This is a genomic window from Nocardiopsis sp. NRRL B-16309, assembly GCF_001279585.1.
Classification (GTDB): Bacteria; Actinomycetota; Actinomycetes; order Streptosporangiales; family Streptosporangiaceae; genus Nocardiopsis.
In genome coordinates this window covers 1-57,671 of sequence record NZ_LGEC01000082.1, presented here as the reverse complement: position 1 = coordinate 57,671, position 57,671 = coordinate 1, and the positions used below count along the sequence as shown (strand labels likewise).

General features: G+C 74.0%; 46 protein-coding genes and 1 pseudogene (2 of these 47 only partly in view). 26 read left to right on the top strand and 21 right to left on the bottom strand.

Annotation, left to right across the window (positions count from 1 at the left end; genetic code table 11):
• Window positions 1-19: pseudogene (locus tag ADL05_RS31850) on the top strand (hypothetical protein) (its annotated part extends 1,451 nt beyond the left edge of the window); the annotation flags it as partial.
• Window positions 1-242 carry the 3' portion of a YbaB/EbfC family nucleoid-associated protein gene (locus ADL05_RS18395; protein WP_231640805.1) on the top strand. Its footprint begins 37 nt before the window's first position, so 242 of the gene's 279 nt are visible here — the last part of the coding sequence; its start codon lies off the left edge, out of view; it ends in the stop codon at window positions 240-242. The pseudogene ADL05_RS31850 and the gene ADL05_RS18395, both read left to right, overlap by 56 nt.
• Before the next feature lie 47 nt (window positions 243-289).
• A complete protein-coding gene (locus ADL05_RS18390) occupies window positions 290-661 on the top strand; it encodes a hypothetical protein (RefSeq protein WP_053618219.1) in 372 nt (123 codons plus the stop codon).
• 49 nt (window positions 662-710) lie between these two features.
• Window positions 711-2,447, top strand: coding sequence for a hypothetical protein (locus tag ADL05_RS18385; RefSeq protein ID WP_053618218.1), 1,737 nt, complete (start codon window positions 711-713; stop codon window positions 2,445-2,447).
• A gap of 92 nt (window positions 2,448-2,539) precedes the next feature.
• Entirely contained in the window at window positions 2,540-5,851 is a 3,312-nt protein-coding gene (locus tag ADL05_RS18380) for a right-handed parallel beta-helix repeat-containing protein (protein WP_053618217.1), read from the top strand.
• Between the two features lie 191 nt (window positions 5,852-6,042).
• Here ADL05_RS18380 and ADL05_RS18375 read toward each other — a convergent pair whose 3' ends face one another.
• Complete coding sequence (locus ADL05_RS18375) at window positions 6,043-6,972, bottom strand: LysR family transcriptional regulator (protein WP_053618225.1); 930 nt, start codon at window positions 6,970-6,972, stop codon at window positions 6,043-6,045.
• Window positions 6,973-7,287: 315 nt separating this feature from the next.
• On the opposite strand from ADL05_RS18375, the gene ADL05_RS18370 reads away from it, so the two are divergent.
• The 3 genes from ADL05_RS18370 to ADL05_RS18360 all read left to right on the top strand — a co-directional run bounded on the left by ADL05_RS18370 (window position 7,288) and on the right by ADL05_RS18360 (window position 11,446).
• The gene (locus tag ADL05_RS18370) at window positions 7,288-7,830 is read left to right on the top strand and encodes a GNAT family N-acetyltransferase (RefSeq protein ID WP_053618216.1); all 543 of its coding nucleotides are present in this window, start codon (window positions 7,288-7,290) and stop codon (window positions 7,828-7,830) included.
• Window positions 7,831-8,041: 211 nt separating this feature from the next.
• Window positions 8,042-9,283, top strand: a complete 1,242-nt coding sequence (locus tag ADL05_RS18365) for a hypothetical protein (protein WP_053618215.1) — start codon at window positions 8,042-8,044, stop codon at window positions 9,281-9,283.
• A 90-nt stretch (window positions 9,284-9,373) separates the two neighbouring features.
• On the top strand, window positions 9,374-11,446 hold the full coding sequence (locus ADL05_RS18360; RefSeq protein ID WP_082376540.1) for an FUSC family protein: 2,073 nt from the start codon (window positions 9,374-9,376) through the stop codon (window positions 11,444-11,446).
• 202 nt (window positions 11,447-11,648) lie between these two features.
• On the opposite strand, the gene ADL05_RS18355 is transcribed toward ADL05_RS18360, so the two are convergent.
• Window positions 11,649-12,302 (bottom strand): cyclase family protein, encoded by a 654-nt coding sequence (locus tag ADL05_RS18355; RefSeq protein ID WP_053618213.1) that lies wholly within the window; start codon window positions 12,300-12,302, stop codon window positions 11,649-11,651.
• Between the two features lie 243 nt (window positions 12,303-12,545).
• Here ADL05_RS18355 and ADL05_RS18350 point away from each other — a divergent pair, with 243 nt between their 5' ends.
• From ADL05_RS18350 to ADL05_RS18340, 3 genes are all read left to right on the top strand, one after another.
• Window positions 12,546-13,238 carry a 1-acyl-sn-glycerol-3-phosphate acyltransferase gene (locus ADL05_RS18350; protein WP_053618212.1) on the top strand — a complete coding sequence of 231 codons (693 nt, stop codon included), beginning with the start codon at window positions 12,546-12,548 and terminating at the stop codon, window positions 13,236-13,238.
• 328 nt (window positions 13,239-13,566) lie between these two features.
• The gene (locus ADL05_RS18345; protein ID WP_053618211.1) at window positions 13,567-14,913 is read left to right on the top strand and encodes an FAD-dependent oxidoreductase; all 1,347 of its coding nucleotides are present in this window, start codon (window positions 13,567-13,569) and stop codon (window positions 14,911-14,913) included.
• A 386-nt stretch (window positions 14,914-15,299) separates the two neighbouring features.
• Window positions 15,300-17,732 (top strand): penicillin-binding transpeptidase domain-containing protein, encoded by a 2,433-nt coding sequence (locus tag ADL05_RS18340; RefSeq protein WP_053618210.1) that lies wholly within the window; start codon window positions 15,300-15,302, stop codon window positions 17,730-17,732.
• Window positions 17,733-17,808: 76 nt separating this feature from the next.
• On the opposite strand, the gene ADL05_RS18335 is transcribed toward ADL05_RS18340, so the two are convergent.
• The 6 genes from ADL05_RS18335 to ADL05_RS18310 form a co-directional block, all read right to left on the bottom strand.
• The gene (locus tag ADL05_RS18335; RefSeq protein WP_053618209.1) at window positions 17,809-18,222 is read right to left on the bottom strand and encodes a DUF3040 domain-containing protein; all 414 of its coding nucleotides are present in this window, start codon (window positions 18,220-18,222) and stop codon (window positions 17,809-17,811) included.
• A 188-nt stretch (window positions 18,223-18,410) separates the two neighbouring features.
• Window positions 18,411-19,448 (bottom strand): sulfate/molybdate ABC transporter ATP-binding protein, encoded by a 1,038-nt coding sequence (locus tag ADL05_RS18330; RefSeq protein ID WP_369800962.1) that lies wholly within the window; start codon window positions 19,446-19,448, stop codon window positions 18,411-18,413.
• Window positions 19,449-19,588: 140 nt separating this feature from the next.
• Window positions 19,589-20,416, bottom strand: a complete 828-nt coding sequence (locus ADL05_RS18325) for an ABC transporter permease (protein ID WP_053618208.1) — start codon at window positions 20,414-20,416, stop codon at window positions 19,589-19,591.
• Window positions 20,413-21,219: a molybdate ABC transporter substrate-binding protein gene (modA, locus tag ADL05_RS18320; protein WP_053618223.1), complete on the bottom strand. Its 807-nt coding sequence runs from the start codon at window positions 21,217-21,219 to the stop codon at window positions 20,413-20,415. The genes ADL05_RS18325 and modA overlap by 4 nt, the downstream gene beginning before the upstream one ends.
• Window positions 21,212-21,613 carry a molybdopterin-binding protein gene (locus ADL05_RS18315; RefSeq protein WP_053618207.1) on the bottom strand — a complete coding sequence of 134 codons (402 nt, stop codon included), beginning with the start codon at window positions 21,611-21,613 and terminating at the stop codon, window positions 21,212-21,214. The genes modA and ADL05_RS18315 overlap by 8 nt, the downstream gene beginning before the upstream one ends.
• A gap of 94 nt (window positions 21,614-21,707) precedes the next feature.
• Entirely contained in the window at window positions 21,708-23,327 is a 1,620-nt protein-coding gene (locus ADL05_RS18310; RefSeq protein ID WP_053618206.1) for a glycoside hydrolase family 10 protein, read from the bottom strand.
• A gap of 207 nt (window positions 23,328-23,534) precedes the next feature.
• Here ADL05_RS18310 and ADL05_RS18305 point away from each other — a divergent pair, with 207 nt between their 5' ends.
• Both ADL05_RS18305 and ADL05_RS18300 read left to right on the top strand, forming a co-directional pair.
• Window positions 23,535-24,818 (top strand): isochorismate synthase MenF, encoded by a 1,284-nt coding sequence (locus ADL05_RS18305; RefSeq protein WP_053618205.1) that lies wholly within the window; start codon window positions 23,535-23,537, stop codon window positions 24,816-24,818.
• 51 nt (window positions 24,819-24,869) lie between these two features.
• Window positions 24,870-25,319: a GNAT family N-acetyltransferase gene (locus ADL05_RS18300; RefSeq protein WP_053618204.1), complete on the top strand. Its 450-nt coding sequence runs from the start codon at window positions 24,870-24,872 to the stop codon at window positions 25,317-25,319.
• A gap of 300 nt (window positions 25,320-25,619) precedes the next feature.
• On the opposite strand, the gene ADL05_RS18295 is transcribed toward ADL05_RS18300, so the two are convergent.
• The 4 genes from ADL05_RS18295 to ADL05_RS18280 all read right to left on the bottom strand — a co-directional run bounded on the left by ADL05_RS18295 (window position 25,620) and on the right by ADL05_RS18280 (window position 30,977).
• Complete coding sequence (locus ADL05_RS18295) at window positions 25,620-27,641, bottom strand: PhoX family phosphatase (protein WP_053618203.1); 2,022 nt, start codon at window positions 27,639-27,641, stop codon at window positions 25,620-25,622.
• Window positions 27,642-27,940: 299 nt separating this feature from the next.
• Window positions 27,941-28,792, bottom strand: coding sequence for an ABC transporter ATP-binding protein (locus ADL05_RS18290; protein WP_053618202.1), 852 nt, complete (start codon window positions 28,790-28,792; stop codon window positions 27,941-27,943).
• Window positions 28,789-29,898, bottom strand: a complete 1,110-nt coding sequence (locus ADL05_RS18285) for an iron chelate uptake ABC transporter family permease subunit (RefSeq protein WP_053618201.1) — start codon at window positions 29,896-29,898, stop codon at window positions 28,789-28,791. Before ADL05_RS18285 ends, ADL05_RS18290 begins: the two co-directional genes overlap by 4 nt.
• Complete coding sequence (locus ADL05_RS18280; RefSeq protein ID WP_082376538.1) at window positions 29,895-30,977, bottom strand: iron ABC transporter permease; 1,083 nt, start codon at window positions 30,975-30,977, stop codon at window positions 29,895-29,897. Before ADL05_RS18280 ends, ADL05_RS18285 begins: the two co-directional genes overlap by 4 nt.
• 166 nt (window positions 30,978-31,143) lie before the next feature.
• Here ADL05_RS18280 and ADL05_RS18275 point away from each other — a divergent pair, with 166 nt between their 5' ends.
• From ADL05_RS18275 to ADL05_RS18235, 9 genes are all read left to right on the top strand, one after another.
• Window positions 31,144-32,169, top strand: coding sequence for an iron-siderophore ABC transporter substrate-binding protein (locus ADL05_RS18275; protein ID WP_053618199.1), 1,026 nt, complete (start codon window positions 31,144-31,146; stop codon window positions 32,167-32,169).
• Between the two features lie 120 nt (window positions 32,170-32,289).
• The gene (locus ADL05_RS18270; protein WP_053618198.1) at window positions 32,290-33,561 is read left to right on the top strand and encodes a hypothetical protein; all 1,272 of its coding nucleotides are present in this window, start codon (window positions 32,290-32,292) and stop codon (window positions 33,559-33,561) included.
• A gap of 151 nt (window positions 33,562-33,712) precedes the next feature.
• Window positions 33,713-34,300, top strand: coding sequence for a hypothetical protein (locus ADL05_RS18265; protein WP_053618197.1), 588 nt, complete (start codon window positions 33,713-33,715; stop codon window positions 34,298-34,300).
• A gap of 36 nt (window positions 34,301-34,336) precedes the next feature.
• On the top strand, window positions 34,337-35,854 hold the full coding sequence (locus ADL05_RS18260) for an aspartate aminotransferase family protein (protein WP_082376537.1): 1,518 nt from the start codon (window positions 34,337-34,339) through the stop codon (window positions 35,852-35,854).
• Complete coding sequence (locus tag ADL05_RS18255) at window positions 35,851-37,182, top strand: lysine N(6)-hydroxylase/L-ornithine N(5)-oxygenase family protein (RefSeq protein ID WP_053618196.1); 1,332 nt, start codon at window positions 35,851-35,853, stop codon at window positions 37,180-37,182. Before ADL05_RS18260 ends, ADL05_RS18255 begins: the two co-directional genes overlap by 4 nt.
• Window positions 37,179-38,507: an MFS transporter gene (locus tag ADL05_RS18250; protein WP_053618195.1), complete on the top strand. Its 1,329-nt coding sequence runs from the start codon at window positions 37,179-37,181 to the stop codon at window positions 38,505-38,507. Before ADL05_RS18255 ends, ADL05_RS18250 begins: the two co-directional genes overlap by 4 nt.
• On the top strand, window positions 38,497-40,278 hold the full coding sequence (locus ADL05_RS18245; RefSeq protein WP_053618194.1) for an IucA/IucC family siderophore biosynthesis protein: 1,782 nt from the start codon (window positions 38,497-38,499) through the stop codon (window positions 40,276-40,278). The genes ADL05_RS18250 and ADL05_RS18245 overlap by 11 nt, the downstream gene beginning before the upstream one ends.
• Before the next feature lie 32 nt (window positions 40,279-40,310).
• A complete protein-coding gene (locus tag ADL05_RS18240; RefSeq protein WP_156365906.1) occupies window positions 40,311-42,119 on the top strand; it encodes an IucA/IucC family siderophore biosynthesis protein in 1,809 nt (602 codons plus the stop codon).
• Window positions 42,116-43,543, top strand: a complete 1,428-nt coding sequence (locus tag ADL05_RS18235) for a glutamine synthetase family protein (RefSeq protein ID WP_082376536.1) — start codon at window positions 42,116-42,118, stop codon at window positions 43,541-43,543. The genes ADL05_RS18240 and ADL05_RS18235 overlap by 4 nt, the downstream gene beginning before the upstream one ends.
• A gap of 125 nt (window positions 43,544-43,668) precedes the next feature.
• Here ADL05_RS18235 and ADL05_RS18230 read toward each other — a convergent pair whose 3' ends face one another.
• From ADL05_RS18230 to menB, 6 genes are all read right to left on the bottom strand, one after another.
• The gene (locus ADL05_RS18230) at window positions 43,669-44,862 is read right to left on the bottom strand and encodes a glycerate kinase (protein WP_053618192.1); all 1,194 of its coding nucleotides are present in this window, start codon (window positions 44,860-44,862) and stop codon (window positions 43,669-43,671) included.
• A gap of 71 nt (window positions 44,863-44,933) precedes the next feature.
• Complete coding sequence (locus ADL05_RS18225) at window positions 44,934-46,031, bottom strand: sugar diacid recognition domain-containing protein (RefSeq protein WP_053618191.1); 1,098 nt, start codon at window positions 46,029-46,031, stop codon at window positions 44,934-44,936.
• 116 nt (window positions 46,032-46,147) lie between these two features.
• A complete protein-coding gene (locus tag ADL05_RS18220; RefSeq protein WP_053618190.1) occupies window positions 46,148-46,975 on the bottom strand; it encodes a cupin domain-containing protein in 828 nt (275 codons plus the stop codon).
• Between the two features lie 113 nt (window positions 46,976-47,088).
• The gene (gene menD, locus ADL05_RS18215) at window positions 47,089-48,864 is read right to left on the bottom strand and encodes a 2-succinyl-5-enolpyruvyl-6-hydroxy-3-cyclohexene-1-carboxylic-acid synthase (protein ID WP_053618189.1); all 1,776 of its coding nucleotides are present in this window, start codon (window positions 48,862-48,864) and stop codon (window positions 47,089-47,091) included.
• Between the two features lie 332 nt (window positions 48,865-49,196).
• Entirely contained in the window at window positions 49,197-50,180 is a 984-nt protein-coding gene (locus tag ADL05_RS18210; RefSeq protein ID WP_053618188.1) for an o-succinylbenzoate synthase, read from the bottom strand.
• Window positions 50,177-51,016 (bottom strand): 1,4-dihydroxy-2-naphthoyl-CoA synthase, encoded by an 840-nt coding sequence (gene menB, locus ADL05_RS18205; RefSeq protein WP_053618187.1) that lies wholly within the window; start codon window positions 51,014-51,016, stop codon window positions 50,177-50,179. Before menB ends, ADL05_RS18210 begins: the two co-directional genes overlap by 4 nt.
• A 170-nt stretch (window positions 51,017-51,186) precedes the next feature.
• Here menB and ADL05_RS18200 point away from each other — a divergent pair, with 170 nt between their 5' ends.
• The 3 genes from ADL05_RS18200 (at window position 51,187) to ADL05_RS18190 (ending at window position 54,976) form a co-directional block, all read left to right on the top strand.
• Window positions 51,187-52,449, top strand: a complete 1,263-nt coding sequence (locus ADL05_RS18200) for an AMP-binding protein (RefSeq protein ID WP_369800961.1) — start codon at window positions 51,187-51,189, stop codon at window positions 52,447-52,449.
• Between the two features lie 598 nt (window positions 52,450-53,047).
• A complete protein-coding gene (locus tag ADL05_RS18195; RefSeq protein WP_053618185.1) occupies window positions 53,048-54,451 on the top strand; it encodes an RNA polymerase sigma factor in 1,404 nt (467 codons plus the stop codon).
• A 168-nt stretch (window positions 54,452-54,619) separates the two neighbouring features.
• Window positions 54,620-54,976, top strand: coding sequence for a hypothetical protein (locus tag ADL05_RS18190; RefSeq protein WP_053618184.1), 357 nt, complete (start codon window positions 54,620-54,622; stop codon window positions 54,974-54,976).
• Between the two features lie 157 nt (window positions 54,977-55,133).
• On the opposite strand, the gene ADL05_RS18185 is transcribed toward ADL05_RS18190, so the two are convergent.
• From ADL05_RS18185 to ADL05_RS18175, 3 genes are all read right to left on the bottom strand, one after another.
• On the bottom strand, window positions 55,134-55,523 hold the full coding sequence (locus tag ADL05_RS18185; protein WP_053618183.1) for a hypothetical protein: 390 nt from the start codon (window positions 55,521-55,523) through the stop codon (window positions 55,134-55,136).
• 224 nt (window positions 55,524-55,747) lie between these two features.
• Window positions 55,748-56,110: a GntR family transcriptional regulator gene (locus ADL05_RS18180; RefSeq protein ID WP_053618182.1), complete on the bottom strand. Its 363-nt coding sequence runs from the start codon at window positions 56,108-56,110 to the stop codon at window positions 55,748-55,750.
• 224 nt (window positions 56,111-56,334) lie between these two features.
• Window positions 56,335-56,721, bottom strand: coding sequence for a hypothetical protein (locus ADL05_RS18175; RefSeq protein ID WP_053618181.1), 387 nt, complete (start codon window positions 56,719-56,721; stop codon window positions 56,335-56,337).
• A 146-nt stretch (window positions 56,722-56,867) separates the two neighbouring features.
• Here ADL05_RS18175 and ADL05_RS18170 point away from each other — a divergent pair, with 146 nt between their 5' ends.
• Window positions 56,868-57,485: a TetR/AcrR family transcriptional regulator gene (locus tag ADL05_RS18170; RefSeq protein WP_053618180.1), complete on the top strand. Its 618-nt coding sequence runs from the start codon at window positions 56,868-56,870 to the stop codon at window positions 57,483-57,485.
• Window positions 57,486-57,671 lie beyond the last annotated feature (186 nt).

Here is a 57,671-nt window from a genome sequence, read left to right as displayed (position 1 = left end):
GGAAGGGGGAACTCGTTGAGCTGAAGTTCCACACCCAGAACTACCGCGAGATGGCCCCCGCCGAACTCGCCGACGCGGTCATGGACGTGATCACGCGCGCCCGGGAGAAGATGTCCGACCGCGTCGCCGAACTGTACAAGCCCTTCATGCCGGAGGGCCTGGACGCGGGCGAGGCGATGAACGGCCGGTTCGACACCCGCGGCATGTTCGAGCGCATGGGCGTACCCCTCCCCCCGGAGTAGCCGCGCCCGCCCCCACCCCACCCCTTCGGTCGATAGGAGCCACCACCGTGCCGAACAACGACGACGGCCTGTCCGCCTCCCCGGACGGTGTCGCCCACAGCAGCTTCAACGTCCACGAGGCCGCCGAGTTCACCAGCAGGCTCAAGCGGGACTTCGTGGCGGCGAGGGAGCCCCTGGGCACGCCCTGGGGCGACAAGAACGTCACGGGCGACGACTTCGCCAAGGACTACGACAAGGTCTTCGTCCCCATGGAGCAGAACTTCGCCCTCTACCTGGACGCCCTGGTCCAGGCCACCCAGGACACCGCCGACAACCTCCTGAAGACGGCGAGGAGCCTCAGCGGTACCGAGGACGTGAACGAGGAGACCGCCGCCGTGGTCGACCCGGACGCCCAGGACGGCCGACAGGGGCGCAGATGAGGCCGCCGACCCCCGCCGCGTCCGCGCGGCCAGCCCGAGAGGACCCACGATGAGCGACGCCGCCCAAGGGCGCGACGGCACCGCCGCGCCCGGCCCCGTGTCGGCCGCCGACTTCCAGGCGGCCCTGTCCGGAACGGCCGACGCCGCCGCCTCCGCCGCCCCGCCCGCGGCGCGGCCGGGCACCGGCGCACCGGCCACCGCACCGGACGCCTCCGCGGTGCCCCATGCCCTCCCCGAGCCGCCGTCCCGTCCCGCGCACCGGGCCGACCTGTCCTCGCTGGTCACCGGGGGAACGGTCGCGGAGGCCCCTGCGGCCGAACCCGCGCTGGACCGGCCGGGCAAGCCCGCGTTGGCCGGTGCGGCCATCGCCGGCCTGCTGCTCGTCGTGGCCCCGTTCGCCTTCGTGGCCGGGACACAGGAGCTGGCGCTGCGGTCCGTCCCGATCGCCGCCGGCGGCCTGTCGGGCGGCAGCGCGGCGGAGGGCACGGGCTCCGGCACGGCGGAGACGTCGGCGGAGGGCTCCGCCGTCGAGGGGTCGGGCGGGGGCTCGACCGGATCGGGGACGACCGACGCGGGCGCGGGCTCCACCGCCGGGACCACGGGTGCGGCGGGCGGTGAGGAGACGGGCTACATACCCGAGGCGCTGCCCCGCGAGACCGGCTCCGCCGCGCCACCGGCGCCGGGCGAGGCCGAGGCGGGCACCGGCACCGAGACGTCCGGAGCGCCCGGCGACTCGGTGGACGCGGCCGAGCCCGACCGTTCCGGCGCTCCGGACGAGACCGGGGCGCAGGCGGCGGCCGACCCGGGTTCGGGGACCGATGCCGGTACGGGCGCGGAGACCGACGCGGACGCCGGAGGCGAGACCGAGCCGCGGGCCGACACGGGAGGGGACGCGGGCACGGGTGCCGAGACGGACGCCGACGCCGACAGCGATGCCGATGCCGGGTCGGACGCCGGCACCGGGGCCGACACGGACGCGGACACCGACGCCAACGCGGACACCGGGACGGACGCCGACACCGTTGCGGAGTCCGGGAACGGCGCCGGTACCGGCACGGACGGGCAGGCGGACGAGACCTCCCCGGAGGAGCAGGGCGACCAGCGGGCCGAGGAGGGCGGCGACTCCTCCGGCGAGTCCGCGAGCACCCCCGCCGACCAGGAGGCCGCGGCGTTCGACGGCGCCGGTACGGACCCCGGGGCCGACACCGGCGGGGGCTCCATCCTGGAGGACGCCACGGCCGCCGCGGGCGCGACCGACCGCGCGCCGTTCTCCGCCCTGGCCGGGCCCGGCTGCCTGGCCTCCCCCGAAGCCTCCTACGACCGCGTCAACCGCTGGGACAGCGCCGAGGGGACCGCCAGCTGGGCCACCCGCCGGGGCGGCTACGCCCAGGAGGGGTGCGACGGCGGCTACGAGGCGATCCCGGTCTCGGGCAGTCCGGACCACGGGGACGGCCAGTACGCGTTCTGGACGTTCTCCCCCGGCTACCCGGACGCGCGCTGCGAGATCTACGTCCACGTGCCCGACGACGACAGCCCGCTCTGGGTCGCCGACACCGAGGCCGTCTACCAGATTTTCGCCGGTCCCGGCCCCGAAGGCGACGCGATCGCCGTGTTCGGGGTGGCCCAGGCCCAGGTGCGCGGCGCCTGGGTCCAGGTCACCGGGTTCACCTCGCCGACGGAGGAGTTCACCGTCCAGCTCACCAACGTCGGCGAGGACCCGCTCGCCGACCAGGACCACACCAGTGCGCACGTCGCCGCCTCGGCCGTGCGCACGACCTGTGCCTGACCCGCACCGCACGGGCGGGGCCGCCGCCGCGGCCCCGCCCGCCCCACCAGGCCCCCTGTCCGGGGCCGGTATCCGAGAAGAGGAAGTCACCGATGGACAGGCAACTGCTCACCGTCGCGCCGGAGGGACCGGACGCGCACAGGACGATCACCGACGCGGTCAGGGCCGCCCGGGGCGGTGCGCTCATCAGCATCGCTCCGGGGCGGTACGCGGAGAGCCTCGTCCTGCTCAAGGTGGTCACCCTGGTGGCCCGTGACGGCCGGGGCAGTGTGGAGATCAGCTCGGACACCAAGAGCGCGGTCGTCTCCGGCGCGGAGGCGGTGAAACTGTCCGGCCTCATCCTGCGCGGCAGGGACAAGGACCACCCCGCCGTCGACATCCCCGCCGGCCAGGTGGAGATGGCCGACTGCGAGGTCGACGGCAACGCGTGGACCGCGGTGTCGGTGCGCAACACGGGCGCGCTCGCGATGCGCGGGAGCCGGGTGACGTGCACGGCGGGCGCGGGCGTGGTGGTCACCTCCCCCGAGTCGAGCGTCATCGAGGACTGCGTGGTCGAGGACGTGGGCACCAGCGCGCTGGTCATCGGCGAGCGGGGGCGCCCCACGGTCCGCTCCTGCGTGCTGCGGGGCGCCGGCGGCAACGGGGTCTTCGCCAGCGGCCAGGCGGGCGGTGTGGTCGAGGGCTGCGAGGTCTCCGACACCGGCAAGCCCGCGGTCGCCCTGGAGGAGGACGCGGCCACGAGTGTGCGGGGCACCCGGGTGCACCGCACCGGAGGGGACGGGCTGACCGTCTCCAGCCGGGCCCGCCCGGTGGTCGAGGACTGCGTCATCGAGGACGTGGGCGGGCGGGGGGTGGCCGTGCACAGCGGCGCGGACCCGCAGATGTCCCGTGTCACGGTGGCGCGCTCGGCGGGGGTGGGCATCGACCTGTCCGGGCGCGCGCGGGGCCAGTTCGCCGAGTGCGAGGTCACCGACGCCGGAAGCGACTCGGTGCGGGCCGTGGACCGGGCGGCCACCGCGTTCATCGGGCTGACCGTGCGGGGCGGTAGCGGAGTCCGGCTCGGCGACGGGAGCACGGTCGAGTTCGACCGGGGGCTGTTCACCGGCAGCACGGGGCCCGGAGTGGTGGTCGAGGACTGCGCGCCCTTCCTGCGCGGCGTCGCCGTCACCGACACCCGGGGCCAGGGCGTGGAGTTCCTGGGCGAGGGCCACGGGCGGCTGGAGGACGTGACCCTGGAGCGGACCGGCAAGGCGGCGGTCTCGGTCACCGGAAGCTCGCGCCCGCTGCTGAGCGGGCTGCAGATCAGAGAGAGCCGCGACACCGGTGTCACCGTGGGCGCGGGGGCGCGGGCCGAGCTGCGCGACTGCGACGTCTCGGCGTGCACGGGCGACGGGATCTCGGTACAGAACGGGGGCGCGGTGTCCGTGGTGCGCTCGCGGGTCTACGACGGCCGGCGCAACGGTGTGCTCGTGGCCTCGGGCGCGACCGCGGCGCTGCGCCGCTGCGAGGTGTTCGGCAACCGCGGCGACGGGGTGCTGGTGCACTCCCGCGAGGACGTCCTGTTGGAGGACTGCTCGGTGCGCGACAACACGCGCTCGGGCCTGCGCCAGACCGTGCCGAGCGAACGCGTCCACGCGCAGGAGCTGCTGAGCCACGGCAACGGCGCCCCCGACGCCTTCGGGGAGGACGCGGGGACCGCCCTGCCCTCCCCCGGGCCGGAGGCCGCCGCGGACCCGGAGCCCGAGGAGTCCGGGGGGCCGCTGGCCGAACTCGACGCGCTCGTGGGCCTGGGCAACGTCAAGCACGAGGTCAAGACGCTCATCAAGCGCAACCAGATGGCCAAGCGGCGGGCCGAGATGGGCCTGCCCACGCCGCCGATGAGCCGCCACCTCGTCTTCGGCGGCGCGCCCGGCACCGGCAAGACCACGGTGGCGCGGCTGTACGGGCAGATCCTGGCCGAACTCGACGTGCTGCGGTACGGGCACGTGGTCGAGGTGGCGCGCGCCGACCTGGTGTCGCAGTACGTCGGCGGGACGGCCATCAAGACCACCGAGGTGTTCGAGCGGGCCAAGGGCGGTGTGCTCTTCGTCGACGAGGCCTACACCCTCTCCGGCGGCAAGGAGGGCGGCGGGAGCGGCCCCGACTTCGGCCGGGAGGCCATCGACACGCTGGTCAAGCTGATGGAGGACCACCGCGACGAGGTCGTGGTCATCGTCGCGGGCTACACCGCCGACATGGAGGGCTTCCTGTCCGCCAACCCGGGCCTGGCGTCCCGGTTCAGCAGGACGATCGAGTTCGAGAACTACGCGGTGGACGAGCTGGTGGAGATCGTGCGCCGGATGTGCGAGGCGCACAGCTACCTGATGGACGAGTCGACGACGGAGGTGCTGCGGGCCCACTTCGACCAGGTGCCCAAGGGCCCGGCGTTCGGCAACGGCCGTGAGGCCCGCAGGGTCTTCGAGACGATGATCGACCGGCAGGCCTACCGGTTGGGCGGGGACGCCCCGGACGACCCGGCCGAGATGGCGCGGCTGCTGCCGGTCGACCTCGGGCCGGAGATCGAGGCGGCGGCGGAGCCCTCCACCTCGGCCGACGACGTGGCCGCGCTGCGCGCGGAGCTGGACGCGATGATCGGCCTGAGCGAGGTCAAGGACACGGTGAACGACCTGGCCAACCTGCTGGTGATGTCCGAGCAGCGCCGGAGCATGGGCCTTCCCGTGGCGCCGATGAGCCACCACCTGGTGTTCGCCGGTCCCCCCGGTACCGGCAAGACGACGGTGGCGCGGCTGTACGGGCGCCTCCTGCACACCCTGGGCGTCCTGCCCGGCGGCCAGGTCGTGGAGACGGCGCGCTCCGACCTCGTGGGGCGCTACGTCGGCCACACCGCCCAGATGACGACTGAGGTGTTCGAGCGGGCCAGGGGCGGTGTGCTGTTCGTGGACGAGGCCTACGCGCTGGCGCCCCGGGGCGCCAGCGGGTCGGACTTCGGCCAGGAGGCGATCGACACGCTGGTCAAGCTGATGGAGGACCACCGGGACGAGGTCGTGGTCATCGTCGCGGGCTACACGCGGGAGATGCAGCGCTTCCTGGACTCCAACCCGGGTCTGGCCTCGCGGTTCAACCACCGGGTGGAGTTCCCCGACTACTCCGACGCCGAGCTGGTCACGATCGTGGAGCGGATGGCGGCCGGTTCGGGCTACACGTGCGGGCAGGACACCGCCGCCGCGCTCGCCGACCACTTCGCCGGGGTGGCGCGCGACGCGAACTTCGGCAACGCCCGCTACGCGCGCCAGGTGCTGGAGCGGATGATCACCCGCCAGGCCGGCCGCCTGGTGGGGGTGGGCGCGGGGGCGACCCGCGAGGACTTCACCGCGCTGCGGCCCGAGGACGTCCCGCCGCTGTGAGCGGCCCGGGCGGACCGGAGCACGGCCCCTGGCGGTCGGCGCCCGCGCGTCGGCGGGGTGCGCCCCCGCGAGCGCGGGGCCCGCGACGCCGACCCGGGGTCGTTCCACGCCGACGCGGAGTGCGCCCCCGGGCGCGGTGCCCCGGCGCGGGGCGGTCCTCGGCGTCCGGCTGCGGGTGAGCGGGCCCTGGCTCAGCCCGCGATGGCGAAGGGCCCGACCGAGGGGACGGGCACCTTGCTCGCGGCCTCGCGCACGGCGGCGAGCAGCGGTTCGGGGCTGGCTCCGGCCCGGCACAGGGACACGATGTGGCGGCGCGCGGTCTCGCGGACCCCGCGCACCACGATCTGCGGCGTGTTCAGTCCGGTCCAGGCCAGCCGGGGCATGAGCGCCACGCCCAGTCCCGCCTGCACGAGCGCGAAGACGGCACTGAAGTCGTCCACGGTGTGGACCACGCGCGGCTGGAAGCCGGCCTGGTTGCACGCGGCGGTCACACAGGAGTGCCAGGCCGTACCGGGGGCGGACATGATCCAGTCCTGGTCGGCCAGGTCCGCGGCCAGGTCGAGCGAGGTGTGCGCGGCCAGCGGGTGCTGGTAGGGCAGGATCGCGTCGAACAGCTCGACCATCACCGGGTCGGTGCGGAAGTCCGGGTCGCCGTGGGCGGGCAGGTCGGCGGTCGACATGGTCAGGGCGACGTCCAGGCGGCCCGAGCGCACCATCTCGGTGCTCTCCTCGGGGTCGGCCTGCACGACCTCGAAGGACCATCCCGGGTGGCTGGAGCGCAGGCGCGCCAGGGCGGGGGCGATCAGGTCGCTGATGCCGGTGGAGAAGGAGCCGACGCGGATGACGCCGCGGTCGCCGTCGACGTACGCGGCGAGGTCGGCGGTGGCGCGCTCCATCTCCGCGAAGATCACGTGCGCCCGCTGGAGCAGCACCCGGGCGGCCCCGGTGAGCAGGAAGCGGCGGCCCTTGCGCTCCACGAGGGGAACCCCGGCCTCCTTGGCCAGGACGGAGAGCTGCTGGGAGACCGCCGAGGGTGTGACGTTGAGCGCCTCGGCCGTGGCCGCCACCGTGTGGTGGTGGTCGAGTGCCTGCAGGAGCTGCAACCGCCGAACGTCGATCATGGTCATCAACGTATGACAGAACGCGCAGGTTTCTTTGGCGTTTCGACCGGTTCGTCCGAGTTGGTCACGTGATTCCATGCACATCGTCCAACCGAACCCGACAGGACCTCAGCCCTCGACCGGCAACGGAAAGAATCCACATAATTCTTCGATACGGATCTCGGGCATCTCTTTCCTCGTGTCGTACACGTTCTGGGCCGAACCGGAAAGTACAGTCGGAATCACAGCTCAACCACAGGTCCGAGCTCATCGGACTCCTGGGGGAGATGACCCCATGCTGGCTGAACGGGTGAGAAGAAAATGCAAACTTCGCTGATGACCAAACCGCGACCGTCTGACGTCGGCGTTCTTGGCTTTCGCTACCTGGGCGCGCACGAGGTAGACGAGCTGGCCGACCTCTGGGGCGCCCTGCACGAGCAGCACACCGTGACCGCCCCGCACCTCGCGGACATCATCAGCGCCGTCAGTCTGGACGAGTCCTGGCGGCGCCGCCGGGCCCAGTACAAGGCCTGGCTGGCCGACCCCGACACCATGGCCGTCCTCGCCGAGAAGGAGGGCGACCTCGCCGGGTACGCGATGGTGACCGTCCGCGAGAACGCCCACGGCAGCTGGGACCGCGGCGACCGCGTCGCCGTCGTGCAGACCTTCGCGATCGACCCCGAGTACACCGGCACCGGTGTGGGCTCCAAGCTCCTGGAGGAGGTCCGGCGCCAGATCGCCTCGATGGGCATCCGCGACATCGAGTTCTCCGCGCTGGCCACCAGCTCCGAGGACATCCGCTTCCTCGAGCAGGAGGGCTTCCGGCCCTTCGTGACCACCATGGTCTGCCGCGTGGACGGATTCGGCGCGCAGGACTGACCCCGCGCCCACGGACGCGCCCAGCGCCCCCGCACCGGTCGGTGCGGGGGCGCTCGCGTGTGCGGCCGGGAACCCGGCCACGCGGAGGCGGAGAACCGGCCCCGGGCGGCCGGGACCGAACGGGCCGGGGCCAGGCCGCGCCCCGCGCGCGCCCCGGCCCGCGACACGCGGCCTCGCACGCCCCAGCGGGGCGAACCGCTACGCTCGCCCCGTGGCCACCTCCGACTCCAGCACCTGTACCTTCCCCGGCTGCGACCGGCCGGTCCCGCGCGGCACCTCCCCCGGGCGCCCGCCCCAGTACTGCGACCTGCCCGAGCACACGCGCTGGCGCGCCTGGAAGGAGCGCCAACGCCAGGCCCAGGAGGCCGAACGGCTCGAAGGGGAGTCGCGGGCGGCCCAGGAGGACACCGACGCCGCCGCGTCGGGCACGGCGCCCGCGGCCGAACCCGTCACGGCCGCGCGCCTGCGCGCCGACGACCTGCTCACCCGGTTCGCGGTGCAGAGCGAACAGCTCAGCGCCACGCTGCGCTCGGCCACCGAGGCCTTCACCACCATGACCGACCCCGCCGCCGCCGAGGCGCAGGTCGAGGCCGCCCGGCTGGCGGGGGCGCGGCGCGCCGCCGAGGCCGACGCCGCCCGGCTGGAGGCGGAGAACCGGCGCCGGGAGGCCGAGGCCGCCCGCCGCGCCGCCGAGAGCGCCGCCGCCTCCGCCGTCGCCGCCACGCAGGCGGCCGAGCGGATGGCCGAGGAGGCCGTCGAGCGCCGCGACGCCGCCGAGGCCGAACGCGACCGCCGGGCGGCCGAGGCCGAGCGGGCCGGGGCCGAGCGCGACGCCGCCGTCGCCGAGGCCAACGCCGGGCTGGCCGCCGCGGACCGGCGGATCGCCGAGACCGAGGAGCGGGCGCGCGCGGACCGCGAACACGAACGGGCCGAGGCCGCGCGGCGGCTCCAGCAGGCGCGGGCCGAGGCCGAGCACCTGCGCGCGGAGACCGAGGAGCTGCGGGCCCTGGCCGAGCGCCTGCGCGCGGAGGCCGCCGCGCACGCCCGTGCCCGCGACGAGGCCGCCCTGTCCGCCGAGCGGGAGGCGGCCCGGGCCGACCGCGCCGAGGCCCGCGCGGGCGAGGCACTGGACACACTCGCCGCCGAGCGGGAGCGCTCCGCCGCCGAGGCCGAACGTGCCCGGCGGCACCTGGAGTCCGACCGGGAGGCCGCCGCGGCCGAGCGCGAGCGCCTCACGGCCGAACTCGCCCGCTCGGTCGCCGACCGCGAGCGCCTGACCAGCGAACTCGAAGCCCAGCGCCGCCACGCCGAGGCCACTTTGGCCGAGGTGCGCGAGGCCGCCGCGGCGCGTCTGGCCGTGGCCGAGCAGGCGCGGATCCGGGCCGAGGAACGGGCCGGGCATGCCGGGTCCGACCGCGACGCCGCCCCCTCCGAGGCCGCTGAGACGACGTAGTAGCGGCCCTGTGGTCCCCTACCTCCCTGTTCGTGCCGGTCTAGGATGGTGAGCGTGCGAGATCTGGGAACCACTGGTGAGACCGGCCCGATGAGGATGGGCGGTTCCGCCGACGAAGGACCCGAGCGCGTACAGGTGGCGCAGCGCCCCCAGCCCCGGGTCGATCTCAAGGCGGTCTTCGGGTTGGAGTCCGGCCAGTGGGCCTGGACCACGGCCGTCCAGGCGAGCATCGCCATGGCGCTGTCGTTCGGACTGGCGGCCTGGCTGTTCACGCCGCAGCTGGGCACGCTGGCCGCACTGGGCTCCATGACGGTGCTCTACGAGAAGAAGACGCCCTACGCCTACCGCTCCGCCGCCCTGGCCCTGGTGGGGCTCGGGTTCGTGGCGAGCGTGGCCTTCGGTTCGCTGGCCTCCTCGCTGTCGGCATGGGCCTCGGTCGTCTCGATCGGCCTCACCGCGGGCGTGGCCACCTGGGTGTGCGCGGCCTGGCGCGTGGACAAGCCCGGCCCGCTGTTCTTCGTCCTGGTGGGCGCCATCTCCACCATCGCCCCCGGCGGATGGACCGACGTCCCGCTGCACGCCGCTCTGGCCGCGCTGGGCGCGGCCGTGGGCTGGGCCGTGTCGATGTCCGGGGCGCCCGTGCGGGCACGCCACCCCGAGTACCGGGCCGTGTCGGGGGCCTTCAAGCAGCTGGCCGCCCTGCTGCGGGCGGTGGGCCGCCCGGAGCTGGACCACGCCCAGCACCAGGCGTCGGTGGCGGTCGCCGAGGCCTGGCGCATCGTCCTGCTGGCCCAGACCCGCGGCTACCGCTCCACGCCCGAGGCCGCCCGGCTTCGCGCGCTGCTGCGCTGGGTGTCCGACATCCACCTGGCCACGACCCAGGTGTGCCTGGCCCGGACCACGCCCCTGCCCGAGGCCGCCGCCGACTTCGCCGACCGGATGGCCCGGGCGGTGCCCGTCCCCGACCGCACGCCCGACCCCGACGAACTCGACGAGCTGCGGCGGGGCCTGCGTCCGCGGTCGCTGGAGTCGCGCCTGTACGGGCTCCTGGCCCGCGCCGCCCAGGCGGCCCGCCGCACGGGCGGGGACGCCGACGACGAGCGGACGGACACCCTGCACGACAGCCGGTATCCCGCCCTGTGGGACGCGCTGCGCTTCAGCCTGAGCCCGGAGTCGCTCGTACGGCCGACCGCGCTGCGGATGTGGATCACCGTAACGGCCGCGGGGGCGTTCGGGCTGTGGCTGGGCCTGGACCACTACTACTGGGTGGCGATCACCGCCACCGCCGTGCTCCAGGGCGGGACCGTGGTGCTGGCCATGAACCGTTCGGTCCAGCGCTCCCTGGGCACCCTGATCGGCGTGGTGATCGGCGCCTACCTGCTCACGCTGGGCCTCCCCGTGAGCGGTGTGGTGCTCCTGGCGGGGCTGTTCATGGGGCTCACCCAGCTCGTGGTGGGCCGCAACTTCTTCTACGCGTCCATCCTCATCACCCCGATGGCGCTGCTGCTGTCCTACACGGCCGCGCCGCAGGAGCTGCAGGAGCTGGCCGGGGCGCGCATCATCGACACCCTGGTGGGGTCGGTCTTCGGCCTGGCCGGCGCCCTGCTGCTGTGGCGCAGGGCCTCGGCCACGCGGCTGCCGCAGGCGATCGTCGCGGTGCTGGAGACCGCGCGCGAGTGCATGGTGGCCGTGCTGGACCAGGAGGTGAGCATCGGCCCCGAGCGCCGCTACCGGCTGCGCCGGGACATGCGGGCGGCCCTGGTGAACCTGCGCGGGGTGTACGAGAGCGCGCTCGGGGACGTGCCCCGGAGCTCGTCCACCCAGCCCCTGTGGCCGGTCGTGGTGGCCACCCAGCGCACGGGCTACCTGGCGCTGTCGGCCCTGGCGCTGGACAGGCCCGCGGAGGTCGGCACGATCACCCTGCAGCGGGTGGACCTGGCCCTGCGGGAGCTGATCGCCTCGATGGAGGAGCGTCGCACACCGCGGCTGGGCGCACTGCCGAGGCTGACCGCCTACCCGCGGATCAACATGGAACTGCACGCCCTGTCCAACGCGATGACCAGTGCGGTCGCCCAGGACGAGCGCTCGGCGCGGCTGGAGGCCGAGCGCCGGGCCCAGCGCGAGCGGCGCCGGGCCCAGGGCGACGTCGACGCCGACCTGTGAGCGCCCCGGCCCCGGCCGCCGCCGGGACCGGAGCGCGGACCCGCGGCGCCCTGGTCGCCCGCAGCGCCCTGGTCGCCCGCAGCGCCCTCGTGGCCCGCGGTGACCTGCGGTGCCTCCGTGGCTTGCGGTGCCATGGTGGCCCGCGATGCCCCGTTGACCGCCGGTACCCCGGTGGCCTCGGGTGCCCTCGTGGCCCGCGGGATCAGTCCACGACGGCGAAGGCCCGCACGGGGAAGGCCGCCATGCCGCGGATCTTGGCCGGAACCGCGAAGAACCGGAAGCCGTCCCTGGGCAACCGGTCGAGCAGGCACAGGTGCGAGACGACCGGAACGCCCGCCGCCAGGAGCACCGCCAGGGCGGGCCGCGCCCCCTCGGCCGACGGCGAGGTGTCGTCCACCCCCACGCCGTCGATGCCCACGAGCACCGCGCCGCCCTCGACGAGCGTCTTGGCCGCGAGCTCGGTCAGGTGCGGGTGGTCGTCGCTCCCGTAGGCCTCGGTGCGCCAGTTGCGGTCCCACCCCGTGCGGATGAGGACGGCGCGTCCGCGCAGGTCCAGGCCCGCGAAGGCCTCGGGGCCGATCTGCCGGGAGGAGGTGGCCTCGACCACGGTCCCCGGCAGGTCGGCGACGCGCTCCAGGTCCAGGTCGGCCGGGTCCGCGCCGTCGCGGTAGCGGTGCGCGGGCATGTCCACGTAGGTGCCGGTGGCGCCGACCATCTCGACCCGGCCGCTGCTCACACCGAGGCCCGGCGCGGAACCGGGCACGGTCGAGCCCTCCTCGATCGCCGGTTCGGGGATGCCCGGGTACGTGATCATCCCATCGCTGACTTGGTGACTGACGTCGACGAGTTTGCCCATGGCTGCCGTTCTTCCTCGCTTCGGAGCGCGTGATGAGGACCTCTGACCCGCGCCAAAGGTCTAGACCAGAAGACTATCGCGTGTGGCCCACGTCACGGCAGTGTTCCGGCGAAGGAGATCGGGCCGACCTCGGCCCGGCCACCCGCTCCGCGGCCCCGATAAGCTCGGTGCCGACGGACCGCGGATGAGCCCCGGGAGTCCGCGTCACCCACGGACCCACCCGAGAAGAAGGGGCGAAGCATCGTGACACTGTACGGAGCAGCCAAGGTCGTGGTCGCGCCGGCGAGCCGACTGGTCTGGCCCCAGCGGGTCGAGGGCGCGCACCACGTCCCCCGCCGGGGGCCGGTCATCCTGGCCGCCAACCACCTGGCGCTGATCGACCCGCTCTTCATCGGTGTCGCCTGCCCCCGACAGGTCCGCTTCATCGCCAAGCAGGAGCTGTTCGACGAGGCGACGCTGCCCAAGCGGGCCCTGACCGCCCTACTGCGCTCCTTCGGCCAGCTGGCGGTGGACCGCCGCCCCGGCCAGAGCGCGCAGGAGGCGATGGACAACAGCCTCGCGGTCCTCGACAGCGGCGAGGTCTTCGGGATCTTCCCGGAGGGGACGCGCTCCCCCGACGGGCGGCTGTACCGGGGCCAGACCGGGCTGGCGTGGCTGGCGCTGACCTCGGGCGCTCCGGTCGTGCCGGTGGCGCTGGCCGGGGCCGAGCGGATCCTGCCCTCCGGGCGCCGGATCCCCTCCCTCAACCGCGTGGGCGTGCGCTTCGGCGAACCCGTGGACCTGTCACCGTGGAAGGGCCTGGCGCACAAGGCGCGCCCGCGCCGCGAGGCGACCGACGCGGTGATGTCGGCGATCGCCAAGCTCTCCGGCCAGGAGCAGGTCCCCCGCTTCGCCGCCTCGGTCAAGGCCGAGCTGGAGCAGCGCCGGGACGCGTGACGGATCGTGCGCCCGGTCGGCGCCCGCACGGTGACGGTGACTTTCCCCACAGTCAACTCGGGCCTGAATCGCCCATGACAGAGCGTTGACCCCTGCGTGAGGGTCCGCGCGGGGCCTTCCCGGACAGCCGAAAGCACGGCGCCACCTGGGAATCCGCCGCGGACGCCGGTCGCGGCCCGGATGCGTCCCCCTGGGGTCGGCTCCAGGATTGCCTACCATTATAGTAGGTTTTCCCGGTGGCAGCACCGGATAGATTAGGCAAGCCTTACCAATGGCGTCCGACCCTGGCGCGAAGACTTGGAGCTGTGCGATGACGCGACCACTGCGAGTGGGAATCGTGGGTGCGGGCCCCGCGGGAATCTACGCCGCGGACCTGCTCACCAAGGACGAGACCCTGTCCGCGTGCGGCACGTCCGTCAGCATCGACATCCTCGACAAGCTGCCCGCCCCCTACGGACTGGTCCGCTACGGCGTGGCCCCGGACCACCCGCGGATCAAGCAGATCCAGGGGGCCCTCCACAAGATCCTGGACAAGCCGGAGATCACCTTCTACGGCAACGTCGAGTACGGCGTGGACCTCAAGCTGGAGGACCTGCGCCACCACTACGACGCCGTCATCTTCGCCACCGGCAGCGACCGTGACCGGCCGCTGGACATCCCCGGCGTCGACCTGCCCGGCAGCCACGGCGCCGCCGACTTCGTGTTCTGGTACGACTCCCACCCCGACGTCTCCCCGTCCTGGCACGTCGACGGCACCAGCGTCGCCGTCATCGGCGCGGGCAACGTCGCCGTCGACGTCGCCCGCATCCTGGCCAAGGACGCCGACGACCTGCTGAGCACCGACATCACCGACAACGTGTACGAGGGCCTGCGCGCCAAGCAGATCACCGACGTCCACGTGTTCGCCCGGCGCGGCATCGCCCAGTGCAAGGCCACCCCGATGGAGCTGCGCGAGCTGGACAAGCAGCCCGGCGTGGAGGTCATCGTCTATCCCGAGGACTTCGAGATGGACGAGGGCAGCCTCCAGGCGTGCGAGGAGTCCAACCAGGTCAAGACCAACGTCAAGGTCCTGCAGAACTGGGCCATCCGCGACCCGCGCGGCGCCGAGCGCCGACTGCACCTGCACTTCCTGCACGGGCCCGTGGAGATCCTGGGCGAGGACCGGGTCACCGGGCTGCGCACCGAGCGCATGGAGCTCCAGGGCGACGGGTCCGTCCGCGGCACCGGCGAGTACGTCGACCACGAGGTCCAGGCCGTCTACCGCGCCATCGGCTACCTGGGCTCGCCCCTGGCCGACCTGCCCTTCGACGAGGACCGCGGGATCGTCCCCAACTCCGAGGGCCGGGTCCTGGACCTGGACGAGGAGCCCGTCGACGGCGTCTACGCCACCGGCTGGATCAAGCGCGGCCCCGTGGGCCTCATCGGCCACACCAAGGGCGACGCCCTGGAGACCATCACCAACCTGGTGGCCGACCGCGAGTCCTTCACCCCCGCGGCCGAGCCCGACCCGGTCGCCTTCCGGTCCCTGCTCGCCGAGCGCGGCGTGGGCTACACGACCTGGGAGGGCTGGCAGCGGATCGAGGCCAAGGAGGAGGAGCTCGGCGCCGAGCGCGGCCGCAAGCGCCTCAAGCTGCGCACCCGCGAGGAGCAGACCAGCATCGCTCGCCAGGACTAGCGTCCGGCGCGCGTGCTTCCCGGCCGGTCCCGCGCCCCTCTGCGGGACCGGCCTTCCCGTGTTCCCTGACCGGTGCTCGAATCCACCGTGAGATTGCGCATGCGACTTACTCCCCGGCACAGGAACAACGGCCCGGCCCGATGAGTTAGAGTCACTGTTGGTCGGTGTGGTAGCAAGTGTCCCCCGGGCCTCAACTATTGCCTTCGCGGAATACCGCGTCCGGCGACCACCTTCCGGGGTGGTCGACCGTACGGCCAGGAGCCCCGTTGTGCCCCGCGCCGAGAGGCGACCGCCACGCCGGCCCTCGACCACGATGCCCCACTCCCACCGCGGTGGGAGTGGGGCATTCTGGTCTCTCCATGGATCTCTACGAAGGACGGTCAGGCGTGGACGAACGGTCCCCCCGGCAGCCGGATTCCTCCGGGCCGATCCCCGGTTCGGGTGAGCCCCCGAGACCCGGCACGCGCCCGGAGAACCCCTATCGCATTCCCCAGCGTCCCGAGAGCGCCCGCCCCACCGGCGCCGAGGGCCCTGGCTACGCGCACCCGCGCCCCACGGACTCCGCCCCGTCCGCCCCCCAACAGCAGCCGTCGTGGACCCCGCACCCCGACGGCTCCACCGACCACACCGGCGGCCCCGGTGAGTACGGAACGCCCGCCCAGCCCCACGCGTCGGGCGGACACGCCCCCGCGACGCCTGACCAGCCCCACGCCCCTGGTGGCTACGGCGGCCCCGCCGACCACGGAGCCCCCGGACAGCACCCCGCGCCCCCGCGGTACGGCGCACCCATCGCCGACGACGCGTGGGAGGTCCCCGTGCCCTCCGCGAGCGGACCCGACGGCGCCCTGCCCCCGCACGAGTCCTGGAGCGCGCCCTCACGCGAGGAGGGCCCCGAAGCCGAGTCGTGGGACGACCCCTACCCCGGCCAAACCGCCCACCAGGGCGAGACCCCCTATCCCGGCGGCGCTCCCCAACCCTTCAGCCGACCCGTGCCCGACAGCGGGCCGCGGGAGTACGAGCACGCCGCGGCCGGTGCGCCCGGCGAGCGCCCCGACGGCTTCGAGTACCTCTACAGCGGGCCCGGCGACACCGGTGGCCCAGGAGGCCCCGGTGGCCCCGGTGGCCCCGGTGGCCAGAACCTCCCGCCCCGCCCGCCGGCCCGCAGGTCCCGGCGCGGGCTGGTCATCGGCGCCGTCGCGGGCGCGGTCGTCCTGGCGCTCATCGGCGGCGGGGTCTCCTGGTACGTCCTGACCATGCCCGAGCCCGGTGACGCCACGGCCGCCTACGCCGCCGCGTGGAACGACCAGGACTACGAGCGCATGGCCGCCGTCACCACCGGCGACGACCCCGCCGCGGTCCTGGGCGGCATCGACACCGGTCTGGGCGTGGAGGGCGTGGCCGTCACCGTCGGGGAGCCGACCGCCGAGGGCGACACCGGTTCCGCCCCCTACGAGGTGACGGTCTCCCTGGCCAACGCCGACGACTGGGGCTGGGAGGGCGAGCTTCCCCTGGTCCGCCAGGACGGCGAGTGGCTGGTGGAGTTCTCCCCCGAGGCGGCCTACCCCGGCCTGGGCGAGGGCCAGGTGCTGGCCCGCACCACCGTGTGGGGCGAACGCGGACAGATCCTGGCCGCCGACGGCACCCGCCTGGACGATCCGAACGTCTCCGGGTCCCTGCAGATGATCGTCGGTTCCCTGGGCGAGGCGACCGAGGAGGACGTCGAGCGGCTCGGCCCGGCGTACAACGTGGGCGACACCGTCGGCGCCACCGGGCTCCAGCGCACCTACGAGGAACAGCTCGCCGGCGAGGCGGCCACGACCATCGTGGTGGTCGACGCCGAGCAGGCAGAGGACCCCGACTCGGTGGAGGTCACCGAGGAGAACACGGTCACGACCCTGGACGGCTCCGACGGCGAGGACGTCGTCACGAGCATCGACATGGGCGTCCAGAACGCCGCGGCCAACGCCGTCATCGACTCCAGCGACGACGTGGGCATGGTGGCCGTGCGCCCGTCCACCGGCGAGATCCTCGCGCTGGCCAACGTGCCCGGCGGCTTCAACCGGGCCTTCGAGGGCCAGTACCCGCCGGGGTCGGCGTTCAAGATCATCAGCTACAGCTCGCTGCTGGACAACGGCATGACGGCGGACACCACGATGAACTGCCCCAAGGAGTACGACCTGGGCGGCTGGAACTTCGTCAACGCGGGCGACGGCGAGTACGGCGCGCAGACGGTGACCGAGGCGTTCGCGACCTCCTGCAACACCGCACTGGTCGACCAGGTCGGGCAGCGGCTGTCCTCCGACACCCTGCAGGCCAGCGCCGAGCAGTTCGGGATGAACGCACCGATGGACATCGGCGTTCCCGCCCTCGAACCGACCTTCCCCGCCGTGGACAGCGACACCATGCTGGGCGCGCAGAGCATCGGTCAGGGCCAGGTCCTGAGCTCGCCGCTGCACATGGCCACGGTGCCCGCCGCGATCGCCGACGGCTCGTGGCGCCACCCCGTGCTGGTGACCGAGCCCGCGAGCGAAGGGCTGCCCGAGCCGAGGCCCATCGCCAACGCGGAGGCCATCCGGCCGATGATGCGGTCGGTGGTCACCGACGGCACCGCCAAGGACGCCGGATTCCAGGGCGAGGTGTACGGCAAGACGGGCAGCGCCGAGTTCGGCACGCCCGAGGGCGAGGACGACGAGCTGCCCACCCACGCCTGGATGGTCGGCTACAAGGGCGACGTCGCCTTCGCGATCGTGGTCGAGGGCGGTGGCGGCGGCGGTTCGGTCGCCGGCCCGCTGGCCGCCGCGTTCACCAACGCGCTCTGATCCCCCGCGGTCGGCGGCGCGCACCACGGGTGGCGCCGTCGACCGCCACGGCTCCCCGTCCCCCGGTGGAGGGCGGCTATCCGCCGTCTGCCGGGGCGCTGTCCGCGGGATCGGCCCCGCCCGGTGCGACGCCGCCGGGCGCGGTGCCGACCGCGTCGCTCGCGGGCGGATCGCCGGTGGCGGGATCCGCTCCGGCCGGGTCCTCCTGGGCCGGGTCCGTGGTCTGCGACGTGCCCACGGGACTCGGCGTCGTGGAGGGCTGCGGCGCGCTGGGCGTGAGGACGAACAGCATGACCAGCAGCCCCGCCGTGACCGCGGCGATCAGCGCGCACGCCACCCAGGGCTTCCAGCTGTTCAGGCTGGGGTCGACGGGAGCGTCAGGATCGTCCGAACCGAAGGCCTCCAGGCGTCCGGCAAGGACCGGTTCCTCCTCGGAGAGCTGCCGCTCGATCTCCGCGAGGATCCTCCGCTCATGCTCTCTCAGGGACATGGCACCCTCCTCAGCCGCCGGGGGAAGCACTGTCATCACCGGGTGTTGTACAGTCTCCCCCGGCCGGGGCTCAGATATCCAGGAGTCGGTCGGATTTCGGTCGCGGATTCGACCGGTCGGGACCTCCGTCCCAGGGACGTTTCAGCATGTAGGAGGCATGTGTCACCTGCCGGAAGGACCTTGGTCCCTCATCGCGGATAGCACTCGACCTCGGAGGCCTTGACCCCCGCCCAGACCGTGTCGCCGTGGGCCAGGCCCAGATCGGCCAGGGCCGCGGGAGTGATGTCGGCGACCAGGGCGGGCGGCCCCGCCAGGTGGACGCGGACCTGGTCGCCGAAGCGCTCGATGCCGTCCACCGTGGAGCGCCACACGTTGCGCGTGCTTCCGTGCGGGTGCTCCGGGTACAGGGCCACCGCGCGCGGCGGGAAGGCAACCAGCGCCGGGCCCTCGTTGGGCTCACGCACCGCCACCCGGGTCGGTCCGCCGTCGCCGTCGCGGGCGTCCAGGACGACGGCCTCCCCGTCGCCCCGGCCGCGGAAGAGGTTCAGGCCCACCAGCCGGGCCACGTAGGCGGTGCGCGGCCGCCGGGCCACCTCCGCGGGCACGCCCTCCTGCACGACCCGGCCCGACTCGATCACCGCGACGCGGTCGGCGAGCACCATGGCCTCCAGCGGGTCGTGGGTGACCAGCACGGTCACTCCGTCGAACCCCTCCAGCAGGCGGCGCAGCCGGGACCGGACGTCGATGCGCGTACTGGCGTCGAGCGCGGCCATCGGCTCGTCCAGCAGCAGCATCCTGGGCCGCACCGCCAGGGCCCGGGCCAGGGCGACGCGCTGCGCCTGGCCGCCGGAGAGGTGCCGGGGCCGGGTGCGGGCGTGCTCGGCCAGGCCCATGTGGTCCAGCAGTTCGGCGGCTCGGGCGCGCGCCTCCGCCTTGGCCGCCCCCTGGCAGCGCGGGCCGAAGGCGACGTTGTCCAGGGCGCTCATGTGCTCGAAGAGCAGGTAGTCCTGGAAGACCATGCCGATCGGGCGGTGCTCGACGGCGGTGGTGGTCTCGTCGCGGGAATCGAGCCGCACGTGTCCGCCGGTGAGGGGCACGAGCCCGGCCAGGACGCGCAGCGCGGAGGACTTGCCCGCGCCGTTGGGGCCCAGGAGCGCCAGGACCTCCCCCGGCGCCGCCGTCAGGGAGACGTCGAGGGCGAACCCGCCCAGGCGCGCGCGCAGCACGGCGTCGAGCCCTGACGCCGCCCCGCCGGGTCCCGGACCCTCGCCGGGGTCGGAGCCATGGCCGATGCCGGAGCCAGGGCCTCGATCGGATCCCGGACCGGTACCGGGATCGGGCCGGGAACTCCCGCGGGCGTCCCTGCTCATCGGGCGTGCACCCACCTCTCGCGCAACGTGCCCAGCACGGCCAGGGACACCAGGAGCAGCACCAGGCTCAGCACGATGGCGGCCTCCGGGTCGCGCTGCATGGCGATGTACACCGCCAGCGGCATGGTCTGGGTGGTGCCGGGGAAGTTCCCGGCGAAGGTGATGGTCGCGCCGAACTCGCCCAGGGCCCGCGCCCAGCACAGGGCGGCCCCGGCCGCGATTCCGGGCAGGACCATCGGCAGGGTGACCCGGGCGAAGACCGTGGCGCGGCTCGCGCCCAGGGTCGCGGCGGCCTCCTCGTAGCGTCGGTCGGCTCCGCGCAGGGCACCCTCGACGCTGATGACCAGGAAGGGCATGGCGACGAACACCTGGGCGATCACGACCGCGGCCGGTGTGAAGGGGAGCGTCAGCCCGAACCAGGCGTCCAGGTACCGCCCGACCAGCCCGTTGCGGCCCAGCACCAGCAGCAGCGCCACGCCTCCCACCACGGGCGGGATCACCAGCGGCACGGTCACCAGCGCCCGCACGAAGCGGCGTCCGGGAAAGCGGGTGCGCGCCAGCAGCCAGGCCAGGGGAACGCCGAACAGCAGGGAGACGGCGGTGGCGACGCTGGCGGTGGACAGCGACAGCCAGAGCGCGGACAGCACGGCGGGGTCGCTGACGCGCGCTCCCATGGTGGACCAGGGGGCACGGACCAGCAGCCCGGCGAAGGGCAGGACCAGGAAGAGCACGCCGACCACCGCGGGAACGACGAGGATCCAGGGCGTGCGCCCGGCCCGCACGCGCGTGCGGCGGCCGGCGCGGCGGTCCGCGGGCGCGCTCACGGGGTACCGAACCCCGCGTCGGACAGAACATCGGTGCCGTCCACGACCGCGTCGACCCAGGTCGCGGCCAGTCCGGTGTCGTCCGAACCCGCCAGCACGCCGATCGGGTACTCGTTGACGGCCTCCTCGGCCCCGGGGAACTCCAGGCCCTCGACCCGGCCCCGGGCGGCGTCGACGTCGGTGGCGTAGACCAGGCCCGCGTCGACCTCGCCCAGTTCGACCTTGGTCAGGACCGCGCGCACGTCCTCCTCCAGGGTGACCGGGGTGACCTCCACGCCCGAGGCGTCCATGGCGGTCCGGGTCGCGGCCCCGCACGGCACCTGCTCGGCGCACACGGCGACCTGGACGCCGTCCGCGGCCAGGTCGGCGAAGGTCTCGATCCCGGCGGGGTTGTCCGGGGGCACGGCGATGCGCAGGGTGTTGGTGGCGAAGACCAGGCCGTGCGTACCGTGCTCGGCCGCCCAGTCGGCGTCCAGCCCCTCCCCCTCCACGACCTGTTCCATGGTGGCGGTGTCGGCGGCGGCGAACACGTCGGCGGGCGCGCCGGAGGCGATCTGCTGGGCCAGTTCGCCGCTGCCCGCGAAGTTGAGGGTGACCCGGGTCCCGGGGTGCCGTTCCTCGAAGTCCGCGGCGATGTCGGTGAAGACGTCGGTGAGGGAGGCGGCGGCCAGGACGGTGAGTTCTCCGTCGGCCTCGCCGCCGGATCCGGTGCCCCCGCAGGCGGTCAGCGCGAGTACGGCCACGGCCAGCACGGCGACGGGACCGCGGGTGCGGAGTGCGGGCCGGGAGCCGGTCTCACGCATGGCGGTCACCGCCGGTCTCCACGATCACGTTGGTGGACTTCACCACCGCCGTGGCGATACTGCCGACCTCCAGCCCGAGGTCGTCGGCGGCCTCGCGGCTGAGCAGGGAGACGACCCGGTGCGGCCCGGCCTGGATCTCCACACTGGCCATGACCTGGTCGCGGACCAGGCTGGTGACCAGGCCCCGGAAGCGGTTGCGGGCCGAGGAGACCAGGCGGCCCGGGTCGGCGTCGGCCCCGGCGCGCATGAACGCCGCCAGCTCCGCCCCGTCCAGGTGGCGGCGGCCCGCGCCGTCACGGGTGGCGGGCAGGCGGCCGGAGTCGACCCAGCGCCGCACGGTGTCGGAGCTGACGCCGAGCAGGTCGGCCGCCTCGCTGATCTGATAGGTCGGCATGCGCCGAATCTACCAGCCGCATGTGCTGCCGCACACTGGAGGTTCCGCTGGCATGTGCGAGGTTTTCCTGGCGGATCACCCAGATGTGCGACGGTCAGCCGCGCGGGTCGGCGACCTCGCTGATCGGCCCTTCGGCGCGGTAGGCGTCCAGGGCGGTGACCACGTACCCGGCGCCGTCCGCCACCGGGGCCGTGTCGGTCAGGGCGCTCTCCCCCGTCACCCCGACCAGGTTCTCGGGCGCGACCGCGGCGCAGTGGGCCTCCTCCGACTCGGGGTCGAGCCCGTCCAGCCCGCCCTCGGGCAGGCGGTAGACGGCGTAGAAGCGGGCGTCGTCGCGCTCCTGCCAGGTGATCTCGACCCGGTCGCCGTCCTCCCGCGCGGCCACGCCCTCGACGGCGCCGGTGAGCAGGCCCTCGTCGGAGTCGGCGGGGGCGGGCAGCGCGGGCCGGGTGTAGTGGGCCCCGCGCAGGTCGTCTACGGCCGCGGCGTTCTCGCGCAGGCTCTTGATGGAGAAGTAGATGTCCCCGCCGACCTGCTCCATACCTCCGGAGTAGTCGAGCTGGCGGCTCAGCGCGTCCGATCCGGTCCAGCCGTCGTCGCCCAGGCGGTAGGCGGCCTGGCCGACGTAGAGGTCCACCCCGGTGCCGTCGACCTCGCGGGCCCACCAGTCGGCCAGGGCCTCGTAGTCGGCGGTGTCGAATCCGCGCTCCCAGTACAGCTGCGGGGCGACGTAGTCGACGGTGCCCTCCTGGATCCAGGTGCGGGTGTCGGCGTACTGGGCGTCGTAGGACTCCAGGCCCGAGGTCGGCGAGCCGCTGCCGTCGGTGGAGTCGTTGCGCCAGATGCCGAACGGGGAGACGCCGAAGCTCACCCAGGGCTTGGACTGCTCGATCTGGAAGTGCACGTCGCGCATCAGCTGGTCGACGTTGTCGCGGCGCCAGTCGGCCCGGGAGTCGAAGTCGCCGCCGTGCTCCTCCCAGCTGGCGTCGTCGTCGAACTCCTCGCCGTCCTTGGGATAGGGGTAGAAGAAGTCGTCGAAGTGCACGCCGTCGACGTCGTAGCGGTCGACGACGTCCATGATGACGGCCGTCACCCACGCGCGGACCTCGGGGTTGCCGGGGTCGAGGTAGCCCTCGTCCGCGTAGTCGACCAGCCAGTGGGGGTTCTCCCGGACCGGGTGGTCCTCGGAGAGGTTCTCGATGTCGGGGTCCTGGAAGCCGACGCGGTAGGGGTTGAACCAGGCGTGCAGTTCCAGCCCCCGCCGGTGGGCCTCCTCGACCGCGTACTCCAGCGGGTCGTAGCCGGGGTCGCCGCCCTGCTCACCGGTGAGGTAGCGCGCCCAGGGCTCCAGGTCGGACTCGTAGACGGCGTCGGCGGTGGGCCGCGTGTGCAGGAACACGGCGTTGAGCCCCATGTCGACGGCGTCGTCGAGGTAGGCGTCCAGTTCGTCGCGCTGCTCGCGGCCCGACAGTCCGGGCTCGGAGGGCCAGTCGATGTTGCGGACGGTGGTGAGCCAGGCGCCGCGCATCCGCTGCTTGTCGCCGTCGGTCCCGCACTGGACGGGCGCGGTGCCCACCGCCTGGTCCGCGGTGTCGTCACCGCCACCGCCGCCGGCCAGGCTGCAGCCGGAGGCCAGGACGGCGGTCGCGGCGGCGATGGCCGTCCACCGCGCCATCGTGGTGGACGGGGTCACCACGCGTGCGACTGATCGCATCAAGACTGCTTCCTCCAGGGCCGGGACACGGCGCGCCGTCGGCGGCGCACCGCGAACCAGAGTAAGGCAAGATGTCAAGTTTTGGACACGATTCCGGCAAACTATGGATATCATCGCGCTGAGTCGTTTTGAGGACGTCCGTGCCTGGATGCACGTTTCCATGGCCCGGGGGCGCCGCGGTCGAGCGACGTTCTAGACTCCGTAGTCGTGAACGCCGACCTCAGCCCGCCCGCACTGTACGTCCGCACCGTCGCGCTGCGCTCCGACACCGACAGCCTGGTCCGCCACCTGCCCGCCGGGGCGCCCCTGGCCTGGCTGACCGGCGATGACGGCCTCGTGGCCTGGGGCCGGGCGGCACGGCTGGACCTTCCGGGCCGAGCGAACGCCGAGGACCCCACCGACACCTCCCGCTTCACCGACGCGGCGCGCTGGACCGAGGCGCTGACCGCCAAGGCCGTGGTCGAGGACGAGGTCGGCCTGCCGGGGACGGGCCTGGTCACCTTCGGCACCTTCACCTTCACCCCCTCCTCCGACGGCTCCGCGCTCGTGGTGCCCCGGGTCCTCGTCGGGCGGCGCGACGGCCGCGCGTGGCTGACCACCGTGACCGACGCGCCCGGCACCCACCCGCCGGAGCTGATGCACCCCACCCCGCGACCGCGCCCGATCGGCCCGCTGACCTGGACCGAGGGTTCGCTGGGCCGCGAGGAGTGGAAGTCGGTCGTGGCCGACACCGTCGACCGCATCCGCGGCGGCGACATGGACAAGGCGGTCCTGGCCCGCGACGCCGTCGCCGAGGCCGACACCGCCATCGACGTGCGCACACTGCTGGAGCGCCTGCGCCGACGCTTTCCCAGCTGCTTCACGTTCTCCGTGGACGGCATGGTCGGCGCCACCCCCGAACTGCTGCTGCGCCTGGAGGGTGACCGTTTCACCTCACTGGTCCTGGCCGGAACCCGCCCGCGCGGGGACGACCCCGACGCCGACCGCGGACTGGCCGAGGAGCTGATGTCCTCGGCCAAGGACGTGGAGGAGCACGGACTGGCGGTCGACTCGCTGCGCACGGCACTGGCGCCGCTGAGCGAGGAACTGTCCGTCCCCGCCTGGCCCCACCTGCTGCAACTGGCCAACGTCCAGCACCTGGCCACCCGCGCCCACGCGCGCCTGTCCGCCGGGGTGACGGCACTGGACGCGGTGGCGGCCCTGCACCCCACGGCGGCCGTGGGCGGGACTCCCACGGCGGCGGCGATGCGGCTGATCGCCGAGGTGGAGGGAATGGACCGGGTCGGCTACGCCGGTCCCGTGGGCTGGCTCGACGGCGCGGGCAACGCCGAGTGGGGCATCGCGCTGCGCTCGGCGCGCGTGGAGGGCGCGCGGGCCCGCCTCTTCGCCGGGTGCGGCATCGTGGCCGGGTCCGTTCCGGAGTCGGAGGCGGCCGAGACCGAGTCCAAGTTCCGGGTGATGCGCGAGGCGCTCACGGACCCGGCCGACTGACCGCGCGGTTCCCGCCACAGGGCGGAAATCCCGCACCGGTAGTCTCACGCCATGCGTATCGACCACGTCCGCTGGGACGACCCCGACGCCGAGTCCCTGCGCGCCCTGCAGCGCGCGGAGATCGCCGGGCGCTACGGCACACCCGACTCCGAGCCCGGCACCGCGCCCTCGGCCGGGGACATCGCGTTGTTCGTCGTGGCCCGCGACGCCGACGGCGCCGCGCTGGGCTGCGGCGGCCTGCGCCGTCTGGACGAGGACTGCGGCGAGGTCAAGCGCATGTACGTGCGGCCCGAGCGGCGCGGGTCGGGTGCCGCGTCCCTGATCCTGGCGGAGCTGGAGGACTGGGCGCGCGGGCAGGGCTGGAAGGCGCTGCGCCTGGAGACGGGCGACCGCCAGCCCGACGCCGTGCGGTTCTACACCCGGTCCGGCTACACACCGATCCCGCCCTTCGGCGCCTACGCCGACGAGCCCTCGTCACTGTGCTTCGAACGCGTCCTGTGACCCGCGCGTCGACCCACGGGCGCGCCTCGGCTCGGACGCGAGAGGCGTGAGCCCGCAGACGCGCGTCAGGGCTCTCCGACAGGGTCGGGCACCACGCCATGGCCGCCTGCCGAACCCCGGGCGCGGGCGTGGGTGAGGGCCGGTCCCGGCGTGTGACCCCCACACCGGGACCGGCGCGGGGCGTGCCCGCGTGCCCTGACGGGTGCCGCCGGGGCGACGCCCGTCAGGGCCCGTGTCCGCCGGGCACGCCCTGGTGCGTCCCGTGCCCCGCACGGGGCGCACCGGTTCGGGAACCGTCCCCTACTGGCCGACCTCGCGTCCGGCCCGGTGCCAGATGCAGGCCACCGACGGACGGGGGAAGTTCCCGTCCGGCCAGGTGCTGGTGGGCAACTCGAAGGTGCCGTCGTCGCCCGGGTGCTGCGGGGCGAGGAAGACGGTCTTGTTGTCCTCGGTGATGAAGGGGCCGCAGGCCTCGGCGCGGTGCGGCACCGTGGCGAAGGTCTTCAGCTCACCGCGGAAGCGCCCCTCGACCGGCATGACGTGCAGGGCGTCGTTCGTGCCCAGGGAGCCGGGCTGGCCGTCGGTGGAGATCCACAGGTTGCCGTGCTTGTCGAAGGCCAGGTTGTCCGGCGCCGAGATCGCCATGACCTTGGACTTGTCGAACCCGGCGTAGTAGGTGTCGTCGTCCTCGGGGTCGCCGCACACCAGCGGCACGTTCCAGCCGAACGTGGTGGCCGCGTTGTCCCCGCCGTCCTCCACGATCTCCAGGATGTGGCCGTAGCGGTTGGGGCCGCGCGGGTTGGGCTCGTCGGCCTGGCCGGGCTCGCGGGCGGAGTTGTTGGTCAGGGCGCAGTAGACCTTGCCGGTCACCGGGCTGGGCTCGAAGTCCTCGGGGCGGTCCATCTTCGTGGCGCCCGCGGCGTCGGCGGCCAGGCGGGTGTACACCAGCACCTCGGCGACGCTGAAGCCGTCCACGAAGCTCTCGGTGGCGTTGCACAGGGCGATCCACTCGCCGGTGCCGTCGAACTCACCGTCGGAGGGCAGGGTGCCGGAGCCGTCGATCTCCTCGGCGGGGCTGTTGCCGGAGAGCCTGGCGACGTAGAGCGTGCCCGAGTCGAGCAGGCCCAGGTTGTGCCGGCGCGAGCCCTCGACGTACCGCCCGTCGCTGACGAACTTGTACATGTAGTCGAAGCGCTCGTCGTCGCCCATGTAGACCACGACGCGGTTGTCGGCGGCCAGGATGGTGTTGGCGGCCTCGTGCTTGAAGCGGCCCAGCATGGTGCGCTTGACCGGCGCGGACTCGGGGTCGAGGGGGTCGATCTCGACGACGTAGCCGAAGCGGTTGGCCTCGTTGGGGTGCTTGGACAGGTCGAAGCGCTCGTCGACCCGGTCCCAGCGGCGGCTGGAGGGACCGGTGCCGAGGCCGTAGCGGTTGGTCTCGGCGGTGCCGGGCGCGTTGCCGAAGTACTGGTTGAAGTTCTCCTCGGCGCTGAGGAAGGTGCCCCAGGGGGTCATCCCGCCAGAGCAGTTGTTGAGCATGCCCAGCACCTCGGTGCCGGTCGGGTCGGCCTCGGTCCTGAGCAGGTCGTGCCCGGCGGCGGGACCGGAGATGACGAAGGGGGTGGAGGTGTGCACGCGCCGGTTGAAGGCGCGCTCGCCCTCGGACAGCTTCCACTGCCCGCTGCGGCCCACGCGCTCGACCTCCACCAGTGAGCCGCCGTGCGCGGCCATGGTGACGCGGATCTGCTCCGGGTCGGCGTCGGCGCCGCCGGTGTACCCGGCGAACATGATGCGCTCGTTGGTGTACTCGTGGTTCACCCACAGCAGGCCGTGGTCGTCGTCGAGCAGGTGGAAGCCGACGTAGTCGCAGTTGTAGCCGAACTGCTGGGCCTGGGCCTCGGCTGTGAGGTTGTCGATGTCGAAGTCGGGCGCGCCGGGCAGGACGGGGTCGCCCCAGCGGATGATGACGTGCTGCTCGTAGTTCCTGGGAACGGTGAGCGCGTCGTCGCTGTTGGGCAGCACGTTGCGGAACGTCAGGCGCGGGGCGGGGTGGGGGCGGTCCGGTCGGCGGTCGGCCAGGGCCGGGGAGAGGGCGGAGAGTCCGAGCGCGCCCGCTCCGGCGGTCACGGCTCCGGTCCGCAGCGCGGCCCGGCGGGAGAGGGCCTTCTGGAAGATGTCACCGAAGTAGGCGTTGCCGCTGGTGTTGGGTGCCGGGTGGAAACAGGCGTCGCCGCAGCGGTAGTGACACGTCGCGCGGGATCGGCCACCACCGACCTGGCCGAGGAGCGGCAGGAGGCGGCGTTGGGGCGCGGATTCGGGCACGCGATACTCCTTGGGGATCGTGACTGCTCCCACGCGCCCACCGGGTACGGGTGGCCGGGCCAGGGCGTGCGGGTGATCGGCCGGCGGAGGGTTCCACCAGCCGATCCTGACCTTGGCCGAGGTTTCACACGCAGGGGTGAAACCAGGGTGAACGCACCGACAACTCCGACACATCCCTCACAACATCACATGTCATTGCCGCCTGAGCACCCACCGTCGCGGTTGGTCGTGATGATGACGTGCCCGTGCGCCCGACGCCAGGCCCCACGCCCGCCGCCGCCCTCCTGGCTGCGCGCCGCCTACTCGGCGGAGCCGCTGCGGCCGACCGGGACGATCAGCGGGCCGCCGGTGACCGGGTCGGGCACGACCACGGCGTCCAGGTCGAAGGCCTCGCGCAGCAGGTCGGGCGTGAACACCTCGGCGGGCGGGCCGCAGGCGATGACCTGCCCCTCGCGCATGGCGATGATCGTGTCCGCGTAGCGCGCGGCCAGGTTGAGGTCGTGCAGCACCATGACGATGGTCCGCCCGCCCTGCTGGTGCAGGTCGCGGACCAGGTCCAGGACGTCCACCTGGTGGACCAGGTCCAGGAACGTGGTGGGCTCGTCCAGCAGCAGCAGGTCGGTCCCCTGTGCCAGGACCATGGAGATCCACGCGCGCTGGCGCTGCCCGCCCGACAGCTCGTCGAGCGGGGTGTCGGCCAGGTGCAGCAGCCCCGTCTGCTCCAGGGCCGCGGCCACCGCCTGCTGGTCGTCGCCCGACCACTGCCGGTACCACTTCTGGGAGGGGTGGCGTCCGCGCGCGACCAGGTCGGCGACGGTGAGCCCGTCCGGGGCGAGGGGCTGCTGGGGCAGCACGCCCAGGACCTGGGCCACCTCGCGGGTGGGGACGCGGTGGATGTCGCGGCCGTCCAGCTCCACCACGCCCGCGCGGGGGCGCATCAGCCGTCCCAGGGCGCGCAGCATGGTCGACTTCCCGCACCCGTTGGGGCCGATGACACAGGTGATGGTGCCCTCGGCGATGTCGGCGTCCAGGTCCCGCACGATGGGCCGCTCGTCGTAGGCCAGGGTCAGGCCCCGGGCGCGGAGCCTGGCGGGGGCCGCCGCGCGGCCGGTGGTCTCGTCCCGGGCGGTGCTGGTGGGTGAGGTGGTCACGCTTGGGCCTTTCGGTTTCCGCGCACGAGCAGGTAGATGAGGTAGAGGGCGCCCAGGCAGCCGGTGACCACACCGACCGGAAGCTGGATGTTGGCCAGCATGTTGCGGGCGATCAGGTCCGATCCGCAGGTCAGTACGGCCCCGACCAGGGCGGAGAGCAGGACCGGGGGCCGCGGGGCGCGGGCCAGCCGCAGCGCGATCTGCGGGGCGGCCAGGGACACGAACAGGATCGGTCCGGCGGCCGAGGTCCCGAAGGCGGCGATCAGCACGGCCAGCACCAGCATCCCGGTGCGCGCCCGCTCCAGGGGCACGCCCAGGGAGAGGGCCACGTCGTCGCTGTAGGCCATCGCGTCCAGGGTGCGGGCGCCGATCAGGGCCAGGGGCAGCAGCACGGCCAGGGCCAGGGCGACGGGGGCGGCGTTGTCCCAGGTGCGCATGCTCAGGCTGCCGGCGATCCAGACCATGGAGCGGCCGGTGTCGGAGACCTCCCCCAGGGTGAGCATCCACAGGGTGATGTTCATCAGGACCGCGGACAGGCCCACGCCCACCAGCAGCAGCCGGTAGCCGTCGACGCCGCCGCGCCAGGCCAGCGCGTAGCACAGCATGCCCGCGGCCAGGCCGCCGACCAGGGCGACCACGGGGATCCCCACCGTGGACAGGGTGCCGCTGACGATGCCGTAGCTGCCGCCGAAGGCCAGGACCCCGACCACGGCGGCGCTGGCGCCGTGGGTGACGCCGAGCAGGTCCGGGCTGGCCAGCGGGTTGCGCATGATGGTCTGGGTGACGGCCCCGGCGGCGGCCAGGGCGGCCCCGGCCAGCAGGCCGACCACCACGCGGGGCATCCGGACCCGCCAGACCGTGAAGTAGTGCTCGTAGTCGGTGCCGATGACGTGCGCCCAGACCTGGCCCGGCGTCAGGACGGTCTGCCCGATCATGAGGTTGGCCCACACCAGCGCGGCCACGGCCAGGACCGTCACGGCGCTGACCAGGACCAGGCGGGGCCGCCAGGCGAGCACCACCGGCCCCAGGCGGATGCCCCGGTACCGGCGCGCCAGGTGGGCCAGGGCGCGCTCGCGGTCGTCGGTGGGGGTGAGGGTGGAGGTCATAGGGAGAGCAGCCTCCGGCGGCGGACGACGTAGATGAAGAAGGGGGCGCCCAGCAGGGCCAGCACCACGCCGACCTGGAGTTCGCCGGGCGGGGCGAGGAAGCGGCCCAGGACGTCGGCGCTCAGGAGCAGGATGGCGCCGAGCAGCCCCGAGTAGGGCAGCAGCCACCGGTGGTCGGAGCCGACGACGCCCCGGGCCAGGTGGGGCACGATGAGCCCGACGAAGGCGATCGGCCCGCAGGCGGCGACGGTGGCGCCGGTGAGCAGGGTGATGGCCAGCAGGCCGACCAGCCGGGCCCGGCCGACGCGGTGCCCCAGGGCGCGGGCGGTGTCCTCGCCCAGGGCCAGGGCGTTGAGCGCCCCGGCGTTGGTCAGGGCCAGCACCGTGCCCACGAGCACGATGGGCAGTGCCTGGACGATGACCTCGGGATCGCGGCCCACCAGGGAGCCGACCCGCCAGAACCGGAAGTCCTCCATGGTGGCCTGGTCGAGCAGGACCACGCCCGAGACCAGGGAGTAGCACAGCCAGCTGACGGCGGTTCCGGCCAGCGCCAGGGTGATGGGTGTGGGTCCGCGTCCGGGGACCGAGCCGACGGCGTAGACGACGACGGCCGCCAACGCGGCTCCGGCGAAGGCGAGCAGGGCCTGGGGCCGCAGGTCGGAGATACCGAACAGCGCGATGCCCAGGACGACCGCCAGGGCGGCCCCGAAGGTGACGCCGAGGATGCTGGGGTCCCCGAGGGGGTTGCGCGTGTGGCCCTGCATGAGCGCGCCGCCCAGTCCGAGGCTGACCCCGGCGATCAGGCCCAGGGCCGTTCTGGGCATGCGGATCTCGTGGACGATGATGTCGGCTTCGTGTCCGGCGGTGCCGGTGAGGGCGTGCCACACCGTCTCGGGGCTCAGGGCGCGGGCGCCGATCATGACGCTGGCGGCCGTGACCAGGAGCAGCAGGAGCGCCAGTCCCGCCAGTCCGGTGATGCGGCGGGCGCGGCGGGCTCCGAGTGCGCCGCCGCGCAGGTCGGGGGCGTCGGGGGCGGGGGCCGACACAGGGCTCGGGGGCGGCCCGCTGGTGTCGTGCACCGAGATCTCCCATCATGACGAAGGCCAGGTCAACCTTGGTTAGGTTTGCCTAGCCACACTTCGATCATCTAAGTTTGCCACGTCTCAACCAGGAACTACACATCCGGGGCGCATCCCCGCTCCCCGTGTGTCCCGGATCGTCCCCTAACCGCTGGAGTGCCTGAAAATGAACGCCTGGATCCCGCTGCGCCGTGCGGGCCTGCCCACCGTCGCGGCCGCCGCGACCGTCGCCCTCCTCACCGCCTGCGGGGCGAGCGGACCGGCCGAGGACACACCCGAGGAGACCGAGGGCGGCTCCGCCGGGGGCTACCCGATGACCGTCGAGCACCAGATGGGCGAGAGCGAGATCGCGGCCCCGCCGGAGCGCGTGCTGCCGCTGGACGCGGCCTTCGTGGACTCCACCCTGGCCCTGGGCGGCAACGTGGTGGGCTTCACCACGTTCGCCGAGGACGTCACCGAGCTGCCGGACTACCTGCTCGACAGCGACTGGAACACCGGCACCTCCGACGACGCCCAGCCCGTGGGCCTGCTGTGGGAGCTGGACCCGGAGCTGGTGGCCGCCACCGAGCCCGACCTGATCCTGTCCGCCGAGGTCCGCCACGGCGACGGCTACGACCAGTTCACCGAGATCGCGCCCACGGTCATGTCCGAGACCACCGGTGCGACCTGGAAGGAGAACCTGCTCCTGACCGGACAGGCCCTGGACGCCGAGGAGCAGGCCGAGGAACTGATCACCGAGTTCGAGGAGCGCGCCGCCGCGATCGGCGAGGAGATCGTCGAGGACAACGGCGGGGAGGCCCCCACCGTGTCGATCGTGCGCTTCGCCGGCGACCAGGAGGGCGTGCGCCTGTACACGCCCAACTCCTACATCGGCGTGATCCTGGAGGACCTCGGCCTGGAGCCCGGCCCCGGCGTGGACACCGAGTCCGAGGAGATCATCACCTACCACAGCCAGGAGCGCCTGCTCGACCTGGACGCCGACCAGGTGTTCGTGGCCACCTACGACGACGGCGGCGCCGACGGCGTCCAGGAGTCCAAGGAGGAGTACCAGTCCAGCCCGCTGTGGAGCGAGCTGGAGGGTGAGATCACCGAGGTCGACGACTCCTACTGGATCTCGGGCGTGGGCCTGATCGCCGCCCACGAGACCCTGGACGACGTCGCCGAGATCTTCGGCGTGGACGCCCAGCGCTAACGGCCGCAGGAAGCCGACAGCCGCAGGAAGGGGTCCGCGCCCGAACCGCGCGGACCCCTTCCTCCTGCCGTGCGCCGTACGGGCGCCACGGCGGGACCACCACGTACCCGGAGGCAACACATGGAACCGCCCCGCTCCTTCGAGCACGCCCCCGCCCTGGACGCCGAGCAGATCCCCGGCCCCGTCCGCGAGGCGGCCCGGCGCCTGGCCGCCCACCCCGGCTCGGGGTACGTCTACGACCCGGCCCTGACCGCGGCCCGGGCCCGTGCGCTGCGCGGCGCGCTGCCCGACTGGGCGCGGGTGTACTTCGCGGTCAAGTCCAACGGCTTCGACGACGTCCTGGCGCACCTGGCCCAGGCGGTCGACGGCTTCGAGACCGCGTCCCTGCGTGAGGCCCGCTCCGCCCTGGCGCACCTGCGGGGCAGCGTCGGCGGCCACCGCGGCCGCCCGATCGCCGTGAGCGGACCGGGCAAGTCCCCCGAGCTGCTCGACGGTCTGGCGCGCATGCGGGTCGAGAGCGGCGCCGAGGTGGTCGTCAACGCCGAGAGCGAGCTGGAGCTGTACCGGGCCTCGGCGGCCGCCGTGGCCGCGGGCACGGTGTTCCCGGTGACGCTGCGCGTCAACCCCGAGCGGGTCCCGGTGCGCGGGGCGCTGGCCATGGGCGGCACGCCCTCGCCCTTCGGCCTGCCCGAGCCGCTGGTGGACGGGGCGGTGCGCACCGCGCTGTCCCTGCCCGGACTGGACCTGACGGGCTTCCACGTGCACGCGGTGAGCGGCAACACCGACGCCGTCGCCCACGCCGCCTACGTGCGCTGGTGCCTGGAGTGGGCCCGGCGGACGGCCGACGCGCACGGGGTGGACCTGCGGGTGGTGGACGTGGGCGGCGGCCTGGGCGTGCCCTTCGAGGACGGCGACGAGGCCTTCGACGTCAAGGGCTTCGGCGCGTCGCTGGCGGAGCTGCCCGACCCGGGCGTCGAGGTCGTCTTCGAACCCGGACGGTGGATCGCCGCTCCGGCGGGCTGGTACGCGGCGCGCGTGACCGACGTCAAGTCCGCCTACGGCCTGGACTTCGCGGTGGTGCGGGGCGGGATCAACCACTTCCAGCTGCCGACCTCGTGGGAGATCCGCCACAACTTCGCGGTGCTGCCGGAGCCGACGTGGCCCGCGAATATGCCCCGCCCCCAGGTGGCGGGGGCGTCGGTGACGGTCTCGGGTGAGCTGTGCACGCCCGAGGACGTCCTGGCCCGGGACGTGCGCGTGGAGGCGCTGCGCGCGGGCGACACGCTGGTCTTCCCCAACGCGGGGGCCTACGGGCACGAGTTCGCGATGCCCGCGTTCCTGGCCCACCCGGCCGCGCCGAGGGTGAGCGTGGACTCCACCGACCGAAGGTGATCCAGACCGCAGGACGCCTCTCGACCTTGACATGCTTAGGTTAGCCTGGCCTAATCGTAGTGGCCCCGGTGTCCTCCGCGCCGTGGCCCCCGCCCCCATGGCCCCCTTGCCCCCAGCGCTCCGCACCGACGACCAAGGAGTCCGTGCCCCCGTGACCGCCACATCGACCACCGTCGAGTCCTCCTCCCCAGCCACACTCTGGCGCATCGACAACCTCACCGGCGCCGAGGTCCTGGACGACCTGTCCCCCTGGGTCGACGCCTACGAGGAGGTCTACGCCCACGCCCTGCACCTGCCCGACCACAACGACCCGGCGTTCGGCGAGCGCCTCGCCTTCAGCGCCGCCCGCTCCGGCTTCCGGCTCACCGCCGCCTACGCGGACCGGGAACTGGCCGGCTTCGTCTACGGGTACACCCTGCCCACGACCACGGGCTGGTGGGACGACTTCACCCCCGCGCCGGAGGCCGGCGCCGACGTCGCCGTCGAAAGACCCGGGCGCACCTTCGGCGTGTGCGAGGCCCTGATCCGCACCCCCTTCCGCCGCAGCGGCCTCCCGGAGCGGATGCAGCCGTTCCTGCTGAGCGGCCGCACCGAGGAGCGCGCGGCCGGCCTGGTCGCCGAGACCAACACGCACGTCCTGGACATCTCCCTGCGCAACGGTTGGCAGTACGTGGGCGACCTCGCCCCGCACCCCGGCTGGCGCCGGCACCACTGCCTGGTCCTGCCGCTGACCGACTAAGACGCCGATTCCACGGAAGCCAGGTGCCCCACGCCCATGTCCATCACCCCCAGTACCGAAGATCTCGCCATCAGTGCTGAAGCGTCGCCGCGAACCGGACTCGCCGGAGCGCCCCAGGGACCCGCGGCCGTCTCGGCCCTGGTCGAGGAGGCCATGCACACCCTGGCCCTGGCCACCGCCGAGCGGGGCGGCCCCCTGCCCGCCCGGGGCCCGCACGAGGTCGCCGAGGCCGTCCGCGCGGCCCTGTCCGCCACCGGCGCCGCGGCACTGCCCCGCCTGACCCGGGCCCTCACCGCGGGGGCCGCCGACCCGGCCCACCCCCACTGCGCGGCCCACCTGCACTGCCCGCCCCTGGCCGTGGCCGTGGCCGCCGACACCGTCGCCTCCGTCCTCAACCAGTCCCTGGACTCCTGGGACCAGTCGCCCGCCGCGACCGCGATGGAGACCCAGGTCGTCGCCGAACTGGCCGAACTCGTCGGCTACCGGGGCGAGCAGGCCGGCGGCGTGGTCACCTCGGGAGGCACCGAGTCCAACCTCACCGCCCTCATGCTGGCCCGCGACCACGCCCTGGGCACCGCCACCGGCCGCGAGGTCGGCCGCCACGGCCTGGCCCCGAGCCGTGCCCGGCCCCGCATCCTGTGCGGACGGGTCGCGCACTTCTCCGTCCAGCGCTCGGCCGCCCTGCTCGGCCTGGGCGAGGACGCCGTGGTCGCCGTCGACGTCGACGAGCGGCACCGGATGCGCCCCGCCGCCCTGCGCGCCGCCCTCGAACGCACGCGCGCCGACGGGGACGTCCCCGTCGCGATCGTGGCCACCGCCGGGACCACCGACCTGGGCGGCGTCGACCCCCTCCCGGCCATCGCCCACCTGGCCGAGGAGTTCGGCGTGTGGCTGCACGTGGACGCCGCCTACGGAGGCGGCCTGCTGTTCTCCCGGCGCCTGCGCGGGCTCCTGTCCGGGCTGGAGAGCGCCCACTCGGTCAGCATGGACCTGCACAAGCTCGGCTGGCAGCCGGTCGCCGCCGGCGTCCTGCTCACCCGCGAACGCGCCATGTTCGCGCCGCTCTCCCGCTCGGTGGACTACCTCAACCCCACCGACGACGAGGAGTCGGGGTACCCGAGCCTGCTCGGCTACTCCCTGCGCACCACCCGCCGCGCCGACGTCTTCAAGATCGCGGTCACCCTGCGCACCCTGGGCACCGACGGGCTGGGCGCCATGGTCGAGGCCTGCCACGACCTCGCCCAGCGCACCGCGGCCCAGGTCATCGCCGAGCCCCGGCTCGAACTCGCCCAGGCGCCCTCCCTGACCACGGTCGTCTTCCGCTACCGGGCCGGGGGCACCGCCGAACACGGCGACCGGGTCAACGCCCGGCTCCGCCGCCGCCTGCTCGAACAGGGCCGCGCCGTCGTGGGCCGCACCAGCATCGACGACCGCGTGTGGCTCAAGCTCACCCTGCTCAACCCCGACACCACCCCCGACGACACCGCCGCCCTGCTCGCCCTGGTCGCCGACGCGGGCGACGCCGAGCAGTCCCACCTCCAGGAGTCCCGTTGACCAGCGCACCCTCCCCCGGAGACGACCGCGTGCACGACCTCGTGGGCGTGGGCCTGGGCCCGTTCAACCTGGCCCTGGCCGCCCTCGCCGACGCCGTCCCCGGCCTGTCCGCACGCTTTCTCGAAGCACGGCCCTCCTTCTCCTGGCACCCCGGCCTGCTCCTGGAGGGCGCCCGCCTCCAGGTCCCCTTCCTCGCCGACCTGGTGAGCCTGGTCGACCCCACCAACCGCTGGTCGTTCCTGTCCTACCTGCGCGCACACGACCGGCTCTTCCCGTTCTACTTCTCCGAGAACTTCCACGTGCCCCGGCGCGAGTACGACGACTACTGCCGCTGGGTCGCCCAGAACCTGGACTCGTGCGGCTTCGACGCCCGCGTCAGCGCCGTACGCCACGACCCCGGCGTCCTCACCGTCGACTACGTCGACTCCCAGGGGCGGCGCTCCACCGTACGCACCCGCGCCCTGGTCGTGGGCATCGGCACCGAGCCGGTCCTGCCCGAGCCCCTGCGCGACCTGGAGGGCGACCGGGTCTTCCACGCCGCCCACTACCTGGACCGCGCCCCGGCGCTGGCCGGAACAGGCGACGTCACGGTCATCGGGTCCGGCCAGTCCGGCGCCGAGGTCTTCCTCGACCTGCTGCGCTCGGCCGCCCACCGCGACACCGCCGTGCACTGGCTGACGCGCTCGCCCGCCTTCGCCCCGATGGAGTACTCCAAGCTGGGCCTGGAGCACTTCACCCCCGACTACACCCGCTACTTCCACGCCCTGCCCCAGCCCGTCAAGGACCGGGTCGTGCCCGGGCAGTGGCAGCTCTACAAGGGCATCAGCGCCGACACCATCGCCGAGATCCACGACGTGCTCTACGAGCGCGGCATCGCCGGCGCCCCCACCGGCACCACCCTGCGCGCCCACTGCGAACTGACCGCGGCCCGGCGCGAGCGGGACGGTTACGAACTCACCTTCGTCCACCGCGAGCAGGAACGCGAGTTCACCGTGCGCACCGACGCCGTCGTGGCCGCCTCCGGCTACGCCCAGCGCGACCCCGACTTCCTGGCGCCCCTGGCCAAGTTCCTGCACACCGACGACCGCGGCCGCCAGGTCATCGGCGCCGACCTGCGCCTGGCCGCCGACCCGGTGCTGGACACACCCATCCACGTACAGAACGCCGAACTGCACACGCACGGCGTCGGCACACCGGACCTGGGTCTGGGCGCCTGGCGCGCGGCCACCATCCTCAACAGCATCGCGGGCCGCACCGTGCACCGGCTGCCCGAGCGCACCGCCTTCACCTCCTTCGGCGCACCGCAGGGGCCGGGGGGCCGAGCGTGAGCGGTCCCGCCTTCCGGCGCCTGTACCTGCTGGTGATCGTCCTGCACCTGGTGTCGGACGTGGCCCTGAGCCCCTTCTACCCCCAGCTGTTCGAGCGCCTGTTCGGCGTCACCGACATGTCGGCGACCGGCACCTACATCTGGATCTGCCGGGTCACCGCCCTGGCCGCCATGCCGCTGTGGGGGCTGGCGGCGCGCCGCTTCTCCATGGCCTCGATCGTCCTGTGGTGCCTGGGCGTCGCGGCCGTGCTGGAACTGATGATCGCCGCCGCGCCGACCTATGCGGTCTTCACGGCGCTCTCGGCGGTGCAGGTGGCGGTCACCATGTCCTTCGCCCTGGCCTACCCGGCCTTCGTGGGCAGCGGCACCGACCGGATGCGCGACGTCACCGCGCACGCCTACATCATCAACATCGGGATCGTGACCGCCACCGCCCTGGGCGCCGGGATCATGGCACTGCCCAACCCGCGCTGGGGCATCGCCGCCTCCGCGGTGCTGTACGTGGTGCTGGCCCTGGTGTGCCGCCGCCACCTGCCGCGCGGACGCGCCGCGGAGCCCGCCGTGCACGACGGCGCGCCGCCGCGCGCCGACGGGGCCCCGCCCGAGGAGGGCCCCTCCGACGGGACCCGGCCGGAGGGGACCGCGGCCCCGCGGCCCGCCCGCGCCTGGTCGCGGCCTGGACTGCTCGTCCCGCTGGTGGCGGTGTGCGCCGCCGTCCTGGCCGCCGAGTCGGCGCGCCTGGTGGTCCGTCCCTTCTTCACCCTCTACGCCGAAGAGGGCGGGATCGACCCGAGCACGGCCGCCGCACTGTTCCTGCTGCCGCAACTGACCGTGCTCGCGGTACTGCCGCTGGCCGGGCGGGCCCACGCCCTGCTGGGCCGGTCCCTGCTGCCGGTCGCGTGCGCGGTGGCCGCGCTGGGGCTGCTCGCCCAGTTCCTGGCCCCCGGGCCGGCCCTGCTCATCCTGGGCCGGGTGTTCTTCGGCGCCGGGCTCGGCCTGGGCCACGTCGCCCTGGACCTGCGCATCTTCACGGTCACCCAGGCACGGGGACCGGCCTTCGCCGCCGTGGAGACCGTACGCGTGGGCGCCACCCTGATCAGCCCGCTCCTGGCCACGGGACTGGCCACGGTCGGCCTCGGGCTGCCGCTGGCCGCCGGGGCCGCCCTGTTCGCGGTCCTCTCGCTCCTGCTCATCGTCCTGCCCTCCCGTCCCCCCGGCACGGACTCCCCCGCAGCGGCCGAAACACCACCCGCCACACCCGACCCCGACCGCGGATCCGAACCATCCGCACACGACCGCGAGGAAAGGGACCTGCATGTCCACTGAGACCGCACCGCCGACCACCAGCGCCCACACCTGGCGCCAGGCGGGCCGCCGCCTGCTCGCCCACATGGTCGGCGAGATGGCCTACGAGGAGATGGTCGTCCCCACCCCCGAGGGCGCCGACCGCTGGACCCTGGCGGTGGACGAGGGGACCGTCTACACCTTCACCGCGCGCCGGGGCGGGTTCGGGTCCTGGCACGCCGACCCCGACTCCTTCGTGCGCACGACCGCCCGGGGCAGCGAGCAGGCCTGGGACCCCACCCTGTTCGTCACCGACGCGCAGAAGACCGTCGGGCTGCCCGGCGACTCCCTGGCCGAGGTGGTCCGCGACCTGCTGGCCACGCACACCGCCGACGCCCGCCTGCTCCAGGCCACCCCCGCAGCGGCCGACCTGGCCGACCTGGCCTACGAGGACCTGGAGGGCTACCAGACCGGCCACCCCTGCATCTTCGTCAACAAGGGACGTCTGGGCTTCTCCGCGGCCGACGCCGGGCGCTACACTCCCGAGGCGCGCGGGGCCTTCCACCTGGTGTGGATCGCCGTCCACCCCGACCTGGCCCGCTTCCAGTCCATGGCCGGAACCGACCGCCAGGGCCTGCTCCGGGAGGAACTCGACGAGGACCAGCGCGCCGAGTTCGCCCAGCGCGTGCGGGAGGCGGGCGGCGACCCCGACGCCTACCAGTGGCTGCCCGTCCACCCCTTCCAGTGGGACGAGGTCATCGCCCCGCTCTTCGCCGCCGAGCTCGCCCTGGGCCGCGTGGTCCGGCTCGGCACCAGCCGCGACCGCTACCGCCCCTTCCAGTCCATCCGCACCCTGATGAACCTGGACCGGCCCGACCGGCTCAACGTCAAGGTGCCGCTGATGATCCGCAACACCCTGGTCTGGCGCGGCCTCTCGGGCACCCAGACCGGCTGCGCGCCGCACACCAGCACCTGGCTGCGGACCCTGGCCGACCGCGACCCCTACTTCGCCGAGACCGGCGTGGTCATGCTCGCCGAGCGGGCCTCCACGACCGTGCCGCACCCGGTCCTGGACCGGCTGCCCCAGGCCCCCTACCGCTTCCACGAGCTGCTGGGCACCATCTGGCGCGAGCCGATCCACCGCCACCTGGCCCCGGGCGAGCGGGCACGCACCATGGCCTGCCTGCTGCTGGAGGGCGCCGACGGGCGCGCCCTGGTCGCCGAACTGGTCCAGCGCTCGGGGCTGGAGCCCGTGGAGTGGCTGCGCCGCTTCCTGGGCGCGCTCTTCCCGCCGGTGCTGCACTACCTCTACCGCTACGGCGCCTCGTTCACCCCGCACGGGGAGAACGTCGTCCTGCTCTTCGACGAGCACGAGCGACCCACACGCATCGCCCTGAAGGACTTCGGCTCCGACGTCGAACTGCTCCCCTTCGACCTGCCCGAGTACGCCGAGATCCCCGACCACGTGCGCGCCCAGCTGCACCGCTGGGAGCCGGGCGAGCTGGCCCACTCGGTGCTCTCGGCGATCTGCGCCGGGCACCTGCGCTTCCTCGCCGACATCGTCCAGCGCCAGCTCGGCGTGGACGCCGACGAGCTGTGGGCCCTGGCCCGCGAGCAGGTCCTGGCCTACCAGGAGCGCTTCCCCGAACTGGCCGAGCGCTTCGGCTGGTTCGACCTGCTGGCGCCGCGCGTGGGCCGGGTCGCCCTGAACCGGGAGCAGCTCATGGGCGGCGGCTTCCACGAGCGCGCCGAACGCGACGCCGAGTTCGACGTCATGCACGGCCAGGTCGACAACCCGCTGGCCCGGCGATGACCACCACGCACCTTTCCCCGGAGACACCACCGATGCCCACCACCGTCCCCTCCGAGCTCACCGCCGAGCACTTCGGCCGCGCCGGCGAGCGCCTGGCCGCCAAGATGCTGGCCGAGCTGTGCTTCGAGTACGCGCTGCGCCCCGTCCCCGACGGCCCGGGGACCTGGCGGGCCACCGTCGCCCCCGGCGCCGCCTACCTCTTCGAGGGCCGCCGCACCACCATGGACGGATGGCTCGTCCGCCCGGGCACCGCCCTGCGCGAGGCCGCCGACGGCTCGACCGCCCCCGCCACGCCCTTCGCGCTCCTGCGCGACCTGGGCGCGGCCGGACTCATCGACCCGGCCGTGGAGGCCTTCACCGTCGGGGAGCTGATGGCCACGCTCAGCGCCGACTGCCGCCTGGCCCAGACCCGCACCGGCGCCGCCGAGCTGGCCGAGCTCCCCCACGCCGAGCTGGAGGGCCACCAGAGCGGGCACCCCTGGATCTTCGCCAACAAGGGCCGGGTCGGCTTCTCCGCCCGCGACCGCGCGCAGTTCCCGCCCGAGGCCCGCCGTCCCCTGCGCCTGCCCTGGATCGCCGTGCACCGGTCCCTGGCCGAGCACCACGGCGTCCCCGGCCTGGACCAGGACGCCCTGATCGCCCAGGAGCTGGACTCCTCCACCGCGGACGGGTTCGCCGCACGACTGGACGCGGGCCGCCCGCAGGGCACGCCCGCCGAGGAGTACGTGTGGCTGCCGGTCCACCCCTGGCAGTGGGACGAGGTGGTCGTGCCGCTGTTCGCCGCCGAACTCGCCGCCGGGCTCATCGTCCCACTGGGTGAGGCCGACGACGACTACCTGCCCCAGCAGTCCATCCGCACGTTCACCAACCTCTCCCGGCCCGACCGGCACAACGTCAAGGTGTCGCTGGCCATCCTCAACACCATGGTCTACCGGGGCATCCCCACCGAACTGTGCCGGGCCGCGCCCGCCAGCACCCAGTGGGTGCGCGCCCTGCACGCGGGCGACGCGTTCCTGTCCGAGCGGTGCCGGGTCATCCTGCCCGGCGAGGTCGCCGCGGTGGCCGTGCGCCACCCCGTCCTGGAGGACATCCCCGACGCGCCCTACCGGCACCGGCAACTGCTGGGCGCGCTGTGGCGCGAACCCGTCACCGCCCGATTGGACGAGGGCGAGCGCGCCCGTACCCTGGCCGCGCTGCTGCACGTGGACGGGCAGGGCACGGCCTTCACCGCCGAACTGGTCCGGCGCTCCGGGCTGGAGGCCGAGGAGTGGCTGCGCGCGCTCTTCGCCGCGATCCTGCCGCCCGTCCTGCACCTGCTCTACCGCTACGGCCTGGCGTTCAACCCGCACGGCGAGAACGCCATCGTCGTCTTCGACGGCAGCGACCGGCCCGCCCGCCTGGCGGTCAAGGACTTCGTCGACGACATGAAGCTGCTGGACACCGACCTGCCCGAGTACGAGACCCTGCCCCGCGAGGCGCTGGGCGTGCTGATGCGCTTCGACGCCGCCGAGTTGACCTCCTCGGTCGCCAAGTCCCTGTTCGTCGGGCACTTCCGGTACCTGGCCCCGCTGGTCCAGGACCACCTGGGCGTGGCCGAGGAGCGCTTCTGGGAGCTGGTGCGCCAGGAGGTGCTGCGCTACCAGGAGGAGTTCCCGGAGCTGGCCGAGCGCTTCGCGACCTTCGACCTGCTCGCCCCCGAGTTCGAGCGGGTGTGCCTGAACCGGGAGCGGCTGCTGGGCGGCGGCTACCACGACCGCGCCGAACGCGACGCCGAGTTCCACCTGGACGCGCCCGCGATCCCCAACCCGCTGCACCGAACCGCCGAGGAGGCCGCCGCGTGAGTGAGCTGATCGGTGACGGACTGCCGCCGCTGTCCGAGACCCTGCCGCCCTCCCCTCCTCCGCCGCCCTTCCCCGTCCCCCTGGACCGGTTGGCCGCCGACGCCGCCGCCGGGGCGATCACCGACGTGATCGTCGCCCTGCCCGACCTGCAGGGGCGGGTCCAGGGCAGCAGGGTACGCCCGGACGACTTCACCGGCCGGATCGTGCGGGACGGCTTCGGGGCCTGCCTGTACCTGCTGGCCACCGACGTGGAGATGGAGGCGCGCCCGGGGTACGCGACCGACCCGTGGGGCGGCGGCCTGGGCGACTTCGCCATCAGGCCCGACGTGTCCACCCTGCGGTACCTGCCCTGGGACCCGGGGACGGCACTGGTCCTGGGGGACGCGCACGGCGCCGACGGGGCACCCGTGGCCGTCGCTCCCCGCCAGGTGCTCCGGGCCCAGTTGGACCGGCTCGCCGAGCGCGGATGGCGGGCCCTGGCCGGGACCGAGCTGGAGTTCCTGGTCTTCCGGGACTCCTACCAGGACGCGTTCGAGTCCGGCTACCGCGGGCTGAGGGCCGCCACCCGGTTCAACTCCGACTACGCGGTGCCGGAGGTGACCGAGATCGACCCGCTCATGCGGCGCATCCGCACCGCGATGGAGCGCACCGGCATGACGGTGGAGTCGGCGCGCGGGGAGTGCCACCCGGGCCAGTACGAGATCGTGTTCCGCTACGACGAGGCGCTGCGCGCCTGCGACAACCACGTCGTGTACAAGGCGGGGGCCCGCGCGCTGGCGGCCCAGGCCGGCGTGGCGCTGACCTTCATGGCCAAGTACGACGAGGGCGAGGGCAACTCCTGCCACGTGCACCTGTCGCTGCGCGACGAGGCCGGAGACCCGGTCTTCGCCGACGACGGGTCGGGCCGGTACGGGATGTCGAAGTACATGGAGCACTTCGTGGCCGGGCAGCTCGCCTGCATGCGCGACTTCGCGCTGATGTACGCCCCGAACGTGAACTCGTTCAAGCGGCTCTCCCCGCAGGCCTACGCGCCCAGCGGTATCGCCTGGGGGCTGGACAACCGGACCTGTCCGGTGCGGGTGGTGGGCTCGGGGGAGTCGGCCCGCATCGAGTTCCGGGTGCCGGGCGGCGACGCCAACCCCTACCTGGCGGTGGCGGCGATCGTGGCGGCGGGGCTGTACGGGATCGAGCAGGCGCTGCCGCTGCCCGAGCCGACCCGGGGCAACGCCTTCGCCCAGGACGCGCCCCGGCTGCCCGCCTCCCTGGAGGAGGCGGTGCTGGCGTGGGAGTCCAGCGAGACCGCCCGCGCCTGCTTCGGCCCGGACGTGGTCCGGCACTACGCGGCGGCGGGCCGCGCGGAGCTGGCGGCGTTCTCGGCGACGGTCACCGACTTCGAGCGCCGCCGCCACTTCGAGCGCGGTTGACGCACGCGCCGCCTCCCGACCGGTCCGCCCGGCGGGAGGCGGCGCGGACCAAGCGCCCATCCGGCCTCCCGCGGCCGCGCGGTGCGTTGCGGTGCGGGCAGGACCGCACGGTCCTGCCCGCGCTCCTACCCGCGCGGCAAGAGGCCGTGCGCGAGCAGGCGGCAGCTCGTGAACGCCGCCCACGTGATTCCGGGCAGGACCTCCTCGCGCAGCCGGTCCAGGGTCGCGGGCCCGCGCGCGATGGACAGGGCCGCGGTGATCCCCGCGGCCGCCAGCTCCTGGCGCGGGACCGACACGCTGCCGGCGATGACCACGACGGGGCGGTCGGCGGGGGTGAGCCTGCGCACGGCGTCGACCACCTTGCCCGCCATCGACTGGGTGTCGAAGGAGCCCTCCCCGGTGAGGACGAGGTCGGCCCGGGACAGCAGTTCCTCGGCGCCCAGCACGTCGGCGACCATCCGCGAACCGGGCACCAGCTCGGCGCCCAGCAGCGCCGCCAGCGGCGCGGGCAGCCCTCCGGCGGCACCGGCCCCCGGCAGGGCGCGCACGTCGGTCCCGCTCACCTCGGCGAGCACGTCGGCCAGGCGGCCCAGCCCGGCGTCGAGCACGCGCACGTCCTCGGGACCGGCGCCCTTCTGGGGCCCGAACACGGCCGCCGCGCCCCGTTCGCCGACCAGCGGGTTGGTGACGTCGCAGGCGATCCGCCAGCGCACCGAGCGGGCGCGCGGGTCCAGGCCCGACAGGTCCAGGCGGTCCAGTCCGGTGAGGCCGCCGCCCCCGTCGGGGAGTTCGGACCCGTCCGATGCCAGGAACCGTGCACCCAGCGCCGAGAGCAGCCCGGTGCCGCCGTCGGTGGTGGCCGATCCGCCGATGCACAGCAGGATCTCCGCCACGCCCGCGTCGAGCAGGGCCCCCACCAGCGGCCCCAGCCCGCGGGTGCTCGCGGTCAGCGGACGCAGCGGCACGTCGTTGACCAGGGGCAGCCCGTTGGCCTCCGCGGCCTCGATGACACCGGTCCGCCCGTCGGGGGACAGCCCGTAGCGGGCGCGCACGGGCCGGCCGAGCGCGTCGGTGGTCTCCGCGGTGCGCGCGTCGGTGCCCCAGGCGCCGAGCAGCGCGTCCAGCGTGCCCTCGCCGCCGTCCGCGAACGGCAGGACGTCGATGTCGGCCTCCATACCGAGGCCGGTGAAGGCCTCCCGGGCCCCCCGCGCCATCGCGCCCGCCACCTCCACGGCGTGGGCGCTGCCCTTGAAGGAGTCCGGGACGACGGCGACGCGGACGCGGGGCGCGTCGTCGGTGGTGTGCGGTGCGTGCGACATGCAGCCGATCCTAGACAGGGCCGGGCGTGCGTTTCGACGGTGATCCGCCCAGGGTTCCTGGGATTTCCCGCTTACTCCATGTGCGAACCGCCCAGTGCGTCGCGGGCGTACATCGCCATCTGGAGGGTGGTCAGGTGGTCGGGGCGGCGCGCGTCCAGCCCGGTCACCGCCCGGATCCGCTCGACCCGCTGGAGCAGGGTGTTGCGGTGGACGTAGAGCGCGTCGGCCGCCGCCTGCATGGAGGTCGTCGAGGCCACGGCGAGGACCGTGCGCCGCTGCGCCCCGTTGAGGAGCACGACGCGACCGGCCAGGCGGGCGAGGCTGCGGGCGGGCAGGTGGGCCACGGCCACGGCGATCGCCCGCGACCACGGCCCCGGGGCCGCCAGGGCGGGGATCAGCCCGGCGTACCGGCACAGCGCCCGCGACTCCTCCGCGTGGGCGAGCAGGACGTCGACCTCGCCGGTGGGCTCGGTCCGGGTGTGGCGGCCCTCCTCGGGCAGCCCCAGCGCGCCGGGCGCGGGCGCGTCACCGGTCCCCACCGTCCACAGGGCGCCGTGCAGCACCGCCGCGCGGTGGCCGGCCTCGGCGTTGATCCGCGCCACGGCCGCCTCGGAGGGGTCCGGCGGGGCGGCCGAGCCGTCCGGGCGCGGCTCGGCGGCCGTCCACAGGGCCAGCGACCAGGGCGGCGCCAGTCCGGCGGCGGCCAGCCGGGCCCGGGCGGCCCCGGGTTCGGCGGTACCGGAGCCCAGGGCCGCGATAAGGTCGCGCGCCTCGGTGTGGCGCCGGGTGGCCGTGTCCTGGTCGCGGCTCTGGGCGACCAGCAGCTGGACGGTCAGCGCCAGGACCCGCGCCAGAGGCGCGACCTCGTGCGGGTCTCCCGTGACGCCGACCACCCCGCACAGCTCGCCGTCGATGACCAGGGGTTCGTTGGCGCCGGGCCGGTCGGAGCTCTCCCGCCCGTGGGAGGTGACGAGCACGCCGCGCCCCTCGGCGATCACCCGCTGGGCGCCCCTGTGCAGGGTGCCGATACGAGCGGGGTCCAGGCAGGCGATGATCGTGCCGTGCTCGTCCATCACGTTGATGTTGTGGCTGATCGTCGGGGCGATGAGGTCGACCACGCGCTGGGCGATCTCACCGCTCAGCGGGGCCCGACGCGGGTGCTCGGCCATGGGCCCCAGGATAGGCCCGCGCACCCGCGCCCCTCCGACGGGCCGCCGTCCGGGCACGTCGCACCCCACGGGCGGACGGCCAGGCCGATCCGGGCGCCACGGCCGTGGGACCGCGCTCACAGCCTCCGGGGAAAGCGCAGAGTACCGCCCTCGTCGGCGACCTCCACGTCGGCGAAGTCGAACGCCGGGGAGGTCACACAGGTCGACAGGTTCTCCTCACCCGTCAGCAGGCGGGAGCTCTGCCAGGTGTTCGCCGGGACCAGGACCTGCAGGTGCTGGCCCGCCTCGATGTGCGGCCCCAGGGTGAAGCGCCGCTCGACCTCCGGCTCGGTCCCCGTGCCCCCGAGCTCGATGAGCACCGGGCCGCCGCGGTCGAAGGACCACAGCTGGGCCGAGCGCAGCCGGTGCCACCGGCACCGGTCGCCCCGGTTGAGCAGGAACTGCAGGCCCGAGGCGGTCTCACGCGGACCGTCGTAGCCCTCCGGGTGCACGGTCACACCGCTGCGCCAGGTGACCTTGAACCATCCGCCCTCGGGGTGCGGGAACAGGTCGAGCGCCTCGGCCGTGGGGCCGCGCTGGTCAACCGCGGTGAACACCCCCGGCGGCTCACGGCGCAGGTAGCGCACACCCACCACGGCCTCCCTCGGGATCGGCCCGTAGATGTGAGGGAAGAGCACCGACTCGTCCACGCCCTCCAGCACGCTCTGCCCCGGGGAGGACGCCGCCGGCTCCCAGCGCACCTCCTGGCCCAGGCGCACGGTGTCCACCACGAGTACGCAGTACGGCTCGGTCGCCTTGCTGTAGAGCGAGTTGGCCACCGCCAGCACCGTGTGCTCGTTCGGCGAGGCGTGCACGAACCCGTGGGTGTGCAGGCTGTCGGGCTCCAGGTCCCCCGAACCGGTCCGCCAACGGGCGAGCTCCGTCATGTGCAGCACGTAGTTCACGAGCGCTCACCTCACTGCGTGTGCACCATGGGACGCGGCGACCGCGCCGGTCCCCTTGGCCACGTCCTTCCCCTGGTCGGGGCGCCGCAATCCGCGCGGTCAGGTGGGCGCGCTCACAGCGCGCCCTCGACCGCCTCGTCCACCGAGGCCTGGACCCGGCGGCGGAGCACGGCGCTGTCGACGCGCGTGGTCTGCACCTCGATCACCCGCAGCCCCTCCCCCAACAGGGCCTTGGGCAGGTCCGTCGCCCACTCCAGGCGCGTGTAGGGCAGGTCCGCGACCGCGGCCACCCGCTCCATCGAGACCCCGTGCGGTGTACCGAAGACCCGCTCGAAATCGGGATGGCCCGCCTGCTCCAGACCGGAGAAGATCCCGCCGCCGTCGTTGTTGACCACGACCACGGCCAGGTCGGGACGCGGTTCCCCCGGCCCGATCACCAACCCGTTCTGATCGTGCAGCATCGCCAGGTCGCCCAGCAGCGCGTAGGCCTGGCCGTCGGCCCCCTCCGCCTGGTGCGCCAGCGCGGCACCGATCGCGGTGGAGACCGTGCCGTCGATCCCGCTCACGCCGCGGTTGCCCACCAGGCGCACGCCGCACCGCGCCCGCATGGCCGCGTCCAGGTCGCGGATGGGCATGCTGGACCCGGCGAACAGCAGCGACCCGGCCGACAGGTGCGCGACCAGGTCGCGGGCGAGCCGCATCTCGCTGAGCGCCTCGTCGGCGTCCAGGACCGTGTCCACGGCCGCGCGCGCCGCGGCCTCCGCACGCCACCACACGCGCGACCAGTCCGTCCGCGCGGAGGCGGGGTACTGCGCCGAAGGCGCCAGCCGAGGGTCGTGGTGGTCGACGGGCGGGACCGGGTCCAGGCCCTCCGGGGCGGCCACCGCGGCCACCACGTCGGTGGCGGTGCGCGCCGGGTCGGAGAAGGCGTTGGCCAGCGCGGCACCGGGGTCGCCGATCGACCCGGCGGTCACGACCACGTGGCGCTCGGCGCGCCGCAGGTAGGCCAGGATCTGCCGGGACAGGTTGGGCCGCCCCACGCTCACCACCAGCTCCGGGGCCGGCCCGGCGGCGAAGCGCGGCGAGGCCAGCAGCTGCCGGTAGGTGGAGATCGCTCCCGCCCGGCGGGCGTTGGAGGTGGGCTCGGCCAGCAGCGGCCACCCGGTGAGCTCGGCCAGGGCCAGGAACGGCACGGGGTCGTAGTCCCCGTCACCGCACACGATGACGCCGCGCTCGACGTCGGGCAGGGTGAACGGCGCGGGCTCGGCGCGCGGCCCGGGGCGGCCGATCCACGGGCGGCCCAGGTCGCGGCCCTCCAGCGGCTCGGTCCAGGCCGGGGCACCGCTACCGGGCTCGTCGGGGGTCAGGGGGTCGCGGAAGGCCACGTTCAGGTGCACCGGACCGGGGCGCCCGCCCACGGCCGCGGCCCAGGCACGACACGACAGCGAACGCCAGTAGGCGACCATCCCCGGCGACGGGTCGGGGGTGCCGACCTCGGCGAACATGCGCACCGCACCGCCGTACAGGCCGATCTGGTCCACCGTCTGGTTCGCGCCGGTCCCCCGCAGCTCCGGCGGGCGGTCGGCGGTCAGCACCAGCAGTGGGACCCCGCTCTCGCTCGCCTCCATCACCGCGGGATGGAAGTTCGCGGCGGCCGTACCGGACGTGCACACCACCGCCACCGGGCGCCGGGAGACGCGGGCCAGGCCCAGCGCGAGGAACGACGCCGAGCGCTCGTCCACGCGCACGTGCACCCGCACCTCGGGGTGGGCGACCAGGGCCAGAGCGAGGGGCGTCGAGCGCGACCCCGGCGAGACCACGGCCTCGGACAGCCCACAGCGGGCCAGTTCGTCGACGAGGACCCGCGCCAGGGCGGTTGACGGATTCATGTACACGCTTTCATTCGTCGTGGTGTCCACCAAGTATCGCCGCGCGGGGGCGGCCCCGCGCACGGGCCCCGCTCCGGCGGCGGCGTCCCCGACCGCTGCCCGCGACCGGCCGGCGGGGCCGCGCTCGCACCACCCCTCCGCGGCGGGGGCCGACCGTGCCGCCGGTATCGGTACGGCCAAGACCACTCCGCGGACGCGTCACGATCCCACCACCTACCAGTCAACCCGCTCACGCCGCCGCTGGCGAGCATCCGCAGATGTCGGTCCGCGCACACCCGGGCGTGTCCGGTGCCTCCGTTCGAAAGCCTGCCCAGCGGCCCCCGGGGGCCGCCTCACTCCGGGTCGGAGCGCTCCCGCCCCGCGTCACGGGCCTTCTCCGCCCGTGCCCGCCAGGCGGCGGCATCGATCTCGACCTCGCGCAGACGCTCCTCGTCGACCTCCACCGCCCGAACCGGCAGAGACCCGTCCAGGGGCAGCAGCGGGTCCGCGGTGACGTCGGCGGTGAGCATCTGCGCGGTCGCCAGACCGCACGCGTAGGGCAGTTCCGGCAGGGCCGCGGCCAGCGCCACGCCCGCCGCCAGCCCGACCGAGGACTCCACCGCGCTGGAGACCACCACCGGGAGCCCGCAGGCCTCGGCCACGCGCAGGGCGGCGCGCACCCCGCCCAGCGGCTGGACCTTGAGGACCACGATGTCGGCGGCACCGGCCGCGCGCACCTTCAGCGGGTCCTCCGCCTTGCGGATCGACTCGTCGGCGGCCACCGGCACGTCGACGCGGCGCCGGACCAGCGCCAGGTCGTCCAGGCTCGCGCACGGCTGCTCGACGTACTCCAGACCGAACCGGTCCAGCGCGCGCACCATCCGCACCGCGGTCTCGGCGTCCCAGCCGCCGTTGGCGTCCACGCGCACCCGGCCCGCGGGCCCCAGGGCGTGGCGCACGGCCTCCACCCGGGCGATGTCCTCACCCGGGTCCTGGCCGCGTTCGGCGACCTTCACCTTCGCGGTCGCGCACCCGCCGGCGGCCACGATCTCCGCGGCCCGCTCCGGGCCGACCGCGGGCACGGTGACGTTGACCGGCACACGGTCGCGCACCGGCGCCGGCCAGCCCTGGTGGGCCGCCTCCAGGCAGGCCGCCCACCAGCGCGAGGACTCGCGCGGACCGTACTCGGCGAACGGGGAGAACTCGCCCCACCCGGCCGGACCGCGCACCAGCAGGCCCTCGCGCACGGTGATGCCGCGGAACCGGTTGCGCAGGCCCAGGGCGAAGGCACGGGCCCCGGCGGGTGCCCCCGCCGGGGCGGCGGCCGGGGAGGTCACGGGCGGCGCGGGAACTTGTCGAACTCCGGACGGCGCTTCTCCTTGAAGGCGTCCCGCCCCTCCTGGGCCTCCTCGCTCATGTAGTAGAGCATCGTGGCGTCACCGGCGAACTGCTGCATCCCGGCGGCGCCGTCGCTGACGGCGTTGATGGCGCCCTTGAGCATGCGCAGGGCCAGCGGGGACTTCTCCAGGAGCTCACGCGCCCACTGGACGGTCTCCTTCTCCAGGTCGGCCAGCGGCACGACCGTGTTGACCATGCCCATCTCCCGCGCCTCCTCGGCGCTGTACTGGCGGCACAGGTACCAGATCTCGCGGGCCTTCTTCAGGCCCACGGTCTCGGCCAGCAGCCAGGAGCCGTAGCCGCCGTCGAAGGAGCCGACCTTGGGACCGGTCTGCCCGAACTTGGCGTTGTCGGCGGCGATGGTCAGGTCGCAGCAGACCTGGAGCACGTTGCCGCCGCCGATGGACCACCCGGCGACCATGCAGATGACCGGCTTGGGCAGGCGGCGGATCTGCACCTGCAGGTCCAGCACGTTGAGGCGGCCGATGCCCTGCTTGGCGACGGCGTCGTCACCGATGTAGCCGTCGTCGCCGCGGATCTTCTGGTCGCCGCCCGAGCAGAAGGCCTGGTCGCCGGCACCGGTGAAGATGATCACGCCGACCTCGGAGTCGTCGCGGGCGATGTTGAACGCCTGCTGGAGCTCGAACAAGGTCTGCGGCCGGAAGGCGTTGTGCCGCTCCGGGCGGTTGATCGTGATCTTGGCGATGCCCTCCGCGGTCTCGTAGATGATGTCGGAATACTCGCCCGACCGCTGCCAGTCGATCACGCTGCTCACGGTTTCTGCTTCTCCTCACGAAAACACTTGGGGACGGCACGGGCGTGGCCGCGAGGGCCGCGTCCGAGCGTCGACCCTACGCATTCTGCCAGGCGGGGTGGCCGCGCTCGGCACACCCCCGCCCCCACGGCCGAGCACGCGCGCGCCCGGGGCGGCATACCCTGTCCTGCGTGGCACGTGTGACAGCAGCAGACGCGGTGGAAGCCCCGGAACGGGCGCCCGGCTCCGGCCCGGGACGGCCCCTCCAGGCGCTCGTGGGCCTGGCGCCCGAGGAGATCGGCCGCCGTGTGGCGTCCGCCCTGGCCGGTGAGGGCCCCGCGCTGCTGCCCGTCCCCGCCGGCACGCCCCAGGCGCGGGTGGAGGGCCTGCTCGCCGCGATGCGCCCGGACTCGGTACGCACGCCCAAGGGCGTGACGGCCCTGGCGGACGGCGTGCCCGCGCGCGCCGACACCGCTCTGGTCATCACCACCTCCGGTTCCACCGGCGTACCCAAGGGGGTGGAGCTGTCCGCCTCGGCCCTGCGCGCCTCCGCGCTGGCCTCGGTGGCGCGGGTGGGCGCGGCGCCGGGCGAGCCGTGGCTGTGCGTGCTGCCAGCCGGACACGTCTCCGGCCTGCAGGTGGTCATCCGGGCCCTGGTCACCGGAACCGAGGCGGTGCACGCGGACTTCGACGCGCGGAACGTGGCGGAACTGGCGCGCGAGCTGCGTCCGCACGTGTCCCTGGTCCCCACCCAGCTGCGGCGGCTGCTCGCCGCCGGTGCCGACCTCTCCGACCTGGGCACGATCCTGCTCGGCGGGGCCGCGGCCGAACCCGACCTGTTGGAGCGGGCCCGATCGGCGGGGGCGCGGGTGGTGACCACCTACGGCATGAGCGAGACGTGCGGAGGTTGCGTCTACGACGGCCTCCCCCTGGACGGGGTGCGCGTGCGGCTGGAGTCGGAGGCGCCCGGGGAGCCGGGCCGGATCCTGGTGGCGGGCCCGGTGCTGTTGAGCGGCTACCGGATGCCGCCCGGTGTCGACGACCCCGGGGGGCTGGAGCGCGACGGCGACGGCCTCGCCTGGCTGCGCACCAACGACCTCGGGTGCTGGGAGGCCGACGGGCGGCTGTCGGTCCTGGGTCGGATGGACGACGTCGTCAACTCGGGCGGACACAAGGTGGTCCCGGGCCAGGTCAACGCGCTTCTCGCCCAGCACCCGGCGGTCGCCGAGTCCGCGGTCGTGGGCCGCGCGGACCCGGAGTGGGGCGAGCGGGTCAGCGCCGTGGTGGTCCCGGCCGACCCGCTGCGGCCGCCGTCGCTGGAGGAGCTGCGCGACTGGGTGCGCGAGCGGCTGCCCGCCTACGCGGCGCCGCGTGAACTGGAGGTGCGCGACCACCTGCCGCTGCTGGCCTCGGGCAAGCCGGACCTGGTCGCGCTGCGCACGCCCGTGGACTGAGGCGGGGAGGGAGCGAGGGGCGCTCCGCCGTTCGCGCGGCGCCGGGCGGCCGGTCGCGATCCCGGACGCGGGGGCGGGCACCACGCGAATCGGCGTTTACCGGTGCACTCCGTTCCCGTGGGACCCTGTCGACTACAGGCGTCGCGGTCACGTCCACCGGCACCGCCGGAATCCCGTGTGAGCTGGGGGCATCCCACCCCCGCGGCGATGTCGGACCACGGCCGCCCCGGGCCGTGTCCGGTAGGCGGGGAACTTCCGGAAGGTCCCCGACGTCTACTTGTGTATCCGGTCCTTCGGCCCCTCTTCACCAAGGAGGTCCGCAGTTGGCGACAGCCATCGGTCCACTCGCACCCGGCCCTGCGCCCTCCGCCGTGCCCGGTCTCCAGGACGCACCGCGCACGCGGTCGAGGATGGTGCCCTTTACCCGCTCGACTCCGTGTCCGGCCACTTCCCACACCGTGATGTACGCCACTCTCTCCGATATCCAATCGAGACAGGGAACATTTGACCTGGCGACACGTTGGACATATTGGCGCGTCCAGTCGGCGGGAACCCTCCGCCACGTGCCACACGTCTTGGAAGGGAGGGAGGTGCCCCGATGACGAGCACTGCCCTAGCCGCTTCGGTACCCGAATCCACCGGGACCGCTCCGCACCAGGAGGGCACCGCGGACGGCGCTCTGTCCGACCTTCTCGAACGCGGGCGCTCCCAGGGACACCTGTCACTCTCCGAACTACGTACCGCTTTCTCCGCGGCCGGAGTCACCTCTGCTGACGGCCGCTCCATCCTGCGTGAACTCACCGAGAACGGTGTCCGACTCGCCAACGGGGGCGAGGACTCCGTGCTGGTGGCCGATCCTGACGCCGAGGACGACGTGCTGGAAAACACTCTCATCGCGACGGTGCCCGAGACCGACGAGGCACCCAAGGCCGCAACCGGCAAGGTCGCGGCCCGTAAGGGCCCCTCCGCCTCCCGGAGGAAGACCCGCACCACGCGGCGCACCAAGAAGACCGAGACCTCCCAGACCGGCACCGACCCGGAGACCGGCGAGGTGGACCTGGACGACCAGTCCCCCGCCATGGGCGACTCGGTCCACACCTACCTCAAGGCCATCGGGCGGCGGCAGCTGCTCACGGCCGAGCAGGAGGTCGACCTCGCCAAGCGGGTCGAGGCCGGGCTCTACGCCGAGTACCGGCTGGGCCGGCACGGTGCCGTCGACGACTCCTTCGAGATGGCCGAGGCCGAGGTCGAGGAACTGGAGTGGGTGGCCGAGGACGGCCGCCTGGCCAAGTCCCACATGCTCGAGGCCAACCTGCGCCTGGTGGTCTCGGTCGCCAAGAAGTACAGCGACCGCGGCATGTCCCTGCTGGACGTGGTCCAGGAGGGCAACCTCGGGCTGATCCGCGCGGTGGAGAAGTTCGACTACTCCAAGGGCTTCAAGTTCTCGACCTACGCCATGTGGTGGATCCGCCAGGCCATCCAGCGCGGGTTCGCCGACTCCGCGCGCACCATCCGCCTGCCGGTGCACGTGCTGGAGCTGCTCAGCAAGGTGAGCCGCCTGGAACGCGACATGCACCAGGCGCTGGGCCGCGAGCCCACCCCCGAGGAGCTGGGCCTGGAGCTGGACAAGACACCGGCCCAGATCGAGGAGCTGCTGCGGGTCACCCGGCAGCCGATCAGCCTGGACTCCACCATCGGCGAGGACGGCGAGACCCGGATCGGCGACCTCATCGAGGACGTGGACGCCTCGGAGGCCTCCGAGGTGGTCGACCGCCAGCTCATGGCCGACCAGCTGCGCAACGCGCTCTCCGACCTGGAGCCGCGCGAGGCGACCATCATGTCCCTGCGCTTCGGCCTGATGGACGGCCGGCCGCGCACGCTCGACGAGATCGGCAAGCACCTGGGGCTGACCCGCGAGCGCATCCGTCAGCTGGAGAAGCAGTCGCTGTCCAAGCTGCGCCACCCCAGCCGCGCACAGCAGCTGCTGGACTTCGCCAGCTAGACGCGGCCGAGACGGCACGGGGCCGCCCCCACGGGGCGGCCCCGTCGTCGTGCGCCGGGGGCATCGCGCACCGCGGGAGCCCGGTCCGTGTCAGGGGAAACCCGGAGTTCTCCCTGGTATGGGCGCAGGACCCTCGCCGACCGCCGACGGCGGTGCGATGATGGCGCCATGACCTCATCTCCCTCATCCCGCCGCACGGACGAGGTCGCCGCAGCTCTGCGAGCCGGCCGCGAACTCGGTCCGGAGTACGACGACGCCGTGGCGGCCTCGCTCGTCGAACGCATCGACGACACCATCGAGGAGCGCGTGCGGCACCACCTCGCCCACACCGCCGCGCAGGCCGCTCCCGCCAAGGCGGGGATGCCCTCCAACACCGTGCGGTTCGTGCTGTCCCTGGTGTGCCTGGGCGTCAGCATCCCGCTCACGGCGATCACGGCCTCCCTGGTCGGCGGCGCGGCGGTGCCGCTCGTCTGGGCCGGACTCGTCCTCTTCTACATCATCTCCGTGATAGGGCTGCGCCGGTAGGCGTCCGTTGAGGGCGGTAGCCCGCCCCACCCGCAGCACTCTTGGGCGACGGGCGGGCCGCGCCGGTAGGCGTCCGTTGGGGACGGTAGCCCGCCCCACCCGCAGCACTCTTGGGCGACGGGCGGGCCGCGCCGTCGGACCGCACGAGCCCTGGAAGCTAGAGGAAGATGACGAACCCCAGCCACAGCAGGCCGATCAGGATCATCCCGAACACGGCGATGACGAAGAACGTCTGGGTGTTGCTGCGCCGCGGCCGGAACTCGCCGTCGCCCTGGTAGCTGAGCTCGTTGTGGTAGTGCCGGTGGTGCGCCCTGGCCCAGCGCCGCCGCGAGTCCTGCCGGTCGCGCGGGGACCCCGCTCCGCCCGAGGCCGCACCGGACCGGCCCTGGGACCCGCCGCCGGGCTGCCCCTGGGAACCTCCGGCCCGTCCCCGGGAATCACCCGTCCCCTTGGCCCCACCGGATCGGCCCTGGGAACCACCGGGGCGGCCCTGGGAACCACCGCCCCCTCCGCCCGTCGACCGTCCCGCACCGGATCCCTTGCCCATGGAGCGCCTCCTTCGACCCTTGGCGCCGCCAGGGGGACGGCGCCCCTACGACCCTAACGACCGGAACGCCGGTGTGGGCGGGCTCCCCGGGCTCCCGGCCGCATGCGGCCACCGCCGCGTGGCGGCATCGCGAGGGCCGGAAGGTTCCGCGGGCGGACGGCCGTGCTCCGGGGCGGCCGCGGCTCGCCCCGGGGGTGTCGTGTCGGGGGCGCCGGTGCGCCGGGTCACCGTCTGAGCGCGGCCCGCAGGATCTCGACGGCCTCGTCGTGGTCGAGCCCCACACGCGAGATCACCTCGGCGTAGGCGCGGGCGGCCTCCAGCGCCTCGGCGCGCTGGTCGTCACCGGTGGCGGCCACGAACGTGCCCGAGCGCCCGCGGGTCTCGACGACTCCGGCCTGTTCCAGTTCGCGGTAGGCGCGGGCCACGGTGTTCACCGCGACCGACAGTTCGCTCGCCAGCGCCCGGACCGTCGGCAGCCGGTAGCCGACCGGCAGGTCGCCGTTGGCCGCGGCGATCGCCACGTGCGTCCTGATCTGCTCGTAGGGCGGTACCTTCGACGTCGGATCCACGCGGATGAAATCCGCCATCTCCTACTGCGCTCCCCACAAAGTGGTCTGCCCCCGCGGTCGCGGGCGCCGTCTTCGACCGGATGCACCCCAACCTACCGTCCCCGCGGGGCCCGGCAGGGGTCGCGGTGTCCGAACCGGGCCGGGGCGTGATCGGGCCGGGTCGGGGCGTGATCGGGCCGGGTCGTGGCCACGACAGGGCCCGCCGCGCCGCCGGGCGCGGGCTCGGCGGGCCCGGACCGGTCTCAGACCATCCGCCGCGGCGTCCGCTCGATCCCGTGCAGGCGGTGGGCCTCACGGGCGGTGAGCAGCTGCTCGGCGTCCAGCGTCGCCGCGCGGACCTTCGGCCGGGCCGAGAGCTTGCGCCGGTAGATCCGGTCGGTGTACCCCTTGAGCCCCACCAGCACCCGCTCCTTGGCGTAGGCGGCACGCATCGCCTCGGTCAGGGCGGTGTCGAGGGCGAGTCCCAGGTTGCGCAGCTGCTCGTCGGAGGCGTCGTTCTCCTGGGCGGCGTGCAGGGCCTCCTCGGTATCGGCCACCGACCGCAGCAGCTCGGGCAGGCGCTCGGCCAGCTCCCGGTCCCGTTCCAGGCTCTCGCGCGCCTGTGTGATGCTCTGCTTGGCAAGTCCCATGTGTGCGCTCCAAACCCGCGTACCGTCGGTCGAGGCCACTTTAGGGGTGAGCAAGATCATCTGGCGACCCTGGCCGCGTCGCGGCCGCGGCCGCCGCGTGTGCGAGGTGCGGCGTCGACCGGCGCCCGGATTCCGAAGGGACGAGCGTGAGCAGGAACTACGCGGGGCTGAGCCGCGAGCGCATCATCATCGAGGCGTTGCACATCATCGCGGGTCGCGGCCTGGGCGGGCTGTCCATGCGCCGGTTGGGCGACGCCCTGGAGGTGGAGGCGATGGCGATCTACCACCACTTCCCCCTGGGCAAGGAGCAGCTGTTCAACGCCATCGCGGCCTACGTCACCTCCCCGGGCCCCGGGGCCGGTGCCCTGGACGATCCGGAGGCGCGGGAGTCCGAACAGGCCGCGGAGGACGGGGAGCCGGCCGGGGCGTCCGAGCCCGGCCCGTGGGACGCCCGGATCACCGCGTGGGCCGAGGCCTACCGCGCCCGGCTGCTGGAGTTCTCCGGTGCCCTGTCGCTCCTGGCGCACCGCGCGCCCCGCACACCCCACAGCCTCGCCACCCGGGCCCTCGTCGAGGGAGCCCTGGGCGAGGCGGGGCTGACCGGTCCCGACGTCGAACGCGCGGCGGACGCCCTGTACTCGTACTGTCTGGGCGCGGTGGTGCACCAGGTCCGCCACCAGCAGGAGGAGGACGCCCCGGACGCGGCCGAAGCCGACGCGCGCTTCCGCTACGGGCTGCGGGCCCTGCTGGCGGGCCTGGTGTGAGGCGGTAGGGGCGGGGCGCGTGCGCGCGGCGGCACCATGCCGCCGCGTGTCGCTCCGCGCCCGGTCAGGCCCCGTCGCGCGCCCGGGCGCGTTCGGCGCGGTGGCGGCGTGCCTCGTCCGGGTCCAGCAACGGCGCCGCCGTCAACAACTGACGCGTGTACTCACTACGCGGCGAGGTGTACACAC

Coding starts and splice junctions, on each gene's coding strand:
- ADL05_RS18230 (WP_053618192.1), bottom strand. CDS start 44,862: ATGTCGCACGCACCGCACACCACCGACGACGCGCCCCGCGTCCGCGTC.
- ADL05_RS18380 (WP_053618217.1), top strand. CDS start 2,540: ATGGACAGGCAACTGCTCACCGTCGCGCCGGAGGGACCGGACGCGCAC.
- ADL05_RS18175 (WP_053618181.1), bottom strand. CDS start 56,721: ATGGGACTTGCCAAGCAGAGCATCACACAGGCGCGCGAGAGCCTGGAA.
- ADL05_RS18285 (WP_053618201.1), bottom strand. CDS start 29,898: ATGACCTCCACCCTCACCCCCACCGACGACCGCGAGCGCGCCCTGGCC.
- ADL05_RS18190 (WP_053618184.1), top strand. CDS start 54,620: ATGACCTCATCTCCCTCATCCCGCCGCACGGACGAGGTCGCCGCAGCT.
- ADL05_RS18270 (WP_053618198.1), top strand. CDS start 32,290: ATGGAACCGCCCCGCTCCTTCGAGCACGCCCCCGCCCTGGACGCCGAG.
- ADL05_RS18195 (WP_053618185.1), top strand. CDS start 53,048: ATGACGAGCACTGCCCTAGCCGCTTCGGTACCCGAATCCACCGGGACC.
- ADL05_RS18245 (WP_053618194.1), top strand. CDS start 38,497: ATGTCCACTGAGACCGCACCGCCGACCACCAGCGCCCACACCTGGCGC.
- ADL05_RS18385 (WP_053618218.1), top strand. CDS start 711: ATGAGCGACGCCGCCCAAGGGCGCGACGGCACCGCCGCGCCCGGCCCC.
- ADL05_RS18185 (WP_053618183.1), bottom strand. CDS start 55,523: ATGGGCAAGGGATCCGGTGCGGGACGGTCGACGGGCGGAGGGGGCGGT.
- ADL05_RS18360 (WP_082376540.1), top strand. CDS start 9,374: ATGAGGATGGGCGGTTCCGCCGACGAAGGACCCGAGCGCGTACAGGTG.
- ADL05_RS18310 (WP_053618206.1), bottom strand. CDS start 23,327: ATGCGATCAGTCGCACGCGTGGTGACCCCGTCCACCACGATGGCGCGG.
- ADL05_RS18335 (WP_053618209.1), bottom strand. CDS start 18,222: ATGTCCCTGAGAGAGCATGAGCGGAGGATCCTCGCGGAGATCGAGCGG.
- ADL05_RS18260 (WP_082376537.1), top strand. CDS start 34,337: ATGTCCATCACCCCCAGTACCGAAGATCTCGCCATCAGTGCTGAAGCG.
- ADL05_RS18225 (WP_053618191.1), bottom strand. CDS start 46,031: ATGGCCGAGCACCCGCGTCGGGCCCCGCTGAGCGGTGAGATCGCCCAG.
- modA (WP_053618223.1), bottom strand. CDS start 21,219: ATGCGTGAGACCGGCTCCCGGCCCGCACTCCGCACCCGCGGTCCCGTC.
- ADL05_RS18355 (WP_053618213.1), bottom strand. CDS start 12,302: ATGGGCAAACTCGTCGACGTCAGTCACCAAGTCAGCGATGGGATGATC.
- ADL05_RS18375 (WP_053618225.1), bottom strand. CDS start 6,972: ATGATCGACGTTCGGCGGTTGCAGCTCCTGCAGGCACTCGACCACCAC.
- menD (WP_053618189.1), bottom strand. CDS start 48,864: ATGAATCCGTCAACCGCCCTGGCGCGGGTCCTCGTCGACGAACTGGCC.
- ADL05_RS18315 (WP_053618207.1), bottom strand. CDS start 21,613: ATGCCGACCTATCAGATCAGCGAGGCGGCCGACCTGCTCGGCGTCAGC.
- ADL05_RS18180 (WP_053618182.1), bottom strand. CDS start 56,110: ATGGCGGATTTCATCCGCGTGGATCCGACGTCGAAGGTACCGCCCTAC.
- ADL05_RS18370 (WP_053618216.1), top strand. CDS start 7,288: ATGACCAAACCGCGACCGTCTGACGTCGGCGTTCTTGGCTTTCGCTAC.
- ADL05_RS18275 (WP_053618199.1), top strand. CDS start 31,144: ATGAACGCCTGGATCCCGCTGCGCCGTGCGGGCCTGCCCACCGTCGCG.
- ADL05_RS18300 (WP_053618204.1), top strand. CDS start 24,870: ATGCGTATCGACCACGTCCGCTGGGACGACCCCGACGCCGAGTCCCTG.
- ADL05_RS18240 (WP_156365906.1), top strand. CDS start 40,311: ATGCCCACCACCGTCCCCTCCGAGCTCACCGCCGAGCACTTCGGCCGC.